At 43.7% G+C, this 57,671-nt stretch carries 50 protein-coding genes, 2 pseudogenes and 2 riboswitches (1 of these 54 cut by a window edge); of the genes and pseudogenes, 28 read left to right on the top strand and 24 right to left on the bottom strand.

Annotated features, from left to right (window positions below; all coding sequences use genetic code 11):
- The first annotated feature begins 301 nt into the window (after nucleotides 1-301).
- A riboswitch (SAM riboswitch) is annotated at nucleotides 302-415 on the top strand.
- A gap of 72 nt (nucleotides 416-487) precedes the next feature.
- The 10 genes from GGQ95_RS10540 (at nucleotide 488) to GGQ95_RS10495 (ending at nucleotide 8,571) form a co-directional block, all read left to right on the top strand.
- Complete coding sequence (locus GGQ95_RS10540) at nucleotides 488-631, top strand: YezD family protein (RefSeq protein WP_082063674.1); 144 nt, start codon at nucleotides 488-490, stop codon at nucleotides 629-631.
- Between the two features lie 103 nt (nucleotides 632-734).
- Nucleotides 735-1,439, top strand: coding sequence for a phosphoadenylyl-sulfate reductase (locus GGQ95_RS10535; RefSeq protein WP_159719312.1), 705 nt, complete (start codon nucleotides 735-737; stop codon nucleotides 1,437-1,439).
- 12 nt (nucleotides 1,440-1,451) lie between these two features.
- Nucleotides 1,452-2,528, top strand: coding sequence for a sulfate permease (gene cysP, locus GGQ95_RS10530; protein WP_183186732.1), 1,077 nt, complete (start codon nucleotides 1,452-1,454; stop codon nucleotides 2,526-2,528).
- A gap of 109 nt (nucleotides 2,529-2,637) precedes the next feature.
- A complete protein-coding gene (gene sat / locus GGQ95_RS10525) occupies nucleotides 2,638-3,786 on the top strand; it encodes a sulfate adenylyltransferase (protein WP_080859767.1) in 1,149 nt (382 codons plus the stop codon).
- Between the two features lie 17 nt (nucleotides 3,787-3,803).
- Complete coding sequence (gene cysC, locus GGQ95_RS10520) at nucleotides 3,804-4,409, top strand: adenylyl-sulfate kinase (protein WP_183186731.1); 606 nt, start codon at nucleotides 3,804-3,806, stop codon at nucleotides 4,407-4,409.
- A 2-nt stretch (nucleotides 4,410-4,411) separates the two neighbouring features.
- A complete protein-coding gene (locus GGQ95_RS10515; protein ID WP_183186730.1) occupies nucleotides 4,412-6,037 on the top strand; it encodes a nitrite/sulfite reductase in 1,626 nt (541 codons plus the stop codon).
- Between the two features lie 11 nt (nucleotides 6,038-6,048).
- The gene (locus tag GGQ95_RS10510) at nucleotides 6,049-6,267 is read left to right on the top strand and encodes a DUF3906 family protein (protein ID WP_066146664.1); all 219 of its coding nucleotides are present in this window, start codon (nucleotides 6,049-6,051) and stop codon (nucleotides 6,265-6,267) included.
- A gap of 243 nt (nucleotides 6,268-6,510) precedes the next feature.
- The gene (cobA, locus tag GGQ95_RS10505; RefSeq protein WP_066146820.1) at nucleotides 6,511-7,290 is read left to right on the top strand and encodes a uroporphyrinogen-III C-methyltransferase; all 780 of its coding nucleotides are present in this window, start codon (nucleotides 6,511-6,513) and stop codon (nucleotides 7,288-7,290) included.
- 10 nt (nucleotides 7,291-7,300) lie between these two features.
- The gene (locus tag GGQ95_RS10500; protein ID WP_066146661.1) at nucleotides 7,301-8,047 is read left to right on the top strand and encodes a sirohydrochlorin chelatase; all 747 of its coding nucleotides are present in this window, start codon (nucleotides 7,301-7,303) and stop codon (nucleotides 8,045-8,047) included.
- A 251-nt stretch (nucleotides 8,048-8,298) separates the two neighbouring features.
- Nucleotides 8,299-8,571, top strand: a complete 273-nt coding sequence (locus GGQ95_RS10495; RefSeq protein WP_044743864.1) for an acylphosphatase — start codon at nucleotides 8,299-8,301, stop codon at nucleotides 8,569-8,571.
- 46 nt (nucleotides 8,572-8,617) lie between these two features.
- Here GGQ95_RS10495 and GGQ95_RS10490 read toward each other — a convergent pair whose 3' ends face one another.
- Nucleotides 8,618-9,382: an arginase family protein gene (locus GGQ95_RS10490; RefSeq protein ID WP_044743865.1), complete on the bottom strand. Its 765-nt coding sequence runs from the start codon at nucleotides 9,380-9,382 to the stop codon at nucleotides 8,618-8,620.
- Nucleotides 9,383-9,793: 411 nt separating this feature from the next.
- Here GGQ95_RS10490 and GGQ95_RS10485 point away from each other — a divergent pair, with 411 nt between their 5' ends.
- Complete coding sequence (locus GGQ95_RS10485) at nucleotides 9,794-10,138, top strand: YojF family protein (protein WP_044743866.1); 345 nt, start codon at nucleotides 9,794-9,796, stop codon at nucleotides 10,136-10,138.
- 12 nt (nucleotides 10,139-10,150) lie between these two features.
- Entirely contained in the window at nucleotides 10,151-10,804 is a 654-nt protein-coding gene (bshB2, locus tag GGQ95_RS10480; RefSeq protein WP_044743867.1) for a bacillithiol biosynthesis deacetylase BshB2, read from the top strand.
- A 696-nt stretch (nucleotides 10,805-11,500) separates the two neighbouring features.
- Here the strand turns inward: bshB2 and GGQ95_RS10475 are convergent.
- The 4 genes from GGQ95_RS10475 to GGQ95_RS10460 all read right to left on the bottom strand — a co-directional run bounded on the left by GGQ95_RS10475 (nucleotide 11,501) and on the right by GGQ95_RS10460 (nucleotide 16,025).
- Nucleotides 11,501-12,112, bottom strand: a complete 612-nt coding sequence (locus GGQ95_RS10475; RefSeq protein WP_044743868.1) for an NAD(P)-binding protein — start codon at nucleotides 12,110-12,112, stop codon at nucleotides 11,501-11,503.
- A gap of 348 nt (nucleotides 12,113-12,460) precedes the next feature.
- Nucleotides 12,461-13,033: a hypothetical protein gene (locus GGQ95_RS10470; protein WP_044743903.1), complete on the bottom strand. Its 573-nt coding sequence runs from the start codon at nucleotides 13,031-13,033 to the stop codon at nucleotides 12,461-12,463.
- Nucleotides 13,034-13,175: 142 nt separating this feature from the next.
- Nucleotides 13,176-13,547, bottom strand: a complete 372-nt coding sequence (locus tag GGQ95_RS10465; protein ID WP_044743869.1) for a DnaJ family domain-containing protein — start codon at nucleotides 13,545-13,547, stop codon at nucleotides 13,176-13,178.
- 18 nt (nucleotides 13,548-13,565) lie between these two features.
- Nucleotides 13,566-16,025 carry a putative bifunctional diguanylate cyclase/phosphodiesterase gene (locus tag GGQ95_RS10460; protein ID WP_066146649.1) on the bottom strand — a complete coding sequence of 820 codons (2,460 nt, stop codon included), beginning with the start codon at nucleotides 16,023-16,025 and terminating at the stop codon, nucleotides 13,566-13,568.
- A 400-nt stretch (nucleotides 16,026-16,425) separates the two neighbouring features.
- On the opposite strand from GGQ95_RS10460, the gene GGQ95_RS10455 reads away from it, so the two are divergent.
- Entirely contained in the window at nucleotides 16,426-16,875 is a 450-nt protein-coding gene (locus GGQ95_RS10455) for a C40 family peptidase (protein ID WP_044743871.1), read from the top strand.
- A 143-nt stretch (nucleotides 16,876-17,018) separates the two neighbouring features.
- On the opposite strand, the gene GGQ95_RS10450 is transcribed toward GGQ95_RS10455, so the two are convergent.
- The 3 genes from GGQ95_RS10450 to GGQ95_RS10440 all read right to left on the bottom strand — a co-directional run bounded on the left by GGQ95_RS10450 (nucleotide 17,019) and on the right by GGQ95_RS10440 (nucleotide 21,781).
- Nucleotides 17,019-18,371 carry a (Fe-S)-binding protein gene (locus GGQ95_RS10450; RefSeq protein ID WP_066146643.1) on the bottom strand — a complete coding sequence of 451 codons (1,353 nt, stop codon included), beginning with the start codon at nucleotides 18,369-18,371 and terminating at the stop codon, nucleotides 17,019-17,021.
- Nucleotides 18,368-19,780 carry a glycolate oxidase subunit GlcD gene (gene glcD, locus GGQ95_RS10445; RefSeq protein ID WP_183186729.1) on the bottom strand — a complete coding sequence of 471 codons (1,413 nt, stop codon included), beginning with the start codon at nucleotides 19,778-19,780 and terminating at the stop codon, nucleotides 18,368-18,370. Before glcD ends, GGQ95_RS10450 begins: the two co-directional genes overlap by 4 nt.
- Nucleotides 19,781-20,107: 327 nt before the next feature.
- Entirely contained in the window at nucleotides 20,108-21,781 is a 1,674-nt protein-coding gene (locus GGQ95_RS10440; protein ID WP_183186728.1) for an L-lactate permease, read from the bottom strand.
- Between the two features lie 225 nt (nucleotides 21,782-22,006).
- On the opposite strand from GGQ95_RS10440, the gene GGQ95_RS10435 reads away from it, so the two are divergent.
- The 4 genes from GGQ95_RS10435 (at nucleotide 22,007) to GGQ95_RS10420 (ending at nucleotide 25,868) form a co-directional block, all read left to right on the top strand.
- Nucleotides 22,007-22,732, top strand: a complete 726-nt coding sequence (locus GGQ95_RS10435; RefSeq protein WP_183186727.1) for a FadR/GntR family transcriptional regulator — start codon at nucleotides 22,007-22,009, stop codon at nucleotides 22,730-22,732.
- Between the two features lie 252 nt (nucleotides 22,733-22,984).
- A complete protein-coding gene (locus GGQ95_RS10430; protein WP_080859744.1) occupies nucleotides 22,985-23,704 on the top strand; it encodes a (Fe-S)-binding protein in 720 nt (239 codons plus the stop codon).
- 14 nt (nucleotides 23,705-23,718) lie between these two features.
- The gene (locus GGQ95_RS10425; protein WP_080859742.1) at nucleotides 23,719-25,149 is read left to right on the top strand and encodes a LutB/LldF family L-lactate oxidation iron-sulfur protein; all 1,431 of its coding nucleotides are present in this window, start codon (nucleotides 23,719-23,721) and stop codon (nucleotides 25,147-25,149) included.
- Entirely contained in the window at nucleotides 25,146-25,868 is a 723-nt protein-coding gene (locus GGQ95_RS10420; protein WP_080859740.1) for a LutC/YkgG family protein, read from the top strand. Before GGQ95_RS10425 ends, GGQ95_RS10420 begins: the two co-directional genes overlap by 4 nt.
- Before the next feature lie 365 nt (nucleotides 25,869-26,233).
- On the opposite strand, the gene GGQ95_RS10415 is transcribed toward GGQ95_RS10420, so the two are convergent.
- From GGQ95_RS10415 to dsdA, 6 genes are all read right to left on the bottom strand, one after another.
- Nucleotides 26,234-26,932, bottom strand: a complete 699-nt coding sequence (locus GGQ95_RS10415) for a TerC family protein (protein WP_183186726.1) — start codon at nucleotides 26,930-26,932, stop codon at nucleotides 26,234-26,236.
- 420 nt (nucleotides 26,933-27,352) lie between these two features.
- Nucleotides 27,353-28,642, bottom strand: a complete 1,290-nt coding sequence (hutI, locus tag GGQ95_RS10410; protein ID WP_080859738.1) for an imidazolonepropionase — start codon at nucleotides 28,640-28,642, stop codon at nucleotides 27,353-27,355.
- Entirely contained in the window at nucleotides 28,639-30,303 is a 1,665-nt protein-coding gene (hutU, locus tag GGQ95_RS10405; protein WP_183186756.1) for a urocanate hydratase, read from the bottom strand. The genes hutI and hutU overlap by 4 nt, the downstream gene beginning before the upstream one ends.
- A 24-nt stretch (nucleotides 30,304-30,327) precedes the next feature.
- On the bottom strand, nucleotides 30,328-31,854 hold the full coding sequence (hutH, locus tag GGQ95_RS10400) for a histidine ammonia-lyase (protein WP_066146619.1): 1,527 nt from the start codon (nucleotides 31,852-31,854) through the stop codon (nucleotides 30,328-30,330).
- 258 nt (nucleotides 31,855-32,112) lie between these two features.
- Entirely contained in the window at nucleotides 32,113-32,562 is a 450-nt protein-coding gene (hutP, locus tag GGQ95_RS10395) for a histidine utilization transcription antiterminator HutP (protein WP_080859734.1), read from the bottom strand.
- A 545-nt stretch (nucleotides 32,563-33,107) separates the two neighbouring features.
- Complete coding sequence (gene dsdA / locus GGQ95_RS10390) at nucleotides 33,108-34,466, bottom strand: D-serine ammonia-lyase (protein ID WP_080859799.1); 1,359 nt, start codon at nucleotides 34,464-34,466, stop codon at nucleotides 33,108-33,110.
- Between the two features lie 148 nt (nucleotides 34,467-34,614).
- Here dsdA and GGQ95_RS10385 point away from each other — a divergent pair, with 148 nt between their 5' ends.
- The 7 genes from GGQ95_RS10385 (at nucleotide 34,615) to GGQ95_RS10355 (ending at nucleotide 41,566) form a co-directional block, all read left to right on the top strand.
- On the top strand, nucleotides 34,615-35,457 hold the full coding sequence (locus GGQ95_RS10385; RefSeq protein WP_044743885.1) for an SPFH domain-containing protein: 843 nt from the start codon (nucleotides 34,615-34,617) through the stop codon (nucleotides 35,455-35,457).
- Between the two features lie 14 nt (nucleotides 35,458-35,471).
- On the top strand, nucleotides 35,472-35,645 hold the full coding sequence (locus GGQ95_RS10380) for a type II toxin-antitoxin system antitoxin (RefSeq protein ID WP_044743904.1): 174 nt from the start codon (nucleotides 35,472-35,474) through the stop codon (nucleotides 35,643-35,645).
- A 626-nt stretch (nucleotides 35,646-36,271) separates the two neighbouring features.
- Nucleotides 36,272-37,315: an XdhC family protein gene (locus tag GGQ95_RS10375; protein WP_183186725.1), complete on the top strand. Its 1,044-nt coding sequence runs from the start codon at nucleotides 36,272-36,274 to the stop codon at nucleotides 37,313-37,315.
- Nucleotides 37,312-37,980 (top strand): NTP transferase domain-containing protein, encoded by a 669-nt coding sequence (locus GGQ95_RS10370; protein ID WP_183186724.1) that lies wholly within the window; start codon nucleotides 37,312-37,314, stop codon nucleotides 37,978-37,980. Before GGQ95_RS10375 ends, GGQ95_RS10370 begins: the two co-directional genes overlap by 4 nt.
- Nucleotides 37,937-40,249 carry a xanthine dehydrogenase family protein molybdopterin-binding subunit gene (locus GGQ95_RS10365; RefSeq protein ID WP_183186755.1) on the top strand — a complete coding sequence of 771 codons (2,313 nt, stop codon included), beginning with the start codon at nucleotides 37,937-37,939 and terminating at the stop codon, nucleotides 40,247-40,249. The genes GGQ95_RS10370 and GGQ95_RS10365 overlap by 44 nt, the downstream gene beginning before the upstream one ends.
- Before the next feature lies 1 nt (nucleotide 40,250).
- Complete coding sequence (locus tag GGQ95_RS10360) at nucleotides 40,251-41,090, top strand: FAD binding domain-containing protein (RefSeq protein ID WP_044743888.1); 840 nt, start codon at nucleotides 40,251-40,253, stop codon at nucleotides 41,088-41,090.
- Nucleotides 41,087-41,566 carry a (2Fe-2S)-binding protein gene (locus tag GGQ95_RS10355; protein WP_044743889.1) on the top strand — a complete coding sequence of 160 codons (480 nt, stop codon included), beginning with the start codon at nucleotides 41,087-41,089 and terminating at the stop codon, nucleotides 41,564-41,566. Before GGQ95_RS10360 ends, GGQ95_RS10355 begins: the two co-directional genes overlap by 4 nt.
- 125 nt (nucleotides 41,567-41,691) lie before the next feature.
- Here GGQ95_RS10355 and thiC read toward each other — a convergent pair whose 3' ends face one another.
- A complete protein-coding gene (gene thiC, locus GGQ95_RS10350; RefSeq protein WP_183186723.1) occupies nucleotides 41,692-43,413 on the bottom strand; it encodes a phosphomethylpyrimidine synthase ThiC in 1,722 nt (573 codons plus the stop codon).
- A gap of 149 nt (nucleotides 43,414-43,562) precedes the next feature.
- Nucleotides 43,563-43,677: riboswitch (TPP riboswitch) on the bottom strand.
- A gap of 65 nt (nucleotides 43,678-43,742) precedes the next feature.
- Nucleotides 43,743-44,996, bottom strand: coding sequence for a methyl-accepting chemotaxis protein (locus GGQ95_RS10345; RefSeq protein WP_080859724.1), 1,254 nt, complete (start codon nucleotides 44,994-44,996; stop codon nucleotides 43,743-43,745).
- A 590-nt stretch (nucleotides 44,997-45,586) separates the two neighbouring features.
- On the opposite strand from GGQ95_RS10345, the gene GGQ95_RS10340 reads away from it, so the two are divergent.
- Both GGQ95_RS10340 and GGQ95_RS18320 read left to right on the top strand, forming a co-directional pair.
- Nucleotides 45,587-46,153, top strand: coding sequence for an NAD(P)-dependent oxidoreductase (locus GGQ95_RS10340; RefSeq protein WP_244963675.1), 567 nt, complete (start codon nucleotides 45,587-45,589; stop codon nucleotides 46,151-46,153).
- The gene (locus GGQ95_RS18320) at nucleotides 46,107-46,451 is read left to right on the top strand and encodes an NAD-binding protein (protein ID WP_244963691.1); all 345 of its coding nucleotides are present in this window, start codon (nucleotides 46,107-46,109) and stop codon (nucleotides 46,449-46,451) included. The genes GGQ95_RS10340 and GGQ95_RS18320 overlap by 47 nt, the downstream gene beginning before the upstream one ends.
- A gap of 57 nt (nucleotides 46,452-46,508) precedes the next feature.
- Here the strand turns inward: GGQ95_RS18320 and GGQ95_RS10335 are convergent, their stop codons facing one another.
- The 5 genes and pseudogenes from GGQ95_RS10335 to GGQ95_RS10315 form a co-directional block, all read right to left on the bottom strand.
- A complete protein-coding gene (locus GGQ95_RS10335; protein WP_275900556.1) occupies nucleotides 46,509-47,624 on the bottom strand; it encodes a nitric oxide synthase oxygenase in 1,116 nt (371 codons plus the stop codon).
- 142 nt (nucleotides 47,625-47,766) lie between these two features.
- Nucleotides 47,767-49,099: pseudogene (locus GGQ95_RS10330) on the bottom strand (amino acid permease); the annotation flags it as partial.
- Nucleotides 49,100-49,749: 650 nt separating this feature from the next.
- Complete coding sequence (locus GGQ95_RS10325; protein WP_183186721.1) at nucleotides 49,750-50,955, bottom strand: S1C family serine protease; 1,206 nt, start codon at nucleotides 50,953-50,955, stop codon at nucleotides 49,750-49,752.
- Between the two features lie 502 nt (nucleotides 50,956-51,457).
- Nucleotides 51,458-52,153 carry a hypothetical protein gene (locus tag GGQ95_RS10320; protein ID WP_183186720.1) on the bottom strand — a complete coding sequence of 232 codons (696 nt, stop codon included), beginning with the start codon at nucleotides 52,151-52,153 and terminating at the stop codon, nucleotides 51,458-51,460.
- 254 nt (nucleotides 52,154-52,407) lie between these two features.
- The gene (locus GGQ95_RS10315) at nucleotides 52,408-52,659 is read right to left on the bottom strand and encodes a hypothetical protein (RefSeq protein ID WP_183186719.1); all 252 of its coding nucleotides are present in this window, start codon (nucleotides 52,657-52,659) and stop codon (nucleotides 52,408-52,410) included.
- A gap of 362 nt (nucleotides 52,660-53,021) precedes the next feature.
- On the opposite strand from GGQ95_RS10315, the gene GGQ95_RS10310 reads away from it, so the two are divergent.
- Both GGQ95_RS10310 and GGQ95_RS10305 read left to right on the top strand, forming a co-directional pair.
- Entirely contained in the window at nucleotides 53,022-53,390 is a 369-nt protein-coding gene (locus GGQ95_RS10310) for a VOC family protein (RefSeq protein ID WP_183186718.1), read from the top strand.
- A gap of 87 nt (nucleotides 53,391-53,477) precedes the next feature.
- A pseudogene (locus GGQ95_RS10305) lies at nucleotides 53,478-54,355 on the top strand (acetyl-CoA hydrolase/transferase C-terminal domain-containing protein); the annotation flags it as partial.
- 421 nt (nucleotides 54,356-54,776) lie between these two features.
- On the opposite strand, the gene GGQ95_RS10300 reads toward GGQ95_RS10305, so the two are convergent.
- The 3 genes in view from GGQ95_RS10300 to GGQ95_RS10290 are tightly spaced (each overlapping or abutting the next) and all read right to left on the bottom strand, a layout consistent with a single transcriptional unit that may run on beyond the window.
- The gene (locus GGQ95_RS10300; protein ID WP_044743898.1) at nucleotides 54,777-55,226 is read right to left on the bottom strand and encodes a hypothetical protein; all 450 of its coding nucleotides are present in this window, start codon (nucleotides 55,224-55,226) and stop codon (nucleotides 54,777-54,779) included.
- On the bottom strand, nucleotides 55,223-55,831 hold the full coding sequence (locus tag GGQ95_RS10295) for an ATP-binding cassette domain-containing protein (protein ID WP_044743899.1): 609 nt from the start codon (nucleotides 55,829-55,831) through the stop codon (nucleotides 55,223-55,225). The genes GGQ95_RS10300 and GGQ95_RS10295 overlap by 4 nt, the downstream gene beginning before the upstream one ends.
- Nucleotides 55,828-57,671: the 3' portion of a bacteriocin-associated integral membrane family protein gene (locus tag GGQ95_RS10290; protein ID WP_183186717.1), read on the bottom strand. 130 nt of this gene lie beyond the right edge of the window; only the last 1,844 of its 1,974 coding nucleotides appear in the window; the start codon falls outside the window, past its right edge; the stop codon is at nucleotides 55,828-55,830. The genes GGQ95_RS10295 and GGQ95_RS10290 overlap by 4 nt, the downstream gene beginning before the upstream one ends.

The following is a 57,671-nucleotide window of genomic DNA, read 5'->3' as shown; positions in this document are numbered from 1 at the left end:
CCGCAGATCCCGCTTAGCAAACAAAGATCGCAGCTAATCGCGGGAAGTAAAATGGAACCATTTTGAAAAATGGCCTCCCCCTCTTCTCCCTTCCTATCTTTTCCCATTTTCATAACGATCTATATGATGTTATCCCTTTTCATTCTATATTCCCCATCACATGAATGAACCTCCCCGACCAGCACTTCATTAAGAGATAGGAGACTTCTCGACAAATAATGTTAAAATGAAAAAATAAATTCCTATCGAAAAACTCGGGTTGACATTTATTCGAATTATGTTAAAATTTTAGTCAATTACATACTTATCAAGAGTGGGGGAGGGAACTGGCCCAATGAACCCCGGCAACCTACTTCAAATTCATGAAGCAAGGTGCTACGTCCATCCAAATGGGAACCATTTTGGGAGATAAGGTGAAATAGGCAGCCTCCTTTGTCTTTCCGAAATGGAAAGCTTTTTTATTTATTGACACTAAGGAGGAATCGCAATGGGAAATGAACAGCAAATCGCTGCCATTTTTACTAGAATACAAGAAATGCTGCAGTCAATGAAATTTGGCACGATCACGCTTGTGATCCAAGACGGCAAAGTGATTCAACTTGAAAAAAACGAAAAGATAAGAATTAAATAATAAGGCGCGCTGACTAGACAAACTAGAGGCGGTTTTCCCTTCTATCGTACAGAGCAAGGTGAAAACTGTCTTTTTTTACCACCAAATGAAGGAGGAAACAACCTTGCTGACTTATGACACATGGAATGGAGAAATGCCATTCTTCTCAATTGACAATGAAACAAAAGGAGCCTTAGATGTTATTCGATGGGCTTATGAGCATTATGGAGATGAGGTTGTTTATGCCTGTAGCTTCGGTATTGAGGGCATCGTCTTAATCGATCTAATCTCTAAAGTTAAACCGGACGCAACCGTTGTTTTTCTCGATACGGGTCTCCATTTTCGCGAAACATACGAAACGATTGAAAAAGTTCAAAAAAAATATCCTTCGCTTCGCATTGTAATGAAAAAGCCGCGCCTATCGCTAGAAGAGCAGGCAGAACAAATGGGAGAGCAACTATGGGTGCAGGAGCCAAATCGCTGCTGTGAAATTCGCAAAATTATCCCGCTGCGCGAAGTCTTGACAGGTGTGCCAGCCTGGATTTCTGGATTGCGCCGTGAGCAGTCTTCCACACGGAGACATGTGGAATTTCTGAATAAAGACCCAAAATTTCAATCTATTAAAATATGTCCGCTGATTCACTGGACTTGGAAAGACGTATGGAACTATGTCTATAAACATCAGCTGCCATACAACGAGCTTCATGATAAAGGCTACCCAAGCATTGGCTGTGAGCCGTGCACATCTCCTGCGCTTGATGCAAATGATTTGCGTTCAGGCAGATGGGCTGGACGCGGAAAAGTCGAATGCGGCCTCCATGAATCATAAGGAGGGGCATACATGCTTTTAGCCGTTGCTTTTGCCGTCTCCTTCTTTTTCGCCATGAATATCGGAGCTAGCGGAGCAGCCGCAGCGATGGGAGTAGCCTATGGCTCAGGAGCCATTCAGCGGAAATCCATCGCCCTCCTTCTTTGTGGTCTCGGTGTTTTTCTAGGGAGTCTTGGCGGAGGAGAAGTCGTGAAAACAATTGGTTCTGGCATCATCCCTTCGTCCATTTTAACGATTAAAATTGTCACGATTATTCTAGCAGCTTCGACTATTTCCTTATTTGCGGCCAACATGATAGGAATTCCACTATCAACAAGCGAAATTACGGTTGGTGCTGTCGTCGGTGCCGGCATGGCTTATCAAACGTTATATCTTTCTAAACTTCTATTTATTGTTTCCATTTGGATCATCATTCCAGTCATCGCCTTTACTTTTACCTTTATCGTTGGAAAATGGTTTTTGCGGCTTAAAGAAAAACATCCCTACATTGAACAGGGCATGTGGAAAAAAAGCCTGATGTCCTTGTTAATTGTGACTGGCTTTTTTGAAGCTTTTTCAGCTGGAATGAACAACGTGGCCAACGCTGTCGGCCCTCTCGTCGGCGCCAATTTGATCTCAGTGAATTCCGGCACTTTTTTTGGCGGCTTATTTGTAGCATTAGGAGCCGTTTTACTGGGCGGGCGCGTGCTTGAAACGAACGGGAAAAAAATTATTCATTTTTCTCCGTTTGAAGGATGCGCGATCTCAGGAACAGGAGCCATCCTTGTTATTCTTTCTTCCCTTTTCGGTCTGCCAGTTCCATTAACGCAGATTACCACATCCGCTATTATCGGAATCGGAACAGCCAAAACAGGAACGTACATTTGGCAAAAACGAATTGTTATTCAGCTGTTAAAGGTTTGGGTTGTTTCACCTATTTTTTCTCTTGTTATCGCTTATAGTCTTGTGAAATTACTGCTGGACAGTGATATTTACACGTTTATTGCTATTTTTAGCGTCTTTCTGTCCACCCTAGGAATCATCAGTCTCAAAAAAACAGTAATAACAGAAGAAAAGCGATCTTTGCACGAACATGGCGAAGGAATTTAACATTAAATCACAGTTATCCTATCGCTTTTATAAACACAAGCGATATCAATCGTTAACAACGCTCGCTAACCATAGCGGCCCTATTTACTATATTTTAGGAGGAATGAAAATGAGCTTAAGCATCCCACATGGCGGTACATTAATCAATCGTTGGAACCCGAAATATCCATTCCACTCTGTGACGAAAAAAATTGAGCTGTCCAATGCAGAATTAAGCGATCTTGAATTGATCGGTACTGGCGCATACAGCCCGCTAACAGGATTTTTAGGAAAGGAGGACTACGAATCTGTTGTGAAAACGATGCGCCTTGCCAATGGCATCGTTTGGAGCATTCCGATTACGCTTGCTGTGAGTGAACAAAAAGCAGCTGAGCTTTCCATCGGCGAAACGGTAAAGCTTGTCCACAACGGCCAAGTATACGGCGTGATGGAAGTTCAAGAGCTATACGTGCCTGATAAACAAAAGGAAGCCCTTCTTGTCTATCAAACAGAGGACTGGAATCATCCTGGAGTCAAAAAATTATTCGAAAGACCAAATGTCTACGTCGGGGGGCCGATCACCCTTGTTAATCGAACAAACAAAGGACGATTTGCTTCCTTTTATTTCGATCCAGCCGAGACACGCCAACGCTTTGCTGAATTGGGTTGGAACACCGTTGTGGGCTTTCAGACGCGAAATCCTGTGCATCGCGCTCACGAATATATTCAAAAATGCGCACTTGAAATCGTCGATGGACTATTTTTAAATCCGCTTGTCGGCGAAACAAAGGACGACGATATTCCAGCTGATATTCGCATGGAAAGCTATCAAGTACTTTTGGAAAACTACTATCCGAAGGATCGAGTGTTTCTTGGCGTCTTTCAAGCAGCCATGCGCTATGCAGGGCCAAGGGAAGCCATTTTCCATGCGATGGTGCGCAAAAACTTCGGCTGCACGCACTTTATTGTCGGACGCGATCACGCTGGCGTTGGAAATTATTATGGCACATATGATGCTCAAAAGATTTTCTTAAACTTTTCTCCAGAAGATCTCGGCATTACTCCATTATTTTTTGAACATAGCTTTTATTGTACAAAATGCGAGGGAATGGCCTCAACAAAAACATGTCCGCATAGCAGCGAACATCACGTGGTATTATCGGGAACAAAAGTACGAGAAATGTTGAGAAGCGGCCAAGTACCGCCTAGCACATTCAGCCGTCCAGAAGTGGTGCAAGTGCTTATTAAGGGGTTGGCAGTTCCTCATTCCGCTCGCTAACAAAGGAGGAAATCACATTGAACACGAACGTTGTTTGGCATCAGACGGCCGTGACAAAGGAGGAACGCCGCCAGCGCAACGGCCATCATAGCTGTGTTTTATGGTTCACTGGGCTGTCTGGCTCTGGAAAATCGACGGTGGCTAACGCCGTTTCTAAAAAGCTATTTGATCTCGGCATTCAAAATTATGTGCTTGATGGAGATAACGTTCGCCATGGATTAAACAAGGACTTGGGATTCTCTTCTGAAGACCGTACTGAAAACATCCGCCGCATTGGCGAAGTGGCCAAATTGTTTGTCGACAGCGGGCAATTTGTGTTAACAGCGTTTATCTCCCCTTTCGCTCAAGACCGTGCGCTAGTGCGTGGGCTGGTGGAAAGCGATGAATTTATCGAAATCTACGTAAAATGCCCTCTTGAGGAATGCGAAAAACGCGATCCAAAAGGGCTATATCAAAAAGCTAGAAACGGAGAAATTCGCAACTTTACCGGCATTGATTCGCCATACGAAGCTCCGGAAGCTCCGGAACTCATCATTGACACCCACCTTCATTCCATTCATCAATGTGCCGATCAAGTGATTGCATATTTACGCGATCGACACTTTATTAAGGAGGATTTATAAAGATGGCGTACGAAAAAACATGGGCTGCTAATCCAAAACTGAACAAAACCGAATTAAAAAAGCTAGAAAAAGACGGTTTAAAAATTTTTGATGAGATCCCGCGTTATGCAAAAGAAGGGTTTGCCGCGATTCCTCAAGAAGACTGGGATTATTTTAAATGGGCTGGACTGTATTTACAGCGTCCCAAAGAAGCCGGCTATTTTATGATGCGCGTCTGCGTCCCTTCAGGCATTTTAAATAATGAACAGCTTGAAACATTGGCAGGGATTGCCCGCGATTACGGGCGTGGCCTATTTGATATCACGACACGGCAGGCCGTTCAATTCCATTGGCTGCAAATCGAACAAATTCCCGATATTTTTCAACGATTAAAGCGTGTCGGACTATCGACAGCCGGCGCATGCGGTGACATCACTCGCAACATTGTCGGCAATCCTCTAGCTGGCATCGACCCAGATGAGTTATTTGACACAACGCATATTGTTCGCGAAGTCTATGAATTTTTCCAGCACAATGAAGATTTTTCTAATTTACCACGCAAATATAAAATGTCGATAAGTGCCAACGTATACAACGCAGCCAATGCTGAAATTCACTGTGTTTCCTTTATACCGGCCAAAAAAGTCATCGACGGTCAAGAAGTATTAGGTTTCCACGTAAAAGTCGGAGGCGGGTTGTCGTCGGCTCCGCATCTTGCCCAATTGCTTGATATATTTGTAGAACAAGAACGCGTAAAAGAGGTCGCCATTGCTATTACAACTATTTTCCGTGATTATGGCTATCGCGAAAAACGTCATCGTTCGCGTCTTAAATTCCTTGTCGCTGATTGGGGAGTGGAAAAATTTAAAGAAAAGCTTTTAGAATATACAGGTCCGCTGCCATCCAAAGGCGAAACGGTGCAAAAAGGCTGGAATGCCGGCTATTTTTACGGTGTACACCGCCAAAAGCAGGAAGGGCTGAACTATATCGGCTTTAACGTACCGGTTGGGCGTCTCAGCGCTGATGAAGTATTTGAGATTGCCAGAATAACCCGCCAATACGGAAATGGCGAGGTTCGTTTTTGCAACTCACAAAATCTTGTTATTCCCAACGTTCCAGATTCATATGTAGAGTCGGTGCTTCAAGAAAAAATATTTGAGCGGATTACCGTGCGGCCAAAAACGTTCATTGGATACTCCGTTTCCTGCACAGGCATCGAGTTTTGCAATCTCGCATTGGTTGAAACAAAAGAGCGGATGCGTCATGTCGCAGAATACTTAGATAGCCGTTTACAGCTTGATGTTCCCGTACGCATCCATATGGTCGGCTGTCCAAACTCTTGCGGTCAAAGACAAATTGGCGATATCGGGCTTCAAGGGATCAAAATGAAAACAAAAGACAAAGGCATGGTTGAGGCGTTTGAAATTTATGTAGGCGGTACGCTGCAAAACGACGGAAAATTTAACGAAAAATTAAAAGGCAAGATCCCGGCAGAACAAATCGAAGAAGTGCTTGTATTGCTGTTCTCCTATTTTCAAGAAACAAAGCTGCCTGGCGAGACATTTCTTGATTACTTTAATCGCGTCGGCATTGAAGCGTTGCAGGCAGAATTGGATCGCATTTTAACGAATTTCAGCACAGTTGCATGAAGGTGGCGCCGATGTATTTATATCGCTTTGAAGTAACAACGCAAACAAACACCATCTATCTCGTCATTGCTGCCAGCAGTGACGAGCAAGCGTTTCGTCTTGTCGAAGTAGAGCTTGAAAAACATTTTCTGAAGGTTCCTGATTTTATCGATATTTCGCTGCATGAGAAAAAACTCATTCGCCGAGGCGGGGGGTTCGTTGTTTACAATGAACCTCGCCACCCAAGCTAGCCGTACGACGAGTGATACAAAATCACTCACTAACGCACCTGTGTTAGAAAGATCAGATGAAGCAAGTTTAACGCTCATCTTTATCATGCCAATACTTTAAAACTTGGCGCTAACTTGTCCATTCATTCAATAATAGACAAATGAAGCAGCCAATATGTTTGCAGGCGTTTTGGCCAATTGACAAAGACGAAATTCATGTGCAGCAATAGAAGAATGCTTAAACAGAAAGGGCTGAACGGAAGGATGGGAAAAGTGTATTTGGTCGGAGCAGGTCCCGGCGATCCAGAACTAATTACCGTCAAAGGATTAATGTGCATCCAAAAAGCAGATGTGATTTTATATGATCGCCTTATTAATGAAGAACTGCTGACATATGCCAAAAAAGAAGCAGAATTGATTTTTTGTGGAAAACTCCCCGGCTATCATACTATGCAGCAGGAAACCATCAATCATTTCCTTGTGCGCCATGCGAAGAAAGGAAAAATCGTTGTACGATTAAAAGGTGGAGATCCATTCGTATTCGGCCGCGGCGGCGAAGAAGCCGAGATGCTGGCCAAGCATGGCATTGACTTTGAAATCGTTCCTGGTATTACGTCCGGTATCGCTGCAGCCGCTTATGCCGGCATTCCTGTGACCCATCGCGACTTCAGCTCAAGCGTCGCCTTTATTACAGGCCATCAGCGTGCCGATAGCCAAGAAGAAATCAAATGGGAAAGTCTTGCCAAAGGAATTGACACGATCGCTATTTATATGGGCATCAGCAATCTTCCATATATTCGCGATCAGTTAATCAAATACGGAAAAGCGCCATCCACTCCTGCAGCCGTGATCCAATGGGGCACGCTGTACGAACAAAAAACCGTGACAGCCACTCTTGAAACAATTGTCGAAGCTGTTCAACAAAAACAAATCGAAAATCCAAGCATGATTATCATAGGCGAGGTTGTCGCCCTGCGAGAAAAAATTCAATGGTTCGAGCAATTAAGATTCCAAGCATCATCGTTTGCTAACGAAGCATTTTAAGGAGGCGCTTATGCAGGCTGTTTTATATGTTTGTCATGGAAGCCGTCTAGCGAAAGCTTGCGAAGAAGCGATCGCTTTTGTTGAACAGTGCAAAATGTCGACCGATTTCCCGATTCAAGAAATTTGTTTTATTGAATTGGCAGACCCTGATATCGCAACAGGAATCGAAATTTGCGTAAAAAAAGGGGCAACAAGCATCATTGTCATTCCTATTTTGCTACTTGCCGCTGGACATGTGAAGCAAGATATTCCAGAGGCCATCCAAAAAGCAAGACAGCGCTACCCTTTTTTGCAAATTTTATTAGATGAACCGTTCGGCATCCATGAAAAAATGGTTTCCATCATCATCGAACGAATGATGGAGAGCGCTGTTTCGCTTCATGAGCGTGCCATGATTCTTCTTGTTGCCCGTGGAAGCAGCGATCCCGACACAAAAAGTGCGATGAAAACAATCGCCGGCATGTTGCAGCAAAAAACAAACGTCTCCCGTGTTGACGTATGCTTTCTTGCTGCAGCCGCACCATCGCTGGAGGATGCCTTACAAGCAGCTAAGCAATCCTCTTATCAAACGATTTTCGTCGTCCCTTATTTACTGTTTACCGGAGTGTTAATGAAAAAAATCGAACAGCGGCTGCGCTCTCTTACTTCTTCCGACCAGCAATGGGTCTTATGCGGCTATTTAGGGTATCATCCTTTTCTTAAGGAGCTTATTAAAGAAAAGCTACAAAAATATTCTCGGTTAACGATCGGAGTTTGAAAAGTTCCTTTCCAATCCGATTGATATATAAACGAAGGTCCTATCAAAAAAGGACGGTCGTAAACAAGTCGAACAGCAGCAAGTTTCATCGATGTGGAAAATGCTTCATTCCTCCATATCAATAAAGGCGTATTTTTCTTCTTTCAATTAAAGAAAAATTTTTTGGTCTGGACATTTATATGAGTATGGAAAATCCCTCTTCTCGTGTATGATGATAGATAGGGGACATACAAGGAGGGGGAGCAATAGGAATGAAGCGATTGCATGTGATCGTTCATGGCCGCGTCCAAGGCGTCGGCTTTCGCTATTATGCACAACATGAAGCATTAAAATGGGATTTAACCGGATGGGTAAAAAATAATGAGGATGGAACGGTAGAACTGGAAGCGCAAGGACATGAAGAGCGAATTCATCTATTTATTGATAAAATTCGCCAGGGCTCTCCGTTTTCGAAAGTGACCCATTTAGATATTCAATCCATCGATCCTATTCCAAACGAAAAAACATTTCGCATTATTTATTAAAAACAGCCCGGTTGTTTCCCAGCACCGGGCGCTATTGTATTACCATTTATTGGATAATAAAAGTTGTAGGCTGCGGATCGTACAAACAGTTATGAGCAATGCACATGTTCGCATGCTCATTTTTGCGAACCGCCTCCCGACTCACTGGATCGAATGGATAAATGGAAGCTTGCGGATACTCGCCGCATATATCGATCCCTACTACATTTTTATGAACAAACAACTCTTGCAGACAACCAATCAAAGCGGAAAGCGGCATCGTTCCGTGATCCCAATTGGTCATGGCATCCTCCTCGCGAAGAACATCTTTATCAATGCTAATGTATACATTCTCTGTTTGAATATGGGATAAAAGAAGATTCGGAGAAACGATATTGTTTGACAAGACAATGGTCTCAGAAGAAAAAAGAGAAGACTGCCACCGTGTAGGTCCGACAATCACGGCTCTTTGCAGTAAAGGAAGCTCCAGAGCATAAGAAACCCACGAACCGCAGGAGATGATTTGTTCATGATCCGTCCCATTCCCTATATCGGTATGATTATCAAACAAAATGAGCGTAAACGGTTCTTGGATTCTTTTCATCAACAAATATGAGATATAGTGGTAATTACCGCTGCCAATAAACACAAGGTTTCTGCATGTTTGGATGCGCCTTTCCAACTCGCATAAAGAGGCTTGCTCACAATATAGGTTGGTATGCGCTACATCCATTAAATCAATCCATTCGTGCGGCAGCCGACGAAGGCCTGGCTGCGAAACATATGCACCATCAATGTTTAAAAACGTTACACCATTTCCTTGAAAACTCATCCAAATCACCTCTCCTATCACTCAATTGGTGCAAGTTTCTAAACCTATGAAGCCATATTTTTCGCATTTTCTCTATTTTTAGATATTATACAACAAAAAACCCAAACAAGCACGTAAATGGAACGACACCTTCTCTCGCTGCAGCCTCAAAATTACAAATTGATCCCTAGTCTTTCCTCATAGGTTTGCTGGAATCAAAGCATCCATCAATCATCATCTATGAACCTCTCTCACCTACCCTTCGTTTAGAAATGGAAGACTTCTCGGGGGATGATATGAAATGGGCACGATCTTTATCGATATGGTCTATTTTTTCACCGCTTCCTTGCAAACGTCTTGCGGACGAAATATTTTCTTTTATGTCTAGCTTTCATGTACAATAATAAAAACGATGTTCGAGGAGGGGTTTTTTTGCAGCCGATTCGTATTGAAGAGGTACAAACCGTCTTGAATCAGTTCAAAGGTCAAGACGTGTACTTGCATTTAGAAACAACAAACGGGGCATACGCTGCCCATCATAACGAAGGATTTTTCTCAGCAGGTGCATACATCCGCAACGGACGAATCCGTTTCAGCCATGGAAAAATCGTTGGCAAAGGACCTTACCGTATCGGATTAAAGCTGGAGTTGGGCTGGATATATGCAGAAGGGTTAACAGATTGGGAGATGACTGACAAAGGGCAGCTTTTGCTTGCCGGCCATGATTATGAAGGGAAGCTCGCAGTTGCTCTACAATTGAGCCATGAACCTTTTTAAGGAGGGATGAAAATGGAAAGACATGTACTTGTTGTATTTCCCCATCCAGATGATGAAGCATTTGGTGTTTCCGGCACACTGGCCATGCATGCAGAAAAAGGCACTCCGATCACATATGCTTGCCTTACTCTTGGAGAAATGGGACGCAACATGGGAACTCCTCCCTTTGCTAACCGTGAGACGTTGCCGCTCATTCGCAAACAAGAGTTAAAAGCGGCATGCGAAGCGATTGGCATTGACGATTTGCGCTTGCTCGGCTTCCGTGACAAAACGATTGAATTTGAAGATGAAGAACTGATCGCTGATCGCATTAGCGCTATTATAGCAGAAACGAATCCATCTTTAATCATCACGTTTTACCCTGGCTATAGCGTTCATCCTGACCATGACGCATGCGGGGCAGCTGTCATTCACGCCGTCCAGCGAATTCCAAAAGAAGAGCGGCCAATTGTCCATTGTGTCGCATTTGCTAAAAATTGCGAACAAGACTTGGGAAAACCTGATATCGTCCGTGATGTCAGCGCAGTCATTGATAAAAAAATCGCCGCCATTCAAGCACACCGTTCCCAAACAGAAGGATTGATGAGCGCTGCTTCTAAACGCGGCGGTGACGCGTTAGAATGGCTGAAAACGGAGCGGTTTTGGACGTACAAATGGGAAAATTAGAAAAGAAAAGCAGGTCCGCCTTTCTGAAAGACGGCCTGCGTGAACTTACCCACCACCTACGCTTCGCTTAGAAGAGGGAGTTTCAAGCGACTTGCGCGTGTCCGCTGAACGGTAAGCCACACACAATCCCCCCCTACGCTTTCCTTCGTTCCGAAGGGGTCCGTTTGAACGATAGAGGATCCTATCGATTGGCGATCACCGACATTCATCTCCCCTGCTCACTGGGCTGTCGCCCTTCCCGCTCCTTGAAGATAGGAGACTTGGGAAAGCTGGTGAACTACTCACCACTTAGCTAAAGCTTGAAGTGGGAGCTTCTCAGTTCCACGACGAAAGCCGCCTTTCGTCTCCCTGAGCGTGACTTCGGGTCGTTCCAACCCTAGATGTCCGACAATTCGGAGTTCTTTTGTACCTTGGATATTTTACGCATGGAAGGATCAGCTTGGTTTTCGCATTTTATTTTCTCCATGCAATCTCCTATATCCAGTTATGAAAGAACGACATAGGTTTATTTTACCACAGGGTCAGACAATTGAACAGGCAAAAGCCTGTCCTTGTCCGAAGTCGATTCATCTCCCACTTTCATCAAGCTTCGCAAGATTTAGAAGTGGGAGACTTCTCGACTGAAGAATGTTAAAAAACTTATCCCTCTTTCACTTTTTTCGAAGATTTATTCATTCAAACAGGTTTTCTTCTCATTTATAAGGTCATTTCTAAAAGTCGGTGGAACTCTTCTTCCCAATTTCCCTTCTTGCGGAACGATTCCTGGGCAATCGCCTTAAACAATTTTTTTCGTATTCGCTCATCGCTTACATTCCGCAAAATAAATTGGCGGCACTCGTAAAGAAACTCGATATACCGTCCACAATCTTCATCATATTGTTCCGCAAGCTGACGGCGGATTTGCTGGGCGACAGTCGGGCTCGCTCCTCCTGTTGAAACAGCGATCGTCAATCGGCCACGCCTTACCACCGCCGGAACATGAAAATTAGACCGCTCTGGATCATCGGCAATGTTAATCAGTTGATAAGGCTCCGCTGCGGCGGCCACCGCTTCATTTACTTCTCGATTATTCGTGGCCGCAATCACCATCCACGCTTCTTTAATATCGTCAGGAGAAAATGTTTTTTGGCGCCAAACGAGTGCTCCGGCTGCCGCTAACTGTTGAATCCCCCCTGTAGCAGAAGGAGCGACGACCGTAATTTTTGCTTCCGCCTCCAGCAAACCTTTTATTTTCCGTTCGGCCACCCTCCCCCCACCAATGACAACAACGTGTTGATTGGCGATATGCAGCATCACCGGATATCCCATACGAATTTCTCCTTTGCCAAAAACGGCCGTATAGAAACTCTTGGCCTTTTTTCTCCATTATAGTATCTATATCGGTGTCGAGACCAGCCCAACAATACCAAACAAATCGAGTAAACACGAATTTCTTTTTTATTAAGAAGCGAAAAGACCGTTTCAATTATTTCTTCATTTGAATCCTAGTTATTTTTTCCGTATTTTTGATATTTACAACCGCTGTTTTGCTTGTCTCCTTGCCAAATAAAAATGCTCTTGCGCAGGAATCCTCCTTATGAAAGGCGCAGGCGCGCTTTTATTGAGGAAGATTTTCCTTGCAAGAGCTAGCTTAGATGTCACTACAAATGGCCTATATTATTTTTGTGTCGCTTCTTGAATCCATTTAGCCAAACGCTCATTTTCTTTCTTCATATGCTCCAACCATTGTGGAAGCAAGGAAGAAAGGGCCTGTTGATCATTTTTCTTCATTGCCTCATGCGTTTGATGATGAAGCTTATACAATTTTTGTCTTTCTACTTTTGTCATCCATCTCTTATGTTTATGTAACTTCTTCCATTCTTTTTTGAACTGCTGTTTGGTTATTTCTTTATTGGCAAGACGGTCAATTAATTGGTCAAAATCCGCTTCTCTTTTCTTTTTCATCTCTGCATGTTTTGCTTGCAGGGCCTTTTGCACTTCTTCGCTTTGCAGTTGCTTTCTTAGTTCTTTTCGTTCATTAAGAATCTTTTGCCATTCTGCAGCTTGATTCGGTGTATATTTTTTTACAATTTCCAGCCATTTTTGTTCATCCAGTTCTCCATGTTTGAACATATGCCCTGCAAATGCTTGAGCTCCTGCCTCCATGCTAGGCTCTCTTTGTTCCGCCAGCGCTCCTGTGGGAATCACAAGCATGAGCGCTAACACCCAAAAAATCCATCGCATTTTCATCATGTTTCACTCTCCTTTGAAATTCAAAATGATGGAGTCAAACAAAATAGCAAACCTAATGATATCTTCCCCACTTTTCAAGAAACTTTGCACGCAAAATAAAAAAGCTTGCCGATAAACCGCAGCAAGCTTTTTCTATTGATTACCGAAACTTTTCATCAATCCGCTGTTGATAGTCGCGCAAGGCTTGAGAATTCGTTTTATTGCGCCTTTTCATAAGCGAATTCCAACGAAGGAGTTTTTCATTCAGTTTTTTCCTGAGTTTCTCTTTTTCTGTTTCATCATCACAACAACGCAATAGGTCTTCGATGGTCATTACATCCTTTTTTAATTCGACTTCCTCAGAGACATATCCGGCATTTTTCAACAGCAGATAGCCGATTCGCAAGTCTTCAGGAATATGCGACAAATCTTCCAACTCCAGCGGTTTGCCCAATCCAGGAAGATGATCAAATTCCCCATTTTTCAAGGCTTCCCGAATTCTTTCCTCCGCAATTTTTGAAATAATATCCATTTGATCTCACATCCATCTTTAGCTTATGATGGCACTTGCTTGCTGTTTATGCTGATCAAGAAATTGTACCAATTCGCCGTACGGAAGCGGCCTTGTATAATAATAGCCTTGCACTTCGTCGCATTGTTTTTCTTTTAAATAGGCAGCCTCCAGCTCTGTCTCTACCCCTTCCGCAAGCACCTTTACACCTATATTATGCCCTAAAGTGATAATCGCTGGCAAAATAGCTTCTTCTTCTTTTTGGACATTTTGCACAAATGAACGGTCAATTTTCAAGCGATCAATCGGCAGTTTTTTCAAATAGCTTAACGAGCTGTACCCTGTCCCAAAGTCATCAATACTGACATTGACACCTACATTTTTCAGCTCTTTTAAAATCGGAATGGCTTTTTCCGTATCCATCGTCATGCGTTCAGTAATTTCGATATCTAGGCAATGGGGCGGAAAATCGGTTTTTTCAAGGATTTTCGCAAGCTTATAAATAAGCTTTCTGCTTTCAAACTCACAAGGCGACAAATTAATAGAAACGGATAAGGAAGGATATTGATGAAGCAACAGCTTTGTTTGCCGGCATGCTGTTTCCATAACCCATTCGTTAATCGAAATGATGAAACCCGTCTCTTCGGCAATCGGAATAAATGCGTTTGGCGAGATCATTCCTTTTTCCCTATGCTTCCATCTGATAAGTGCTTCGATTCCGATCACTTTTCCTGTTTGCAGTTGAATTTGCGGCTGATAGTGAAGCTCAAATTCCTCCGCTTCCAGCGCCTTGCGCAATTCTCTTTCCATATGAATTTTTTCATAAATGGTTCGATTCATTTGTTTCTCAAAAAAGCGAAATTGGCCAATGGCCTGTTTTGACAATTCATGTCTAGCTATATCAGCTCTGCGAATTAATGTGTGACCATTATCTCCATCTTTCGGATAACAACTAATGCCGATTTTTAGCGTCAAGCGAAATTCCTGTTTGTTCACGATCAACGGCTCTTCCATTGCTTCGATTAAACGCTGGCATAATTCGCTTACTTGTTCGTCTCTGTCCACTTGCGGCAAAATGACGATGAATTCGTTCCCGCCCCATCTGCCAAAAATGTCGGTTTCACCGACTAGATTTTTTATCTTCGCCACGGATGCTAGAAGCACTTGATCCCCAACCGTATAGCCATACAAATCATTTACCGCTTTTATTCCCTTCACTTCCATAAACATAACTGCTGTTTTTCTTTTGAGATTTTGTGCATCCGTTAGCTTTTCGCTTAACATCTGATAGAGCATTTCTTTATTAGGCAAACCTGTTAAATCGTCATAAAACGCAATATAGTTCATTCGATCTTCATGTTTTTTTCGTTCTGTAATATCTCGGACGGCTACTACATCGACCATTCGGGATCGGGAATAATCATCATATTTGCGCTTCAAAACCTCTGCAGGGAAAGTCGTGCCGTCTTTTTTACGCAAATGCACTTCATATGTCGTATCTTCAACCAAAGATTGCGTCCAATCTGGCAATGGAGGGGAAGCGACAAGCGCTTCCATCGGTGTCCGCATCAGCTCGTTCTCTGTATAACCGAATAACCGGCATGCAGCATGATTCACTTCCAAAATCGTTTGCCCCGAATAAATAATAATTCCTTCCATAGATATTTCAGAAAGACGTTTAAGACGATGCTGAATCCTTTGCACTTCTTCGCTATATTTTTTAAAAGATAGTTTGTCTAAGCGGACATAGAGCAGCAATAAATAAAAAATATAAGAAATAAAAAATAGTAAAAAGATCCTTCCCATTCCTTTGTGTAGTTGATGGTGCATTTTCTTCATATAGTGTGCTCCATCATAGCGAATGATTAAAACGGCATCCACCTTGCCTTGCTGTGTTAGGATTGGACAAAATATAACAAAGTTTTTTGGCAAATCCCCCTCATTTTTAATGCTGATCTTTCCTTGAAATGCTTGCGCCAGCTCTGACATATGCGCCTGATAGGCCGCCCCGCTCGGCAAATCCTGAACCTGTTGTCCATCATGCTTTCCATCATCTGCTTTGACGGAAAGCATGACATAATTCTGACCATCTGCTCGTTGTTTTAATGTATAAATTTGGCGTATATTGGGATGATCATGCTGCCAGCGATTCAACGTACGCAAAAGACCGAGGTAGGTTTTATCATTTGCATTGGTTGTGTCTGTTACCTGCTGGTGATTCATTTGCGAAAGTTCAGCGGCGAAGCTTGCCGCCAAACGTGACAAATTTCGTTCATATTTTTGGCGTTCCTGATGTTCAAGCCCGTTCACATACCAAATGCCAGTGGCTAGCAGTAAAAAAACAAAAACATAAAAAAGCATTGTCGATCGTTGCGCTATATAAAAAATAGACACCTTGAGCTTTCTATGAATCAATCGATTCATTTGTTGCTGTCCGAATAAAATCACGATTAAAATGCCAACAGTAAATAACATATATTCACTCATTTTCGATAGCATAAACGCTCACCATGCACTTTTATTTATTATTATAAATGGAAAATATAGAGGTTTCTCCCTTCATCCTTCCTATTTTTTCGACATTTTCTGACATTCGCTAGTTATATATGTATATCCTTTAAATACGCTCTATCGGTAAACAAAAGCAGCCGATTGATCGGCGAATGTGAAGACATGAAGCCGAACGCTTTCTGTTCCTCGCATAAACAAAGCGCAAACGCTGAAAGTGTAGTCACATAAAGCTTTATATATAGTACCAGGTCTTAAATCTTCGTCATCAAATTTTGTAATTTGTCTGTAATATTATTTAATTTAAATGTAACAACATTTCGACAATATTTTTGCTATACTGAAACCTGTGAGAAAGAAACGGAAACTCGTTGTCGGAGGTTTAAGGAAAATGAATAGAACGTTTACAGTCACTCTACTATCATTCATGATTGTATTTAGTTCTCTTTTTGGTAACGCTTTCAAAGCGGAAGCGGCTGTAAATACACAAAAAGTCGTCACAGAAGCAAAAAAAATGATCGGCACTCCTTACAAATTCGGCGGTACAACTCCAAAAGGCTTTGATTGTTCCGGCTTTGTCTACTATACATATAAAAAGGTCGGTAAAACATTACCGCGATCCGCAGCATCTATGTACCAAAAAGGAACAAGCGTACATACATCAAAATTAAAGCCTGGTGATCTCGTATTTTTCAGTACATATAAAAAAGGTGCTTCCCACGTTGCGATTTACATTGGCAACAACTCCATCATTCATGCTACATCAAGCGGTGTAAAAATCGATCGTTTAAATAACTCTTACTGGAAACCAAAATTTATCGGCGCTAAAAGAGTAGCATAACTCAAAAAAAGGTCCCTCCATAAAAATGAAGGGACTTTTATATATTCACAGGGGATCGGGGGAATACTTGGAAAACTCTACACCCCTATTATGTCCAGCTAGCAAGTCACTTATACGTAGATCCCCTAAAATTTTTATCCTGCTTACCCGTCTTTACTTTCTTCAAACAAGCCGCTTTCCTTAACCGCTTCAAATAATACTTCCACAATATGCACAGCACGAACTTTTTCTCCCAGCCCTTTCCTCTCAATTCCTAGTTTCATTTGCAGCAAACAGCCAGGATTAGCCGTCACAATGGTAGTCGCTCCCGTTTGTTCTGCATACACCATTTTATGATCTAAAATTTGCATGGCCATTTCCGGTTCAACAATATTGTAGATCCCTGCAGAACCGCAGCAGCGATCAGACTCTCTCATTTCGCGAAATTCTACACCAGCAATCGATTGAAGCAGTTGCCGCGGCGCAGATGATGTTCTCATGACATTTCGCAAATGGCACGAATCCTGATAAGTAACAATTTGCGGCGGCAGCTTCAGTCCTTTATGCTGAAACCCTAATTCTATTAAAATAGCAGAAATGTCACGAATTTTCTCCACAAAAGCTTTAGCGCGGTCAACCCAATCAGGATCATCTTTCAACAAATGATCATACTCCATTAAAAACGCTCCACAACCGCCTGCATTTGTAATAACGGCATCTGCCTGACATTGCTCAAACGCCTCAATGTTTCGCTTGGCTAACCATTTAGCCTGCTCTTTTTCTCCGCTGTGTCCATGCAAAGCGCCGCAGCATGTTTGCAAAGATGGAATGACAATTTCACATCCAGCTAGCTGCAATAGCTTCATCGTTGCATCATTCGTTTCGATAAACAGCGTATCCATTAAGCAACCGGAGAAAAAAGCGACTCTTCGTTTCGCCTCTCCTTGTGCCGGCAAATGCTTTGGCCGCTTTTTCATTTTTTTTAGCGTTGGAGCACTTGGCAAAACCTTTTCCATTTCCCTTAAATGGGCAGGCAAAACATGAGACAATCTCGTTCTCTGTAAAAACGTTTGCAGTCCTGAGCGCTGATAAAATCCAAGGGAGGCTGTTGCTACGCGCACACGATTAGGATAAGGAAACAATTCTTTAAACACCAGCTTACGCAGCACGCGAACAGGCCATGAATGTTTTTTATTTTGCTGAATAATATCGCGCGCTTCTTCCAATAAATGTCCATAACGGACGCCTGAAGGACAAACCGGCTCACAAGCTCGGCATCCCAAACACATATTCAGTGTACGTTCAACGTCCTCATCCGGTTCAATCAAACCATCGACTACCGCCTTCATGATGGCAATGCGTCCTCTTGGCGAATGCAGCTCCTGTGATCCCGATTCTATATACGTGGGACATGACGGCAAGCAAAAACCGCAACGCATACAGTTCATAAGCTCATCTTCGTTCATCCGTTCACGAAACTGATCTTGGATCGCTTTTTGCTCCTTTGACGAAGTCATTTTGTTACCACCACACGTTTCCTCGTACTTTTCGCAAACACTTTTCCTGGATTCATAATATTGTAGGGATCAAGCGCACGCTTGATCGCTTGCATCACCTCTACCCCTTCCTTGCCAAGCTTCCATTCTAAATATGGCGCCTTCATGGCTCCCACTCCATGTTCCCCGGTAATCGTACCCCCAAGCTCAATCGCCTTGGCAAAAATTTCGGCAAACGCTGCTTCCACTCGCTCCATCTCTTCATCATCACGTGCATCCGTCGGACATGTTGGATGCAAATTGCCATCGCCGGCATGCCCAAATGTACAAATCATGACGCGGTATTTCTCGGCAATTTCATTGATGGCTGTTACCATTTTTGCTATCTCTGAACGCGGTACAGTGGCATCCTCCAAAATCGTTGTCGGCCGTAGGCGAGCAAGGGCGGATAATGCCGAACGCCGCGCTGTGCGCAAAGCATCGGCTTCTTGGTCAGAACGGGCCAATTGTACAGACACCGCCTGTTCCTCTTTACAAATTCTTTCTATTTGCCGCATCTCTCTTTCCACCACTTCACGTGCACCGTCTTGCTCAATAAGAAGAACGGCCTTTACATCTGTCGGCAAGCCAATTTGTGCATAATCTTCTACAACTCTAAGCGTTGGCTGATCTAAAAATTCCAATGTCGCAGGGATGATTTTGCTTGCAATAATTTTGGACACAGATCGGGCAGCCGCCTCTAAATCTTGATAAAGAGCTAGCATCGTTTTCTTTGCCTCCGGCATCGGCACAAGCTTTAGCGTAGCCTCTGTGATAATTCCAAGCGTTCCTTCCGATCCAACCAATAATCTTGTTAAATCATAACCAGCCACATCTTTGGCCAATTTTCCTCCTGTGCGAATAACGTCTCCATTGGCCAACACCGCCTCAAGCCCAAGGACATAATCACGAGTGACTCCATATTTCAGCCCGCGCAGACCACCGGAATTTTCATTAATATTTCCTCCAATCGTTGAAATTTTCATCGAGCTTGGATCAGGTGGATAAAACAACCCTTTTTCTTCTACTGATTTAATCAAATCGAGCGTAATCACCCCCGGTTGAACCGTTGCTGTTAAGTTGTCTTCATCAATTTCAAGAATGCGATTCATATGCTTAAAAAGCAGGACAATTCCACCTTCTATCGGACATGTTCCGGCACACAGATTCGTACCGGAACCGCGTGGAACAATCGGAATGCGGTACTCGGCGCAAACTTTCACAATCTCGGAAACTTCCTTCGTATTTCGCGGCGCCATCACCGCCTCAGGAATCGCTTGAAATTGCGGAGTGGCATCATAGGAATAAACAAGCCTCCCCGCTTTGGAATCGTCATAGTTTTCCCGGCCAACGATTTGAATAAATAATTGTTTAGCTGCTTCAGAAATCAATGATTCTCACCCTCTCTAAAAACGTGATATACAGGCAGCTTGAAGATAGAGCGCATGATGCCGATTTTGGCATCGCCTTCTTATCTATAAGAAGAAGCCATGGCTTTCATCATTTTTTAGTCGACTTCAATGCTTGTTTATGACTTGATAAACTAAGGCAACGAGCCTTTAGACAATCGAAGGCAAGTCAATGGAATTGATAGAATTCGCACCGCTAAATATAGAAAAATGAAAGGGAAGCCCCGTTCTATATAACTTAAGAAAAAAGGAGCCTTTTCACAGAGAAGGTGGTCTCCCCCTGTGCTGGCTTCCTTTTTTCAGCAAGCACTATGGAATCATCCATGAAAAAATAGTAGACTGTAAAAATGTCATAATCCCAATTAAAATAATGAAAAAGATGCTATGCTTGACTGTAAAGCGGAATAAATCGGATTCTTTGCCGGCTAAACCTACCGCAGCACAGGCAACCGCAATCGACTGCGGTGAAATCATTTTCCCTGTCACACCTCCTGATGAGTTAGCGGCCAGTGCAAGAACAGGATCCATTCCGATCGAAGCAGCGGTAATCTTCTGTAAATTTCCAAAAAGTAAATTAGATGATGTATCTGAGCCTGTGATAAACACCCCTAACCATCCGAGAAACGGAGAGAAGAAGGAGAACAGTGAACCTGTTTTAGCCATCGCCATTCCCAATGTCGTACTCATTCCAGACGCATTGGTCACATAGGCGAAACCAACTACGGCTGTGATCGTAATAATCGGAAACTTTAATTCTTGCAACGTCTCGGCAAAAGTCTCGGCCCATTGCTTCCAAGAAATGCGGACAATAAACTTGGTCACAATAGCCGCTAAGAAGATGGCTGTTCCTGCTGCTCCTAGCAGTTCTAATTTATAGACAGCTGCAATCGGCTCACCATTGGCATCAATAATTTTATTGCTTAATCCGGGAACCTCCGGCATCCATGTCAAATAATGCCCTATTGTATTAAGCGCTTTCAACATCACATTTGTTCCTTCATAATGCCCCGTGAGCGCTGCCTTCATCTGTGGAATTCCCCAGATCGAAATAAACAAGGTTAATACTAAAAACGGGGACCATGCTTTGAATACTTCACCGCTTGTATAGCGCTTTTGTGCTTGAATGGTCGCTGCCGCTTCCAACTCCGAATCAAAACGATAAATGGTTTTCGGTTTCCAAAATCTCAAAAAAACCGTCAAAGTAACAAGCGACACTAACGCTGATAAAATATCTGGCAATTCCGGCCCCAAGAAGTTTGAGCTAACATATTGAGTAACGGCAAATGAAATTCCTGATATCAAAATCGGCGGCAGCACTTCGATCGTTTTTCTCCATCCAGCCATAATGAGTACAAGGTAAAACGGAATAAAGAAGGATAAAAATGGAAGTTGCCGACCCACCATTTTTGAAATTTCCATTGCCGGAATGCCTGTCGGCCCTTCTAACGCAGTAATAGGAATACCGATGGCCCCAAAAGCGACAGGGGCTGTATTAGCAATTAAACAAATGCCGGCCGCATATAATGGATGAAATCCAAGTCCTACGAGCAAAGCAGCAGAAATCGCCACCGGCGCTCCAAATCCGGCCGCCCCTTCTAAAAAGGCTCCAAATGAAAATGCGATAAGCAGCGCTTGCAACCGTCTATCTTCTGTAATAGACAATACCGAATTGCGAATAATATCGAACTTTCCTGTTTTTACTGTTAATTTATACAAAAATACCGAAGTGATAATAATCCATCCGATGGGCAAAAGACCGTAAACAGCCCCCTGTGTGGCGGACATGGCAGCAATTGACACAGGCACCCTGTAAGCGATTACAGCTATGACCAATGAAACGATCAAAGTCGTAACGCCTGCTACATATCCTTTCATTCTTTTAATCGCCAGCGCCCAAAAAAAATAAAGAATCGGCACAAGAGCCACAACGGCCGATAAGGCTAAATTATCAGCAATCGGTGTAAAATCTTGCTTCCACTGCATAGCAAATCCCCTCCCAATTTAATATCTCCCCTGAAAAAGATGATAATTAGGTCATCTGATGACCATGTGTTTATACTGACAAAAATTATATGCTCTCTTTAGAAAAAACTCAATATGAAATTATGAAATTTTGTGAAATTTCTTTCGCTGATTCTTCGCGAAAATTTTTGTATAATATAAATTATGTGACAAGCTGTTACACTTCTCAGTATGAGGTGACTATTTTTGGAATATAAACAAATTAAACCGAAAAAAATTTACGAAGAAGTAGCGGAAACCATTTTTGATATGATTAAAAACGGGGTGTTGAAGCCCGGAGACAAGCTCGATTCTGTTCAGCAGCTAGCAGAGAATTTTCAAGTGGGGCGTGCAGCGATTCGCGAAGCACTGACCGCTTTAAAAGCCATGGGCTTAATTGAACTAAAGCAAGGAGAAGGAACCTACATCCGTGAATTTGATCCGACGATGCTTTCTTTTCCTATTTCCATTGCCGCTCTTATGAAAAAGGAAGATATCGCCTATTTATTGGAGGTCCGCAAACTATTAGAGGTGGGCGCTGCCGGCGTAGCTGCCCGGAAGCGAACAGAAAGGGACTTGAAAGCGATGGAGGAGGCACTCGAACAAATGCGGCAAGGAATCGGCAATGAAGAAATTGGGGAAAAAGCTGATTTCCTCTTCCATATTGCTATTGCAGCAGCATCACAAAATCCCATTTTGGTTAGTCTGATGAACAATATATCAGAAATGATGATAGAAACCATGCGAGAAACAAGACGAATTTGGCTTTTTTCTAAACAAGCAACAAGCGAACAGCTGCTTGAAGAGCATATGAATATTTTTGAAGCGATTCAGCGCCAAGATGTCAATGCTGCACAAGCTCGCATGCTAGAGCATCTATCAAACGTAGAGCAAGTACTAAAAAAATATATTTCTCCTCAAAGCGCCAACTAAAGAAAGATGGCGCTTTATTTTTTTCAAAATTGTTATATAATTATTCATATAGTCATCTGATGACCTGTTTATCTCGCTTCCATATGTGCAGCAAAACAAAAGGGAGCTTTTTTCGGTGGCTAGCCGGTTGAAATCATTGATTTTCCCGTAAACATCGATGATCCCATGCCCACGATTATGTTTTCTTTCAATTCAAGATACACTTCCATACCGAGAAACTCCATCATTTAATACCAAGGAGGGAAGCGCACGATGAAAGTCACGCTGTTTATTACTTGTTTAGTAGATTTATTTCATACCAATGTCGGCAAATCAACCGTCGAGCTACTGGAACGATTAGGATGCGAAGTCGAGTTCCCGGACGCCCAAACCTGCTGTGGACAGCCCGCCTACAATAGCGGATACGTCAAAGAAGCAAAAGAAGCGATGAAGCATATGATTCGTACATTCGAGCATGCAGAATATATTGTTGCTCCCTCTGGCTCATGTGCCACCATGTTTAAAGAATATCCGCAAATTTTCCGCGGAGACAGGGAATGGGAAGCAAAGGCAAAAGCTCTCGCAGCCAAAACATACGAATTGACTCAATTTCTTGTGGAGGTGTTAAAAGTAGAAAATGTCGGGGCTAAGCTTCAAGGAAAAGCAACCTATCATACGTCATGCCATATGACGCGGTTGCTTGGTGTGAAAGAAGCCCCTTTTAAGCTATTAAAACATGTGGAAGGCTTGGAAATGGTTCCGCTTCCGAATGCCCATACCTGTTGTGGCTTTGGCGGTACGTTTTCCGTCAAAATGGGGGACATCTCTGAGCAAATGGTGGATGAAAAAATCCAGCATATTGAAGAAACAGAAGCGGATTATTTAATCGCTGCGGACTGCGGCTGTTTAATGAATATAAAGGGGCGCATCGAACGAGCGCAGAAACCAATTCAAGTGATGCATATTGCAGAAGTGCTTAATCGCCATGAATGAGGGAGGGAAAAAATATGTCGATGAAAATCGGAGAAGAGCCATTTCATGCACGCGTAAAATCAGGAATTGATAATTCATTTATGCGCGGCGCTGTCGCTGGAGCCCAAGAACGATTGCATGCCAGACGGCTAAAGGCCGCTGCGGAGCTCGGCAATTGGGAAGAATGGCGGGCGCTCGGGGAAGAAATTCGCCAACATACACTAGCCAATCTTGATTTTTACTTGTTTCAATTAAGTGAAAACGTTGCCAAGCGCGGAGGACACGTTTTTTTCGCCCAAACTGCCGAAGAAGCTTCACAATACATTCTTGACGTCGCCATGGAAAAGCAAGCCAAAAAAATTGTCAAATCCAAATCGATGGTTACAGAAGAGATCCAGCTGAATGCTGTGCTGGAAAAAGCGGGCTGCGAAGTCATTGAAACGGATCTCGGAGAATACATTTTGCAAATGGATGACCATGATCCCCCTTCCCACATTGTCGCACCCGCCTTGCATAAAAATAAAGAACAAATTCGCGATGTTTTTCGCCAGAAGCTGGCCTATGACAAAACCGAAAAGCCAGAAGAACTGGCCCTTCATGCCCGCCAAACACTGCGCCGGGAGTATTTAAGCGCCGATATCGGCATTACCGGCTGCAATTTCGCCATTGCCGAGTCCGGTTCGATCACGCTTGTTACAAATGAAGGAAATGCCGATTTAGTAACAGCCCTTCCTAAAACGCAGATTACCGTTATGGGCATGGAACGAATTGTGCCGACTTTCGCAGAAATGGAAGTGCTTGTAAGCTTACTCACACGCAGCGCTGTCGGGCAAAAATTAACAAGCTATATTACGGTACTAACCGGCCCTCGCCATCTTGAAGAGGTAGACGGCCCCGAAGAATTTCACCTTGTCATTGTCGATAATGGCCGATCCAATATTTTAGGGACAGAATTTCAACCCGTGCTGCAATGCATTCGCTGCGCGGCCTGTGTCAATGTTTGCCCGGTGTACCGTCATATTGGCGGTCATTCATATGGATCCATTTATTCCGGGCCGATCGGTGCCGTCCTTTCCCCGCTGCTTGGAGGCTATGATGATTATAAAGAACTGCCGTACGCTTCAACATTATGTGCAGCCTGTACGGAAGCATGTCCTGTCAAAATACCGCTTCACGAACTGCTGCATAAGCATCGGCAAGTCATCGTGGAACAAGAAGGAAGAGCCCCTATTTCAGAAAAATTAGCCATGAAAGCATTTGGCTTAGGTGCAGCATCAACGACATTTTACAAACTGGGCTCGAAAATGGCACCAAGTGTCTTGAATCCATTTACAACCAATGAACGCATTTCAAAAGGGCCCGGACCGTTAAAAGCGTGGACAGCGATTCGCGAATTCCCAGCGCCCGAAAAAGAAAGGTTTCGCGATTGGTTTCATCATCGAAAGAAAGCAGGGGATCAGCCATGAAAAGAGGACGTATCCATCGCCGAGAAGCGTTTTTAAATCAAGTTGCCGAGCGGCTTGGACGAAAAGCGTACGCGACAAACGTGCAGGCTCCTCAGTGGCGGCATCAACCGCAATGGACTGTATTTCAAGGGTATAGTGAGGACGATTTGCTAGAAGTATTGAAGACGCAGTGTGCAGCCATCCATACCGATGTATTTGAGACAAACAAAGAACAGCTTCCTCTTACCTTGCAAAAAGTCGTATCCCGTTATGGGGGCGGTCCTGTCGTGACATGGAATGATCCGCGTTTTGCGGAATATGGATTATCCCATCTTTTGTACCATCATTGGCGAAACAGCGGCATTCACGTTCATATATGGGATCCGTCTCTTGGAGCGGTCAATATCACAGAGGCTGAGCAGGCGAATATTGGGATCACTTTTAGCGATATCACATTGGCAGAATCGGGGACCGTCGTCTTATTCAGCGATCGCGGAAAAGGACGCACTGTCAGCTTCTTACCGCAAAACTATATTTGCATCATTCCGAAAAGCACCATCGTTCCCCGAATGACGCAAGCCGCTTTTTATATCCATCAGCAAGTCAAAGCGGGAAAAGAAGTCGCATCATGTATCAATTTCATTACCGGTCCAAGCAATTCAGCCGACATTGAGATGAACTTAGTAGTGGGGGTCCACGGCCCTGTGAAAGCTGCTTATGTGGTCGTAGCAGACGGCTAAGGCTCGAATGGAACTCTAGTACAGAGCCAAACCAACAAAAATTAAAGAACCGAACAGCTTCACTAAAGACTAAGCTTTCGTCCGTTAAGCAAGCTGTTCGGTCATTTTTCTTTTAAGCAAGATATCATGTTGCAGCCTGAAGATTTAACAATAGATCAGAACAAATCCACAGCCTTGGATCATCTATTCATGTAGCAAAGGTACAAGCAACGCCGCTTTCATGCCTATGAATCGATTGCTAAGAAACAACATCATATAAATCCCCAAATGTGAAAAAATTCATTTTCATCTATAATCCAATGAACCTCTTTGATTTATACTCCGTTGAGAGATAGGAGACCCCGACGGATACGCTAACAATCCTTTTATATCATTCTGCCTTTTTCTCTTTGCGCTTCCGCCTTTTTATTTGCCAGATAAGCGAGGGCCAGTACAAAAATCGTCAAACCCGCAGCAATCGCATAAGAAAGCGGACCTTTTGGCAAATGGAGGAAACTTGTAAACCCCTCATCCTCCATCATCATTTTTCCTCCTGTCCAAGCTAAAATGCCGGACCCAATATACGTAATCCACACATGTTTTTCCATAATGGCCACGATCGCCTTCGAGCCAAAAATCATAATCGGAATGCTGATAGCTACGCCAAATGCAATCATACCAACGTGCCCTTCCGATGCCCCCGCCACAGCGACCACATTATCTAAGCTCATTACTGCATCTGCTACGATAATCGTCCAAATGGCTTTTAAAAGACGGTCAGATGATTGAATATTCGCTGTCTCTTCATGCTCAACCAACACTTTATACGCAATCCAAAGCAATAAAAGTCCGCCAGCTAAATGTACGAATGGGATTTTCAGCAAAAAGACAATGATGGCGGCAAACAAGATCCGCAAAATAACCGCTCCGCCTGTTCCCCAAAAAATTGCCTTATTTTGCTGCTCTTTCGGAAGCTTCCTTGTCGCCATTGCGATCACAATCGCATTATCGCCAGACAAAATAATATCAATAGCAATAATTTTGATTAGTGCTATCCACGCATCATAAGACCATATGGCATCCATATAAAGTTCTCCTTTAAAAAACTAATATACCTTCCCTCTCATCTTATACGAAACCATCTATCTGGGCAACCTTTCTGTACTATATCCTCCTTCTCTCTATTCCTAAGTTTATCATGCTCACTGTTTTTTCTGCATGTGTCTGTCATATGATGAAAACCGCATATTCATATTTTTATTTTCTCTCGATCAGCACCGGCAAGCCCAGAAGCCATTCAGCTGTTTTCAAGAGAAGGTTGGCACGATTTCTCCTCGAGAACATGCCTATTCCATAAACAAAGAAAAAATAAAACGACAAGCTTATTTACGAACGCTTGTCGTTTTTGGTTTCGATTTTTCTTCACTTATTTAAGAAAATTCAAACATAATCGTTTAGCCACCTTTTAACGAAATGTAGGTAGGAGGAAGTTCATCCGTTTGTTATCAATCGGCGTAGGTTGTTGCTATCACATCACCCCTGCTTCTTTCTGCCACTACCCTTCCTGCTTTCAATACCATATGAACGTGATTGACTCCATAATGGTACGGCACATACGCGTAATTTGACGCATCCCAAATAACCAGATCCGCTTTTCTTCCAATTGCAATCCTCCCTGCTTCTTCCCCGCGATGAATCGCATAAGCCGCGTTTACCGTTACTGCGTGCCAAATTTCCTCCGGCGTCATTTTCAGGTTCAATGCCGCAATCGACATAATGAGCTGCAAATTTTCTGTCGGCGAGCTTCCCGGATTAAAATCGGTTGAAAGAGCGACCGCCGCCCCTGCATCAATCATCGACCGCGCTTTCGCATAAGCTTCCTTTCCTAAATAAAAGGACGTCCCTGGCAGGAGGACAGCAATGGTGTTTGACTGAGCCAATTTCCGAATTCCAGCTTCTGATGCTCCCACTAAGTGGTCACCGCTTGCGGCTCCCAATTCAACTGCTAATTCCGTACCGCCAAGGGGATCAATTTCATCCGCGTGAATTTTCACAGCAAATCCTTTTGCCTGGGCAGCCTGCAAAAAGGCACGGGACTGCTCTACAGTAAAAACACCTGTTTCACAAAAAATATCGACAAATTCAGCAAGCTGTTCCGCTTTCACGACATCGAGCAATTCAAGCATCTCCGCCAAAAATTGTTCAGGGTCGTGCTGATATTCAGGAGGAATGGCATGAGCTCCAAGAAAGGTAGAGACCAAATCAATCGGATGCTCTTCCTTCAATCGCTTCACAACACGAAGCTGCTTAAGTTCTGTCTGCCGATCCAGCCCGTACCCGCTTTTCGCTTCAACTGTAGTCATACCATAGGAAAGCATTCGGTCAAGATGAAGCTTTGCTTTTTGAACAAGCTCTTCTTCGCTTGCGTTTCTTGTCGCCGCTACCGTCGATAAAATTCCCCCTCCTCTTTTCAAAATTTCTAAATAAGGGACACCTTGCTGCTTTAGGGTCATTTCCTGTTCGCGCGATCCGCCAAATACTAAATGAGTGTGCGGATCTACAAGCCCTGGAGTCACCAGTCTTCCATCTGCATCTATGACCCGCTCTGCTTGCAGCTGTTCCGCCTGTTTCGCACTGCCGACAAACGCGATTTTTCCATCTTTAACGCCCACGGCTGCATGGTTTAAAACCGAGAGCTTTTTCATCTGTTCCCCTTTTGCCGGCCCCTTCCCTTCCATTGTTAACAGCTGTCCGATATTGGTAATCAGAGTATCGAATAGTTGTCTGGCTGTCATTCATTTTCCTCCTTAAGCATTGGGATTCGAATCTGCTGTTCCTTTGCCATTTCAATAGCTCGTTCGTACCCAGCATCGGCATGACGGATAATCCCCATCCCCGGATCAGTCGTCAAGACCCGTTCAAGACGTTCTTTAGCCAAATCAGTGCCATCTGCGACGACTACCATACCGGCATGGAGAGAGTATCCCATCCCCACTCCACCCCCATGGTGGAAGGAAATCCATGAACCTCCCGCAGCCGTATTGATTAAAGCGTTAAGTACTGCCCAATCGCCTACGGCATCGCTTCCGTCCTTCATCGCCTCCGTTTCGCGGTTTGGCGAGGCGACAGACCCGCAGTCTAAATGATCGCGACCAATGACAATCGGAGCTTTCAGCTCCCCTTTGCGCACAAGCTCATTTATCGCAAGCCCCATCTTGACACGCTCTCCGTATCCTAACCAGCAAATGCGCGCTGGAAGCCCTTGAAACGCCACTCTCTTTTGCGCCATGTCAATCCAGCGGATAAGCGACTCATTTTCCGGAAACAGCTCTTTAATGAGTTCATCTGTACGATAAATATCGGCCGGATCACCAGATAACGCTGCCCAACGGAACGGGCCTTTTCCTTCGCAAAACAGCGGGCGAATATAAGCTGGAACAAAGCCCGGAAACGCAAAAGCCTTTTCGACTCCCTCGTCTTTGGCCACTTGGCGGATATTATTTCCATAATCAAACACAATGGCACCGCGTGTTTGAAACTCAAGCATCGCTTCAACATGTTTCGCCATGCTTTGTTTCGAACGGCGGACATATTCTTCTGGATCATTTTTTCGCAACTCGCGCGCTTCGTCTAATGACAGGCCAATCGGAACATAGCCGTTCAACGGATCATGTGCCGAAGTTTGATCTGTCACAATATCCACCTTCACTTCACGCTTTAACAGCTCATGATGCACTTCCGCCGCATTGCCGATTAATCCAATGGAAAGTGGTTCTCCTTTTTCCTTTGCTTCATACGCCCAAAGCAGCGCCTCATCAAGCGAGGCCGTCATCCGATCACAATATTTAGTATCCAATCGTTTTTGAATGCGTTGAGGATCCACCTCCACTGCAATCACGACGCCGCCATTCATCGTCACAGCCAAAGGCTGAGCCCCGCCCATGCCGCCAAGTCCGGCTGTCAGCGTCAACGTTCCTTTTAATGTGCCGCCGAAATGCTTTTTCGCCACTGCGGCAAAGGTTTCGTACGTGCCTTGTAAAATTCCTTGCGTGCCGATGTAAATCCAGCTTCCCGCGGTCATTTGTCCATACATGATGAGTCCTTTTTTATCTAACTCATTAAAATATTCCCAATTCGCCCATTTTGGCACAAGCACGGAATTCGACAGCAGTACTCGCGGGGCACGCTCATGAGTTTTAAAAACACCAACAGGTTTTCCTGATTGAATTAAAAGCGTTTCATCCTTTTCTAGCTCTCTTAACGCTTTCACAATCGCGTCAAACGCCTCCCAATTTCGCGCTGCTTTCCCAATTCCTCCGTATACAATGAGATCTTCCGGCTTCTCTGCCACCTCCGGATCCAAATTATTATACAGCATGCGAAGCACTGCTTCTTGCTCCCATCCCTTGCATTCCAGCTGCAAACCTTTTTTCGCTCGAATATTGCGCGAGATCATTTGACTCATCGTTTTCCTTCCTCCTCATGAATATTGATTAACAGGTGCGGGGTGAACGAGAAAAAAAGACTGATCCACTTCCTTCAGCCACTTTGCGGCCGCTTCTATATCTTTAGAAAACACGCGGTCTTTTGTAATCGATGGTACAATTTGACGCGTCGCTTCATAAAACGCTCTTGTCTTCGCAGCCATTTTGTCTACTCCGCGATGTTCAACCGCCTGCATCGCACAAATCAACTCAATCGCGAGTACCCTGCGCACATTTTGCAAAATGGCATAAGCGTGCCGGGAAGCAATGGTTCCCATGCTGACATGGTCCTCTTGATTAGCTGATGATGGAATAGAGTCCACGCTGGCTGGATGAGCGAGCGTTTTATTTTCTGAGACAAGCGCCGCCGCCGCATATTGCATAATCATGGCACCTGATTGCAAGCCAGGAGCTGGGCTCAAAAACGGCGGCAAATCACTCAGCTGCGGGTTGACGAGTCGTTCGATCCTCCGCTCGGAAATATTGGCCAGCTCGGCGAGCGCAATTTTCATAAAATCCAGCGCTAACGCAATCGGTTGACCATGAAAGTTGCCACCAGAGATCACAGACGCTCCATCATCAAAAATTAATGGGTTGTCAGTGGCGGCGTTCATTTCAATTTCCAATTTTTCTTTTACATAATCAAGCGCCTGCCATGAAGCGCCATGTACTTGCGGAATACAACGAAGCGAATAAGCATCTTGTACGCGCAGCTGCCCTTGTTTGGTCACGAGACGGCTGTCAGCTAAATAGGTGCGAATCCTTGCGGCTACTTCCGTCTGTTGATGATAGCCGCGAGCAAGATGGACTCGTTCATCAAATGCATCCATAATTCCCTGTAGCCCTTCCAGAGTCATGGCTGCAATGAGTTCGCTTTCATATGCCAGCTGTTCAGCTTCTAAATACCCGACAACTCCCATCGCTGTCATCGCCTGCGTGCCATTGATCAGCGCTAATCCCTCTTTCGCCTTTAAGGTAATGGGAGTGAGTCCTTCTTCTGCAAGAGCTTCCATAGCAGGCACTTGCTGTCCGCGATAAAATACTTCTCCTTCACCAAGCAGCGCCAATACTAAGTGAGACAGCGGCGCCAAATCTCCGCTCGCGCCTAACGAACCTTGCTGCGGAATGACGGGATGAATTTTGGCATTTAACAAATCCAACAGCCGTTCAATGACAACCGGGCGAACACCTGAATATCCTTTCAAGAGAGCGTTAGCCCGCAATAGCAGCATAGCGCGCGAAACAGACTCCGGAAATGGTTCACCCACTCCGCATGCATGAGAATGGATTAAATTCCACTGCAGCTCCTCCACATCGTTTGCTTCAATTAATACGTCGCTGAACTTCCCAAATCCTGTATTGATTCCATATACCACCTTTTTCTTGCTAACAATCTCCTCGACTGCTTTCCGGCTCCGTTCGACCGCCTCCATACTATCTGTGGAGGCGATGACCACTTCCCCGTCGTATAGCACGCGCTTCACTTCGTTTAATGTCAACGTATGGCCGGTTAAAATCACCATTCGCTCCATCCCCCTTTGCTTTAGCAAAATAAAGGAGGAGGCCCTACCCACATCATTTATCGTTGTGGTACAGCCTCCTCCTGAACTTATCACTTTAGGCTATCCTATATATGACATGCTCCCACCACCTACGCTGACGTTAAGAGATGGGAACTTCTCGGATAATCCCTTCCTTAATGAAGAGAAGTGAACCGAGCAATTTCCATGTGTCCCACGGTTCTGTGCTGCTTTAACACTTCCTAACCATTGATAAAATGGTTAAATATGGTTTACCCCAAGACCAATCGTTTCATGCTCAAGCCCGCGAATGGGCGCTCCGATCGTTCCGTATAAAGCCACAGCGATCCATTCTCCTTCTGCCTCATTTTCATAAGGAGTCCCTCGCATCACGGCAAAACGAAGGCCGACCGTTCTCATGAGCCCACCCAATTCCACTTGGCCCCTTGTTACTCCTTGCACCGCTTCTAGCACAGCATGATACAGCGCATGCATTTCCCGATACAAGTCTCCATTTACAATGCCGTTTCGCTTCGCTGCCGTTTCAACGGCTGAAACAATTTTTTGCAGGTCCATAGAGCCGACTTTCCCTTTGCAATAACGCCAATTAAGCGCATTCAAATGGGCAATGAGCCCATGTTCTTCCTCATCCTCCAGCATGGCCATCAAAATAGCATTGCGGCCTACTCGATTTTTGGCTTGCTTAAGCACGAAAATCAACACCTATTGCTTAAATTTTCTAAATAAACTAATAGCTTATTGATATTGTAACGGCTTTGCTTGTAAATTGTCAATGAAAAAATACCATATTTTAACAAATTAATAAACTACCATATTACTTGGCTAAAGTCGATATTCGCTGTGCTTTAAGAAATGGTCTTCTACCAAACCTTGGTATCCGATCTAGAATCACGAGATGTTTGCTAATCCAGCATAATGATCCTAGAGTGAATTTTCTAGAATTGGACAACAGTTCCCCTATATTATGGGAAAACCTCAGCTTCAACAATATAGGGATTGCGTTTCCTGAAGATGGATTCATCCTTCTTTTCATTTTATGAAGGTCAATCCCACATGTTTGCATAACAAAACGAGCCAAAGGATGTCCTTCGGTTTCCTTCTCCTTTCTAAATTAGATGCTGCAGTGGTATTTACAGAATAAAAATGCCCATTCCTTTCTGCATATGCAACTAAAAAATCAGTAGCTCTGTTCATTCGCAAAACATGCTAATATGACAAGCACCTTTACTCTTGTTTTATTGCTTCGCGATTTCTTTATACAAGGTCCTTCCTTTTTCAACATATTGTTTCATCTCGGGTTCCGGTACAAGGTTTCCTCCAGTAGCCCAGCATAAATGGGTCGCCTGTTTTATGCTTTTGGACAATTGACGCTGTTCTATATACGATGTTCCTTTCATAAACAAAGAAACAGGGCCATAGACTCCCGCCAGTGCAGACGGCTCCAGTGCAATGTCTTCTTGATCTTTCATAAGTGCTAGGAGCATCAATAAATGCCGATCTGCTACCGTATAAATGCCACTGATCAGCTTTTCTACCGCTTTGCCGACAAATCGAGATGGGCGGCCGACCGCAAGTCCATCCGCTTCTGTTCGGCCGTCAATCCCAAAATCTTGAACACATACTTGATCATGCATCCCTGTCATCATTCCTAATAACATGCATGGCGAATGCGTCGGCTCAGCAAAAAAACAATGAACCGCATCGCCAAACATGAGTTTCAATCCAAACGCAATACCGCCCGGCGCCCCTCCGACCCCACATGGGAGATAAACAAACAGAGGATGTTCGTGATCCACGACAATCCCTTTTTCCGCGAATTGCTGTTTAAGGCGCAAAGCCGCAACTGCATAGCCAAGAAATAAATCGGCTGAATTTTCATCATCAATAAAATAGTTATTCAGATCGCTTTCTGCCTCTCTTCTTCCTTGTTCCACTGCCGTGCTGTAATCGGCTGAATGCTCAATCACGTGCGCGCCATTTTTTCGCAGCAAATCTTTTTTCCATTGTTTTGCTTCCGCCGACATGTGCACATTGACGCGAAAACCGAGCTTGGTTCCCATGATGCCGATGCTCAAACCAAGATTTCCTGTCGATCCAACCGTAATCGTGTACTGTGAAAAGAACGATCGGAACGCATCGCCCGCTAACACCGAATAGTCCTCTTCGCGCGACAAAAGCCCATGTTGTAATGCAAGCGCTTCGGCATGCTTCAATACTTCGTAAATTCCTCCTCTTGCTTTAATCGATCCAGCAATCGGCAAATGGCTGTCGCATTTTAGCAGCATTTTACCCGGTACATGCTGGCCAAATACCTTACCTAATAGCTGCTGCATCCCGCTTATTTCCAACAGCGATGATTCGATGATTCCGTTTGCCTGCCTGGTTTCTGGAAAAACAGTGGCAATGAATGGAGCAAAACGCTTCAGTCTCTCTTCAGCTTCCTGTACGTCATGCAAATGAAAAGATCGTTCGCTTATTGCCGCATGAAACGGCTGATAGACTGGATTGAACCAGAACGCTTCCTCCAATGATATTAGTTGCTCCAGCAATGGATAATCCTTCAACCAATCCTTAAGCTCTTTTCCATGAATCATCTGTGTCATCCTATCCACCTTCCCTTCTATATATCACTATACCGGATTACCATTCATTTTTCTGTAATGTAAAAAACAATCTTTCGTTTACATATTTTTCAAATTATGATATCATAATGATATAATCCATAATAAGGAGATGATTTTTATGAGAGAAAGCAAGGCTTGGTACGTAAACGGATTTTTAGGCATTTTGTTTATTCTCCTTTTCCTCATTGTCGCCGCTATCTCACTTTTACAACAAATGCTAATGCCTGCCATTGTACTTGCTGTATTGGCTGTTTTATTAGCAACAGGGATCACGATTGTTGAACCGAATCAAGCAAAAGTCGTCACTTTTTTTGGTCGCTACTTGGGAAGTATTCGCGATAGCGGCTTGTTTCTCACCATTCCGTTGACACGTCGCCAAACCGTGTCTCTCCGCGTCCGCAACTTTAACAGCAGTACATTGAAAGTTAACGATATTGAAGGGAATCCAATTGAAATTGCTGCCGTCATCGTCTTTAAAGTGATTGATTCTGCTAAAGCTGTTTTCGATGTCGACAATTATGAAAAGTTCGTTGCTGTGCAAAGCGAAACAGCGATCCGCCACGTAGCGACGAAATACCCATACGACACTTTTGAGCATGAAGAGATTACGTTAAGAGGAAATGCCGATATCATCTCTGATGTTCTCGCTACCGAATTGCAAGAACGTCTCAAAGTCGCTGGCGTTCAAGTAGTGGAAGCTCGCCTCAGCCATCTCGCCTACTCTCCAGAGATTGCTAGTGCGATGCTGCAACGGCAACAAGCAGCCGCTATTTTAGCCGCGCGCAAGAAGATTGTTGAAGGGGCTGTGTCTATGGCGCAAATGGCGATTGAACAGCTTGAGAAAGAGGGAGTTTTAGAATTAGACGATGAAAGAAAAGCAAACATGGTTAATAATCTAATGGTGGCGATCGTCTCTGAGCGAGCTGCACAGCCGGTTATTAATACTGGTAGTTTATATTGATGGTTGTGAGTCTTATGGCCAAAAAGAAAAATTTCCCATTAAGAATCGATCCGCACTTATACGAGGTGCTTGAACGTTGGGCACAAGACGAATTCCGCAGCGTCAACGCTCACATCGAGTTTTTATTGCGAGAAGCGGCCCGTAAAGAAGGCCGTTTAAAAAAAGAGGGAAAAAAAGAACAGGAATAAACCGCCATTTCTCTCTTTTTATTAAAACTTCAAGCTGCAAAGTGAAGAGGTCATCTCCCGACGGTCAGTCACGCTTTGACATGATCAAAACTCTTCCGACCCTTGATTTTTGCAGATATTGTTCGTTTCATCTGTATGTAAACGCCTGAGCAGCGAACCGCTTCCTCGATCAAAGAATAGTCCTCGAAGCGATGCTGTTCAGGTTTTTTCTTGTATTCGAATGACAGCAGCAAACCACAGCCCTCTCCAGTCATCGACATCGCCAGGTCATTCAAAAATTCCCTAACATATAGGTCCCAATAGAAAACTCGATCTTCATCAGACATTTCAAGGCTAGATGATTTTTTCAGTCATGACGAATTTCCAAAAGAATACAATAGTAATAGCAGTGGATGATAAGCCCAAGATGCGAGTCACTATTCTATCCTTTATCATCCTTCAGCAGAATCGATGCAGCCACTTCATCAGGTTCCTCACCGATTATGCGACTCTCCTCCTTCTCCCTGTCATTTCATCTCAAACATCTCTCCTTCATTCGATTACAGAAACAGCAGCTGATGAGGTGGTTGATCATCATCAAACACCGATACTTGGCAAAATTTTTTTGCGGTGGTGAGAAACGAAAAATGGAAAACTACCATACTGTCCTAGAGGCTATCACTTCCTCACAAAAACAAGGAATACTGGCGATCATTGTCCATGTCGAGGGGTCGGCATACCAAAAGGAAGGAGCGTGCATGTGGATAGATGAGGAAGGTTACATAACAGGACTCATTAGCGGCGGATGTCTCGAAGAAGCCCTTTCCATCCAAGCACAAGAAATATGGCAAAGCCAACGGCCGACCATTGCTACGTTTGATCTTAAACAGGAAGATGATTTGTCATGGGGGCAAGGTGTCGGGTGCAACGGAACGATTCATCTTTTATTGCTGCCTATCACGGAACAGCTGAGAGCCGATTTGTTAACAGTCAAAAGACATTTAGAACAAAACCAACACGTTTTAATGGCAAAAAAATGGGGAGAAGCGGCAACTGACGAGAATAGCTGGCTATTTTTAGCTGAAAATGGACAGCGATGGGGAAATGTTGAATATGAAATTCCTGCCGACCTATTAAACCAACTGCATGCTGTCGGCACGTTTCAAACAAAGAATGGGATTTTCACTATTTCTGGGGCTTCTTTTTATTTGCAGCACTTTTGGCCCAAACCGCGCCTTATTATTTTTGGAGCGAACCATGATGTCAAACCGCTCGTGTCATTTGCCAAGCAGACGGGGTTTTCTGTCACTGTCGTCGATTGGCGGCCTGCTCTTTGCTGCCCCGAGCAGATTCCAGATGCCGATCAGTGGATGGTTGGCTTTCCGAAAGAAGCAATCCCTCAGCTTCGTTTATGCGAACGAGATTTTGTCGTGATTATGACCCATCAGTTTCAGCGTGACCAAGAGCTTGTGTCTCTTCTTAGCCAACAGCCACTATTCTATTGTGGCATTTTAGGACCGAAAAGGCGCACCGCACGCCTCTTTCCCGATTTCTCCATTCCCGATGGTATCCATTCGCCAATTGGACTTTCCATCGGTGCGCGCGGCCCTGAAGAAATTGCGATCAGCATTTTAGCAGAAATGATTCATGTGCTGCGAAAACATCCATCTCCAGAAGGGGGAATAAGATGAAAGCTCCTCGAACCGTCGGGATTTACTTAGCCGCTGGAAAAAGTGCAAGAATGGGAACCGATAAACGATTGCTTCCATTTGCTGACTATTCTCTCGGATCCACTGCCTTACAAGCAGCCGTTTTGTCTTCCCTTTCTCACATTTTTGTGGTTGTACCTATGGAGGATCCACTTGACTGGATGCTACATGAATTACGTCATCATGAAAAATGCATCATCATTCGTTGCGCTTCTGATTGGGGATTCGCCCATTCATTGCGATGCGGACTCCATCTTGCTATCAAGCTTCATGCTGAAGCAGCCGTGGTAGTGCTGGCCGATCAACCATTTATTACAGCTGCTATGATTAATGATCTTATCAACGCTTATTGCCAACATCGCACCGATTATGTCGCTTTTTCATCCAAATCGAGGCCTTCTCCGCCCATTCTCTTTAGCGCTGCTTTATTCTCTGAACTGCTCGACATTTATGGTGACGAGGGAGCACGCCAGCTGTTTCGCAAGAATAGCCACTGGAATGGAAGGTTACTAACAGCCAATGACATGGACTTGTTTTTCGATATTGATACATTCGTAGACTATGAAACAGCGATCAGGCGCTGGAATCAAAAAAGGAGGGTTTATCATGATTGGAAAGAGCGTCATTCGCAAAGAGGCTTGGGATAAAGTAACTGGGCGGGCCAAATATACTCATGATAAGCTGCAGCAAGGCATGCTGCACGCCCATCTTGTTACAAGCCCTTATGCTCACGCTCTTATTCACGAAATTCACTTCGAAAAAGCGCTCTCCGTTCCAGGAGTACGCGCTGTCGTGACAGGAAAAGGACTTCCTCTGACAGGAGAGGATTTACGAGACCGGCCGCCAATCGCTTTTGATAAAGTGCGTTATCATGGTGAAGTAGTGGCGATCGTAGTCGCCGATACCCCTATACAAGCAGAGAAGGGAGCCAATCTGGTTCAAATCGTATACGAACCGCTCCCAACGGTCGGTTCGCCACGTGCCGCATTACAAGCTGACGCCCCGTTGATTCATGAAAATCTAGGAAGCTATGAAAAAAATGATCACACTTATCCTGAACCGAATACGAATATCGCCCACCGCACCAAAATTCGCAAAGGCAATATGGAAAAAGGCTGGAGCGAAAGCGAAGTCGTGATTGAGACCAGCGTCGCATTTTCCCCCTCAGATCATTTAGCGATGGAAACAAGATGTGCAACAGCCGAAATTTTTCCGGACGGAAGGATTGAGATCACCGCCTCTACCCAGTCGCCATTTATGATCAAAAAACTAATCAGTACTTATTTTGGCGAAGATGTCGGAAAAGTGGTTGTGCATACGCCTTTGGTCGGCGGGGGTTACGGAGGAAAGGCACCCGTTCAATTAGAACTGCTCGCTTATTTAGCCTCTAAAGCAGTGAGAGGCCGTAAAGTCAGCGTTTGGAATACAAGGGAACAGGACATGATTACATCGCCCGTGCACATCGGAATGGAGGCGACTGTCAAGCTCGGTTGTACAAAGGATGGAATGATAAAGGCGGCTGAAATATTGTTTTTATTTGACGGAGGAGCCTACTCTGATAAAGCGATTGATGTCACTCGTGCTGCCGCAGTAGATTGCACAGGGCCCTATCGCATTGAAAATGTATGGTGCGATTCGCTCTGTATCTATACGAACCATCCATACGCCTCGCCTTTTCGTAGCTTTGGCCACTGTGAACAAGCCTTTGCCATTGAACGGGCCATGGATATATTAGCTGAAAAGCTGGGCATGGATAAGCTCGAGCTGCGGCTGAAAAATGCGATTTTGCCCGGCCATACGACTCCGACCCGCGTCCTTCTTAATCGAAGCAATGTCGGCAATTTGCCCGCTTGCATCAAACGGCTGCGCGAGCTCATTCAGTGGGATCAATGGCAGCGAATCGAACTAAATGCCCGCACTGTTCGCGCCAAGGGTGTGAGCTGCTCTTGGAAAACATCCACGATTGACACCGAGGCCAGCTCCGGTGCGATTGTAACTTTCAACCCTGATGGAAGCGTTAATCTCATGTCCGGCGTTGTCGAAATCGGCACAGGCTCTAAAACGGTTCTCGCCCAAATTCTTGCTGGAAAGCTAAAAATGGACATTGATGATATTCACGTAAAAATGGATATCGACACGCAAAGCACACCAGAGCATTGGAAAACAGTCGCCAGTCGCGGCACATTTATGGGGGGGCGAGCTGTGTTAAATGCAGCCGAAGATGCCATTCGGCAGTTAAAAGCGATCGCTGCTTGTGTGCTCCGCTCCCCCATCGAAGATTTAGAAGTCGGCTACGGCAAAGTATTTGTACGCGATGATCCTGCTATTTTTATTCCGATCAAAGATATTGCTTATGGCTATAAATATCCGAACGGAAACGCGATTGGCGGACAAATTATTGGACGCGGCAATTACACGTTGCGTCATTTAACTCCTCTTGATAAGGAAACAGGAGCAGGGAAGCCCGGCCCAGAGTGGACGGTATGTGCCCATGCAGTAGAAATTGAATTCGATAAACGCGATTGCACCTATCAAATTCTTAAAGCCGTATCGGTCGTTGATGTCGGGGAGGTGCTCAATTGGAAAGCAGCGATCGGACAGATCATCGGGGCAATGAGCATGGGGCTGAGCTTTGCCAGCCGCGAAACCTTTTTATTTGACCGATATGAGCGCGTATTAAATCCACAGATACGGACCTATCAGCCAATCCGCTTTGGCGAGCATCCAGAATATATAGCCGATTTTATCAAAACACCTCAAATAGATGCGCCTTATGGAGCACGAGGTGCTGGAGAGCACGGTCTCATCGGCATTCCTGCAGCACTGGCCAATGCCTTATCAATCGCTGCTGGCGTTCCTCTTAACAAATTGCCGCTGTTCCCTGAACAAATTTGGCGAGCGCAAAAGGGGAAATAATATGGTTTCATTTGATTTCACATACCATCGTCCATCATCAATCGAAGAGGCCGTTCAGTTATTTGCATCGCTTCAGCGTCAAGGAAAAACGCCCATCTATTATAGCGGAGGAACAGAAATCATTACCCTCTCGCGCCTAAATCTTGTATTTGCAGATGCCGTTATTGATATCAAGCACATTCCAGAATGCCAGTCATTTGACATTTCACAAAATCAATTAGTACTCGGCACCGCTCTTACTCTTACCGCTATTGAGGAAACAAACGCATTTCCGCTATTAGCCAAGGCGGCAAGTGAAATTGCAGATCGCACGGCGCGCAATCAGATTACGCTTGGAGGCAACATTTGCGGCCAAATTTTTTACCGTGAAACCGTACTGCCTCTTTTACTTGTAGACAGTGATATTGTGATTGCTGGAAAATCGGGGGTTCAGCAAAGACCGATTCATGAAGTCTTCCAGCAAAGCATCCAACTGCAGCCTGGGGAGTTTCTTGTGCAAGTCAAAATGAATGCGGCATATTTAACGATGCCCCATGTCCATATGAAACGCCGAAAACAGGGCAAGGTTGGCTACCCGCTCGTCACCGTTTCCGCTTTAAAAAAAGGAAATGAACTCCGCACTGCTTTTAGCGGCGTCTGTCCATTTCCATTTCGTTCGCCAAAAGTAGAAGAGATGTTAAATGCCCGCCATCTTCCGATCGACGCACGAATCGACTATGCGTTACAGCAATTGCCCGAACCGATTTTGGATGATATCGAAGGTTCAGCGGAATATCGTTTATTTGTGTTAAAAAATACGCTTTGGGACATTCTTACTGAACTGGAGGAGGCCGAAAGATGAGTTCATCATCCAAATGTGAAATACCGCTTACTGTCAATGGAGAGAAATACTCCGTGATAGCCAGACAAGCGGATACGCTTCTTTTTGTTCTTCGCAATCACCTTGGTTTGACAGGCGCCAAGCCGGGTTGTTTAAACGGCGATTGCGGTGCATGCACCGTATTGATGGATAAAACGCCGATTAAATCGTGTATGATACTAGCCATTGAAGCCATTGGAAAATCCGTTACAACCATTGAGGGATTGCGCGATGCCCCCATCCAACGAGCATTTGTCGAGCATTTCGCCTTTCAATGCGGATATTGCACGCCCGGGTTTATTATGAACGCCCATGCTCTTGTTGAAAGCACGCCGAACGCCTCGGAACCAATCATTGAAAAGTGGCTTGAATCCAATGTTTGTCGTTGCACCAGCTACTTTGAAATTGAGCAGGCGGTCAAATCTGTGCTCGCAGAAAAGCAAGCAAGCAAAGACTGATTACTTTTTAGCCTTTCCCGCCATATTGGCCGGGAAAGGCTTTTCTGTGAATGAACCAGATGCTCCTCTTCATACGCACCGCGTGATCCGTCAGCAAGACAAATCCATGTCCCTATTGAGCTTGATCATTGATAAAGTCTCGAACCGGTTTCAACAAACTCCTTCGCTTTTTGCTTCATCCCGTCCTCTTTTATGCTTTTTTGCAAATCATGGGAAATTTTCATCGAACAAAATTTGGGGACGCACATGGAACAAAAATGAGCCACCTTCGCCCCTTCCGCCGGGAGTGTCTCATCGTGATATTCCCTAGCCCGTTCCGGGTCCAGCGAGAGATGGAATTGGTCGTTCCAACGAAACTCAAAGCGCGCTTTCGACAGCGCATCATCCCGCATTTGCGCTCCTGGATGCCCTTTCGCTAAGTCAGCAGCATGCGCCGCAATTTTATAAGCAATCACTCCTTGGCGCACATCCTCCTTATTCGGCAATCCTAAATGCTCTTTCGGCGTCACATAACAAAGCATCGCGGTTCCATACCAGCCGATCATTGCCGCACCGATCGCTGATGTAATATGGTCATATCCCGGGGCGATATCCGTCGTCAGCGGACCAAGCGTATAAAATGGCGCACCATGGCAAATCTCCATCTGCCTGTCGACATTTTCTTTGATTTTATCCATCGGCACATGCCCAGGCCCTTCAATCATCACTTGGACATCATGCTTCCATGCTATTTGAGTGAGCTCGCCAAGCGTCTCTAATTCTGCAAATTGCGCTTCATCATTGGCATCGGCAATCGATCCAGGCCGCAAACCGTCTCCTAACGATATGGCGATATCATAGGACTTTAAAATTTCGCAAATTTCCTCAAAATGAGTGTATAAGAAATTTTCCTGATGATGGGCCAAACACCATTGCGCCATAATCGAGCCACCGCGCGACACAATTCCTGTTGTTCTTCCAATAGTCAAAGGTATATAACGAAGCAATACCCCAGCGTGAATCGTAAAATAGTCAACTCCTTGTTCAGCCTGCTCAATCAGTGTATCGCGATAAACTTCCCACGATAAATCTTCAACTATTCCATTCACCTTTTCCAACGCTTGATAGATCGGAACCGTCCCAACCGGAACAGGGGAATTGCGAATAATAAACTCTCTCGTCGTATGAATCTGCTTTCCTGTTGATAAATCCATAATCGTATCTGCTCCCCAGCGGACAGCCCAGAGCATTTTCTCCACTTCCTCGTCAATTGATGAAGTGACGGCTGAATTGCCGATATTAGCGTTAATTTTGACATGAAAACGTCTCCCAATAATCATTGGTTCACTTTCCGGATGGTTGATATTGGCTGGGATAATCGCCCGCCCGGCCGCGATCTCTTGACGGACCAGCTCTGGATCCATCTGCTCCCGAATAGCGACAAATTCCATCTCCGGAGTAACGATTCCGCGTTTCGCATAATGCATTTGTGTGACTGCCTTGCCATTTTTGGCGCGTAGCGGCGTCCGCTTAAAGGGAAGATAGACGTTCGATTCCTTTCCTTTCGAGAGACCGTTGTCCTCTGGACGCACGGGCCGTCCTTCATATTCCTCGACATCGTCTCTTTCTAAAATCCAACGCTTGCGCAGTTCAGGAAGCCCGCGGTAAATATCTGCTTGAAATTCCGTGTCGGTATACGGTCCGCTTGTGTCATATACACAGATCGGATCGTTTTTAGACTCTCCGGCTTCCGTCTTGGTTGGGCTTAGCGTAATTTCACGCATAGGAACGCGAATATCAGGACGCGATCCTTCTACATACACTTTTTTACTGGCTGAAAACGGCATAGAAGATAAAACGTTTTGCATGCAACCCTTCCTCCTTTTTGTTTCATTCGATCTAAGGGCTACACCAAAACGTACGAAAAAAAGACGGTGGGGAAAAAGCAAAAATCGGGTTCTCCAAAAAGAGAACCCGATGGAATCAACAAATAGCGCAAAGTATATGCAACAATCCATACTCCCACTATCTACTTCCCTACGCTGGCATAACCCAGATCAGGTTCAAAGGGTCAAAGAACTTTCGCGCGTTCTTCTCTCAGTCCAAGCTATTGGACTCCCCTAGTAGATCCATTATTTACTTTTAGAGAAATTTTAGCATATTTATTCATTTATGTAAACATTTTTCTTATGTTTTCCTATACCCGAAATTTCCCTAATAGATTCTGCATTTCTCCAGCCATTTCATTCAGCGCAGAAGCAGAAGAAGCGATTTCTTCCATAGAAGCCATCTGTTCTTGGGTCGCTGCTGAAATATGGCTAGAGCCCGCTGACGATTGCTCCACGATTTCTGCCATATGTTCAATGGCTGAAGCAACGTTCTGGGCGCTTTGCGTCATTTGGCGAATCACGACTGAAACTCCTTCAATTTGTTCATTGACCCCGTTAATAGATTGCCGGATTTGTTCAAAAGAAAGTCCGGCTGTTTGAACGACATGAAGCCCTTGAGAAACTTCATCGGCAACAACATCCATTGACCCAATGGCTTTATCGGTTTCTTGTTGAATGTCATCAATTAATTTTGTAATTTGCTGGGCGGATTGTGCCGATTGCTCCGCCAGCTTTCTCACTTCATCAGCGACAACGGCAAATCCCTTCCCTTGCTCTCCCGCCCGCGCTGCCTCGATTGCCGCATTTAATGCGAGCAAGTTGGTTTGTGAAGAAATCCCTGTGATGACTTGCGTGATTTGGCCGATTTCAGTAGAACGTTCTCCTAATCCTTTAATGATTTGACCGAGCAATTGGACATGCTCATGAATAAAACGCATTTGCTCTTCCATTTTTTCAATCGATTGTTTTCCTGCTGCCGCTTTCATCAACATTTCACCTGCATTCGTGGTCACCTGTTCTGTATTCGCAGCGACTTGCAGTAAGGAACTGGAAATTTCATTCATGGAATAAGACGTTTCTTTTGTCATCTTGGCTTGTTGGTCTGAGTGAGATACGATGTTTTCCATGGTTGTTGCAATTTGTTCCGTCGCTTTTGTTGTTTGCTCCGTATTATGGGAAAGCTGCTCGGCAAATAACGTCATCTCATCTGAATGGCGCTTCATATGCGCCATGACCTCACCCCATGTTTTGGCCATTTCGTTCATGCAAAGAGCGATCGGCCTCAGTTCTTTGACACTCTCCACAGGAACTCGCACAGATAAATCGCCTTCCGTCATTTTTTCTAAATAGTCATTAATGATCGCAATCGGTGCAACAAAACGACGATAATTCAAAGTAGCTGACAAAATACCTAGAACAATGCCAAATAATGCCGTCCCTGCTATGGTCCATCCAAAAGCGGAACCGCTGATCCCGTTTCCTAAGCATACCGCTAGAGCAATTAGTACCACTCCAGGAATGACAACCATCAGAGTGCGAATAATATAGCTTGATAGTGACACCTTTGTTCCCTCCGAATTTTCAGTCAATTCATAAATATTATATCATTCCTTTTCTACAAAACGAAAGATAATTTTTATTATAGTATACTTTTAAAAACCGACATATTAAGACATATAAATTATATATTCGCTCTTATTATTTTATAAATATAACGAACAACGACTATTTGATTCTTCACTTATTCCATTTCGTCTCATGAAGCATTGGGCATTTCTCTAGGACTATCGCATGCTGAATATTTTCCTCGTAGCGGATCTGCTTGCTCCATGTGACAGAAATCAGCAAGAGCCTGCTTTTCAGTGCGCAAAAATGGAGGCAGCCCTCCCCTAGCTATCTATTTCTCCCTCTTTGCAAAATCACAGCGATTGATTGCTCCTGTTATCAACTCTGACTTCGCATTCCACTTCAGCGCTGGCGTTTCCCTTGAATCACACGAAACAAAAGTGGTAAAATCACGAAAAAAAAGAGCCAATATTATCCCATGAAACAGGGGAAAACGCCTCCCTCCTTTTCCATGGGCGGGAATACCTACCCCCCTTCTCGGCAAAGTGTAGGTGGGAAGCGTTCAAAAAAGGAAAGGGGATTAACAATGATCGGATTCATTGGTCTAGGACTTATGGGAAGCCGTATGGCAAGAAATTTACTTGAAAGCGGGTATGAGCTTATCGTCCATAACCGCACAAAAGAAAAAGCCGCTCCGCTGTTAGAAGCAGGAGCAAAGTGGGCCAATTCGCCGAAAGAAGCCGCTGAACAAGCCGATGTACTCTTTACGATGCTTGCCCATCCAAAAGCGGTTGAAGCCGCTGCTTTTGGGGAAAACGGCTTTTTGCATCATTTATCGCCAGAAAAGCTGTGGGTGGACTGCAGCACGGTGGATCCGTCCTTTACGCGCCAAATGGCAGAAGAGGCCAGAAAGCGAGGCATTCACTTTTTAGATGCTCCTGTCTCCGGCTCGGTGATTCCGGCCGAAAAAGGAGAGTTAGTCTTTTTTGTAGGCGGGGATCCGAAAGATCTTAAGAAAGTGGAACCGGTTGAATGTCATGGGGAAAGCGATCCATTATCAAGGAGAAAATGGCAAAGGAACAGCCATGAAGCTTGTCGTGAATCTAATGCTCGCTCATTCAATGGCAGCTTTCGCGGAGGCTGTTGCGCTTAGCGAAGCGCTTGGATTAGAGACAGAAACGGTTGTCAACACGCTTCTGAACGGTCCGACCGCTGCCCCCTTTTTAAGCGGGAAACGCGAAAAAATTCTTCAGCGCCAGTTCGCAACAGAATTCCCGCTTGCATATATGCAAAAGGATTTACAGCTGATCGCCCAAGCCGCTTATGAGCATCACATTTCTTTGCCGCTTACGAATGTCGCCAAAGAAATCTATGGCCTCGCCAGCCAAAATGGATGGGCTCAGGAAGATTTTTCGGCGATTTATTCGTTTTTATCAATCAAAAGAAAATAACCGCCTGTCTCCATAAACAGCGCAGTGACAGGCAGCGGATATTCCTTTATCCATCGTTTATGATTCATACGGGCGGCTTTGATAAAAGAAATTCGGCACAACGACCGTATTGTCATAGTTTTTATGAAAAATGTGCGTTGTCGCTGGTGAAACAGGAGGAATCAGCCATGTCCAATCCCCTGTGACATGGCGGCACGCTTCCTGCTCTTTTTGCTCAAACAATTTAAATTGCTGGGCGGCTGTATGGTGGTCGACCATACTGACACCCGCTTTTTTATAAGAATAAAGCACGGCCATGTTTAATTCAATTAATGCTTTATCCTTCCAAAGTGTTGCATTTGTACTCATATCAAGTCCCATGCAAGAAGCGATCTTTGGAAGCATATTGTAACGGTAATCGTCAGCTAAATTGCGCGCCCCGATTTCCGTTTCCATATACCATCCGTTAAATGGCGCAGCCATGTAACGGATGCCGCCAATTTCCAGACACATATCAGAAATAATCGGCACCGCATACCATTTTAACTGCAGATCCCGAAACCATGAAAAGCTCGGATGCTCCAACGGCACTTCTAACACAAGCTCTTTTGGGATTTCGAACCATTTCGGCTGTTTTCCTGAAACTTGAATAACAAGCGGCAATATATCAAAATGGGTGCGTTCCCCTTCCCAACCGAGCTGTTGGCACGCCTTTGTCAACGTAAGCGAGGCAGAATCGCCAATGATTCCGTCCTTTGTCTCATAGCCGGCATAACGGATTAATTGATGATTCCAAATACGAACGGTCCCATCCGGTTTAAAGACGGTAATCGTCGGCCGGATCTTTCCATTGTTTGTCGCAAACTCAATATGGTGCAATAAATGGGCAGCCACATCCTCTTCTGTTTCGGCATGCCTAGCATCGATGACCTGCAGCGTCTGCCAAAACAAGCGACCGATGCAGCGATTGCTGTTGCGCCACGCCATTTTGGCACCATGCTCCAGCTCTTCATACGTATGGCTATAAGTGCCCGTTTGCTCCATTTCATCGCGGATTTGCTGCAAACGCTGTCTGATTGTTTCTTCGCTTTTTCCCAATTCCTGATAGCACAACCGAATAAACTGCACTGCTTCATTCCATAACTGTTCTTGATTGCGCAACATACGTCCCTCAATTTCCTTGTGTTTTTTCATCTGTTCGTCCAAAGTCATTGTATCAAAAAATAGGGCCCATGTCCGGAGCCCTATTTCACTTTTCACATTTTCTCCATATTCACCTGAACCGATGATTGTAGCTTAGCTGTGCGGTGTTTAGCGACAAGATGATAGTAAATATAGCATGCCACCATAAATGGAATCCCGCAATAAAGCGCCAACCGCTGATCCGGAATAAAAGCAAGGCTAATAATCACGACTACATTTAACGAAAACGCCAAAAGAGGAACAATCGGATAAAGCGGTGTCCGATATTTTAAATCAGCCACATTGCCTCCCTGCTTTAAATATGCTCTTCTTGATAAATAATTTGATAGAGCGATAGAGGCCCATACGGTAACAGCGCCAAATCCGGCAATTGAAAGCAACCATACATAAACGGTATCCTCAGCAAAAATACCACATAGCAAAGATAGGCAACCAATTAACATACTTGCGATCAGCGCATTAATCGGGACGCCATTTTTGGAGAGCTTACTGAAAATCGGACTTACCATTCCTTGGCGAGACATGGACCAAAGCACACGCGAAGTAGCATAAAGGCCCGAGTTCGCTACAGATAAAACAGCCGTAATAATGACAAAATTGACAATATCCGCAGCATACGGGATTCCGATATTGTCAAATACAACTACAAACGGGCTCTCCACTAATCCTGCCTTTTCCCATGGGAACAACCCTGCTAAAACAAAAATGGCCAACACAAAGAAAAGCAAAATTCGCCAAACCGTGTTATTGATTGCCTTTGGCACGGTTTTTTCCGGGTTTTCACTTTCCCCAGCCGCAACACCCACAAGCTCTGTTCCTTGGAAAGAGAAGTTAACACCAATCATCGTGACCAAAATCGCTGCAAGACCGTTTGGAAATAATCCGCCATGATCTGTGAAGTTGGAAAACAGCGGAGCCGCCTGACCGCCTTTCATTTCAAGCAGGCCGAACATAGCGGCTCCACCTAATAAAATGAAGGCAATAATGGTAAGGACTTTAATGCTGGAAAACCAAAATTCGACCTCGGCAAAGCTTCTTGATGATAACGCATTAATGGAAAATAAAACAACAGCAAAAATGACGCACCAAATCCAAGAAGGGACATCTGGAAACCATCGTTTCATTAAAATGCTGACGGTTAAAAGTTCTAAACCGACCGTTACCGACCAATTCAACCAAGAAAGCCAGCCGATCACATAACCGGCAGAAGGAGATATAAACTTTGTGGCGTAGGTTTGATATGAGCCCGCATCAGGCAAAGACACGGCCAATTCCCCAAGACAAAGCATCGTTAAATACATCACAAATCCACCAAATAAATAAGCCACAATGGCTCCGCCCGGACCTGCTTCATGAATCGTATATCCCGAACCTAAAAACAAGCCTGTTCCGATCACTCCACCGAGCGCGATCATGAACAAATGCCTGCTTTTCAGTTCGCGCTTCAAACCATGTGTTGTTTGCATTTATCCATTCCCCCTTTTGAAAACATGATCATGTAAGCGCTTTATATTTTCGTGACAATAAGTATCGTTCACTCCTTTCGACCATCTTAAGAATATTTTAGTTATTCTAATATTATCATTACTTAAAATGAAAACGCAAAATTTTTTTATTAGAATATTTATTTATAAAGTTATTTATTTATAAATCAATATTTTTAATATTTCGAAAAAATTTATTTAAGATTGAATATATTTTCTCTTTATCGCATTTTTATAATGTCCCTATAACTCAAAAATAGCCTGAATCGCTCTTAAATCAAGAACAAAATGCTTTTTCAATATGGGGAGACATTCCTATGTATCTTCAATATCCTCCATCCTTCCATAGAGCTTGGATGAACAAAAATAAAAGAGGAGGTTTCATCCTTTTGTGGTGGAAAAATCGTGTCATCCATACAAGTTATACCGATGCATCCAGAAGAGGGAATGTATAGTCTATTCAAAGGCGTCATTCCATTTTTTTACGGTCGGAGGCAAGTCAAAGGATTGTTCAATTTTCAACTTAATGAAAAACCCCTCTCTGTTTTGAGAAACAGAAGAGGGGTTGGTTTTTTTATGTCCATTGCGAATATTAAACTGTCGCAGTTGACCATTTTTTTGTTTCAACGCTCTTATTGCTGTTCTTGTCGCTCTTTTAGCTGAAGCAGAATCGTTTTGCTTTTTCCATCGCGTAAAATTTGCAATTGAATTTTTTCGCCAACTTTCGTTTTTGTATATAAATATTTTCGCAACTCACTTACATTATTGACTTTTGTTCCGTTAATTGCCACAATCACATCCTTCGCCTGAATTCCCGCTTCAGCGGCAGGAGAGGACGGCAACACCGCAGTAACCACCACTCCGTTTGTTTCATTTTCTGGAAGCCCTAACTGTTCAAAGCGAGTTTCTGCTGGTATCTCGCTCAAATCCCGCAAATTCACGCCCAGATACGGACGTTTCACTTTTCCGTACTCCATTAATTGTTCAATCACCGGTTGAACATATTGGCTTGGAAGCGCAAATCCAAGTCCTTCGATCCCTTCCTGCGCGATTTTTAAACTATTAATGCCTACTACCTGTCCCGCGCTGTTAATAAGCGCTCCTCCGCTATTTCCCGGATTGATCGCCGCATCCGTTTGGATAACATTCAGCTCCCATTCCCCTTCTGATGTCGAAACAGAAATGGTTCGTTTTCCGCTGACAATTCCTTCAGTGACCGTTCTTGATAAATCCAAGCCAAGCGGGTTCCCAATCGCCGCCACCTGCTCTCCGACACGAAGCGTCGAAGAATCACCGAAACTAGCGACCTTCTTAACGTTCTTTCCATTAATTTTTAATACCGCCAAATCGCTTAATGGATCTGTCCCGACAATTGTCGCCTTCACCCTTTCTCCGCTTGGAAGCGATACTTCCACTTTGTTTGCTCCTTCAACCACATGATTATTGGTCACAATATAGGCGACATCTCCAGCTTTTTTAAAAATAACGCCAGAACCTGTTCCTGTATCTTGTTCTGCAGAAGCGCCCGAGAAAATATCCGCTTGCTGCTGAATGTTGATGACTCCGACAACCGCATCCGCTACATTTTCAATTGCCTGCACCATATTGCTATTCGACGTGCTTGCGGTTGGCTCCAGCGGCAAAGCGCTGGATTTTACCGCTTCTTGCTGCGACGTTGTTTCTTTCTTGTCTGCATGCTGCTGAATCCCGAGTGTCGGGGCCATATAGAGCGTCACGCCGCTTCCAATCACCGCTCCAATAATCGAAGCAGCCAGAAAAGGAAAAAAGCTTCTTTTTTTCGCCGGGCGGCTCGCATATTCATATTCCGTCATATTCATGCTATCACTCCCCTTCTATTACTGTTATTTCCCGTTTTCTGACTTTATAGTAAAAAAGAAAGGTGAAAATATGGTGAAAATATCAGGATTTTTACATCATTTTGAACAGTATGGGCCAAACAACTTAGCATACTGATTAGGGGATATAAAGGAAATATGATTGCCTCTGAATTCAATGATGATGAACTTGCGGATTCGAAAGTAAAAAAGTAATCATTTACTATGCACAGCGGGATCTTAATTTTATAAAAAATCATTGTTGGCGGCGCAGCAAAGGTTTGGGAAGCGCGATTCTTGACAAACCTTCTAGCCAAGCGTATCTTATCGTGACGCCACAACATATTCACCCACAAACAAAAATCCCGCTTTCCACAACACCCTAGTTGAAAGCGGGATTCGTCCCTTTTCAAGAGAACAGGCCTATAAAACGAAGAGAACGAAAAACAATGAACCTTACTCGCCCACACTCCGTTGAAAGACGGAAGACTTCTCGATGGTGAGGTTAAGCGGTCCATTGGTCGTGCACGATTCCGACTAAACACCATACTCCGCTTCGCTGTTCAAATACTAAGCGCAAGCTGCGCCAGTCCATTCCATCATATTGCTTATCAAATCCAGTAAAATGAAACTCGACAAAGGCGCTGTTCGGATATGCCTCTTGAATATTTTGCAGCGTATTTCCTTTACCGACAATTACATTGTTGCCAATCAGCTGCGGATTGGCAAAATCAACATCATATACAAAGCGGTCAAAATATTGGCCAAAGGTCATTTTAATCGGCTCTCCCGACCCGTCAAACTCACCGAATTGGTACGTTTGGCCACTTTCCATTAAAGATGGCAGCTGTTTTGGCGTAAAAACTAAATCTGTCTTCACGTTCACATGGCCATACGGACTGAATCGAACCCCTTTCTCTGAATCCACATATAAAGATAGCTGCTCCATATTCTTTTCTTTTAACGCCTGAGCAACTGCCAACGCGATCTGCAACAAATTTCCTTCCACTCGATCATCAGAAGCAGCCGCTTTTTTGGTTAATTCCTCATTTTGTTGCTTCAGATCGTCGATTGTTTGCGTTTGTTTTTGAATTTGCTGCTTTAAGTCGCGAATTTGCCCTTCATAGTCGGTATGGCTGCTTGTGCATCCAGAAAAGAGAAAAGCCAACGCGGCCGTTAAAAGCATGGTGATCCGCTTCATTTGGATCCCCCCTTTCATTGAATGTGCCAAACGAAACGGGCGGCATAACACTTCGCCGACAATCAACAAGCAAGGAGATCGCGCCTAATATTCTTGATGATGCGCTAATGATATCCCCTTATGCTAAAGATACCAGTCAATCGCAAAAATAGCACTGTTTTTTTACAATGATGTTGATAAAAAAATACCGCTTTCACTTTACGCAAAAGACGGTAAGCAGTCATGTTCTCTAAGCAAAGGTTGTCTCCCCAGATTCACTTTTTCATCCGTCCCATTCTTGTGACCAGCCATTTTGTACACCAAGCAGCAATCCCGCATGAAATGAGACTAACCGCCATCGAGAAAAGCGGATTGGGACCGACCAGTTCAACGTGAGACGGCAGTGTAGCGGCTTTCTCCCACGATATTTTAGGAGTATATAATAGCGTCAAAAAAAGTCCTGAAACCAGCTGCAGCATGGTAAATACAGCGATAAAGACAACGGAAAATATAAGGTATTTTTGCACATCCATCCCCCTTCTACGCTAAATGCAACCCTCTTTGAGAACATTGATGGCTGGAGACAAGTTCGTGAGCGTGCCGTTGTTACATATTTGCGTGACAAAAGCGCGGACGGCGCCATTTTTATCTTCCTCTATAGATCTACAACCTATCCACGCAAATAGGCTGTGATCTCTATACAGGTTATTACGGAAAAAATAAAGGAAAAATTTCCAAACAAATGAAATTTACTAGATGTTCTAATGTATATGTGCCAATCAGCGATGAAGGATTCAGTCAAGTATATTTGGATGAAAATGTTTTTTTGAATATTCATATTTTATTAATTATAATAAGTTTGAAACTGATCATGGAAGGGATGAGAAACATGCGGTTCACTTTTTTGAAAATTGACCATGTTCAAGTGGCCGCTCCAAAAGGCTGTGAAGAAAAAGCGCGTGAATTTTACGGGGAGCTTTTAGGAATGCAGGAAATTCCCAAACCAAAAAACTTGCAAAAGCGCGGCGGAGTCTGGTTTCAATGCGGAAATCATCAGCTGCATATTGGGGTGCAAGAAACTTTTCAGCCAGCTGTAAAAGCACATCCTGCCTTTCATGTCAAAAATCTCGCCAAACTGCGCGAACACTTAATGGCCAAGGGAATTGAAATCAAGGAGGAGGAGCCGCTAGAAGGAGCCGATCGTTTTTATGTCAGTGATCCGTTTGGCAACAGACTTGAATTTTTAGAATGGTTCTAAGTATGAAACAGCCGCCTGAGCCTTTGTTCATTCGTTCTGAACCACCGGATTCCATCAAGATTGTTGATACATCCACAGGCTAAAGTAGGAATCGTTTTCACCAACCAACCGGATTCACCATCTACCATCGTTCCTCCAGACGCAGAAACAGCGGCGATGGCGAATCATTTCATCCGTTTTCTTCGAAAAGAAGTAGCCGCAGGCCGGCTGAATGAACATTTAGCTCCTTTGCAGGCATTGGTTCGATTGCCAACGCGGTTCTATACGGTTTGTTAGATTCTGAATTTCCCAATTTGAAAGTTTATTCAGAAGTTCTTCAGGACGCTATGTTTGATCTGATCGATGCGGGAAAAGTCCGGTTTGCTTCCGGCTGTTCCATTACTCTATCACAAGCCAAAATGAAACAAGTATATTCCAATATGGATGCTTACCGAGACAAGTTGATCCTTCGTCCCCAAGAAATTTCCAACCACCCAGAAATCATTCGCCGTCTCGGACTCATTTCCATTAATACCGCCTTGGAAGCAGACATATACGGAAATATTAATTCGACCCACGTCCGCGGCACCAATATGATGAACGGCATCGGCGGTTCAGGCGATTTCGCTCGCAATGCCCGACTAACGATCTTCGTAACAAAATCCATTGCCAAAAACGGAGCCATTTCAAGCATCGTTCCATTCGTATCACACGTGGATCATACCGAACACGACGCGAATGTTCTTATCACAGAATATGGCTATGCTGATCTTCGCGGATTGGCGCCAATCGAACGCGCACCCCTAATTATTGAAAACTGCGCACATCCAAGTTACCGTCCGCATTTGCGTGAATACTTCCAAGAAGCGCTTAAACGCGGAGGCCAAACACCTCATCTCCTTGAAAAAGCACTCTCATGGCATGTCCATTATGAAAAATACGGGACCATGCTGGAAGCAAAACGGCCATTGCAGACGCAAAGCTAAAATACAAAGCGGGGACATCCTTGCAAGGAAGGCGTCCCCAGCTCACTTTGTCCCTCATCTGATTCCCCTGCATCGCATGCTCCCGCCTGTTTTCCTCTCAAGTACTTGTTTGCAACCCTTTCAATATAGCTAACACAAAAGCAACAAAAGCGTTAGATCTTACTCGCTGATTTTAAGCTTTTATTCCACATAGTGAAGATAAAAACCCAAAAACCATGATAAAATCAGCAGTTGGAAAATGGATACAATTTTATTATAAACTTATCTTAAAATTCGAGCCATTGTTAAGTAACCAAAAAGTTGTATACTGAAAAATAAGCTCCGAATAATCCCCTTCTGAAAACAGATAGGGTTTATTTGGAGCTTACCATCTTGAGTAATGGGTATACGTTGTATATACCCTGACGAAATGATTGGTATACTATTCTTTCAACTCCCACATTTCATTGGCTTTAGAAAATAATTCTTCTAATTCAACTTTATATTCTTCAACTTTTTGGGCAGCAACCGTATCGTCCTTATTAATTGGTTCCATATTTTCATCAACGTAGATTTCATATGCTACCCCATCCTTCTGTAGTCTGAAACCGTACTCATATCCACCAAATATTAGTGGCCATATAATTAAAGTTTCTCCTTTTTCATTATTAGCAACTACTAAATTTCCTGTGAAACGTAAATAATTTGGTTTTTTAACACTATAGATATAACCATCCTCTTTTTTAATAAAATGTAACCCCCATTCATTTTTGGGGATGTCTTTTACAAAGTTATTATACTTGATAGTTGTTATTAAAAACCAGCTTAAATTCCAAATAACAAATATTAATGTAATCAGTAGGAGGATTTTTTTTCCGGTTAATTTCGTCATAAATTTACCACCCTATTGCCTCGCTTTTTAATTTCTTCGTCGTGTGTCACAAGTATAATCGTTTTGCCCTGCTCATTAAATTGATTTAAAATGTCGAGTACAGCCTCGGCATTTTTCTTATCAAGAGAACCTGTTGGTTCATCAGCCAATATAATATCACACTTCTTCAGCATCAATCGAGCCAAGGCTACTCGTTGCTGCTCTCCCCCGGATAAAGTATATACCTTTTTATTTATCTTCTCTTCTAGACCAACCTTCCTCAAAACTTCTTCTATAGATAAATCCGTCCGGCAATCTTTACGAATCATCTTCAAATTTTCTTTAACAGTCTTATTATCAACTAACGCGAAATTTTGAAACAAAAAACCGATTTTCGTTCTAAAATAATGCAAATGGTTTCGTTTATTTTTAATGTCAATCCCGTCAACAATAATGTCACCATGGTCGATTTTTTCTATAGCGCCAATCATGTTAAGCAAAGTCGTTTTGCCACAGCCGCTCGATCCAGAAATTATGACAAACTCGCCATCTTCAATCTTTAAATTAAAATTTGAAAATACGATTTTTTCGTCAAATTTTTTCGTTAAATTCCTTATTTCAATCATATATTTCCTCCTTTTAATATTTTGGAAATTTTAGCATTCTCAATTTTACATATATAAAACACAATCACTAATAGCTCCAATACAATGATAACAACCCCTCCGACTACTAAATAATAGACATCGCTTAGTCCGAGTGCATACGCTACCCACACTGCTGAGATAATACTTAGTAAGGTAGTGACTGCTGTCATCAACACAATTTTTCTGTTTTTTTCGAATATGCTGTGCCCTAATACCTTCTTGATCGAAAGCTCAATTGCATTCACTTCATACTCCAATTTAATAATAGAACTAATGATGATCCATTCTAATAACAATACCAGCAAACTAAAGATAGAATTCATATACAACACTCTCTTGGCCATAACCCACTTATTTTTATAGTTTTCAAAAACGTTCGTTTTCGCCACAATCTGTCCCTTTAAATCATGCGCTTCAACAAATCGATTAAATTCCTGCTCTGATGGTATTTTATACATTATCTCATGTACATAAGTGATAGGGGATTGATTTTCTATCGGAAATTCAAGTGCGTCTGCCGCACGATTATCATAAATAATAATCGGATCTTTCACTAATTTACTTCCATATGTATAATTTTCATCAATAGAGATAATCTCTCTATTACCAGTGTAATAAATGAGATCGTAATCATCTGTAAATTGATCGCCTATATAAAATAAGATTGCACTATTTATTTCGTCAATAATCCTCGTATCTCCCTTCCATTTTTTAGGCAATAACACATAAATCTCCTTAGTTAAAGGCTGATTCCGCAACTCCTTAATTTCGCCTGACAAATAATCAAGCGCATTTTTATTAGCTAAAATGCCTTGCCCGTTGAACAATCCCGAAGTGCTCGCCAATAAAGTGGCATTATATTTACCAAAAAATTCCTTGTAAAATGTTACTTGCACCATCGTACTTTCATTTCCTCCAACATCAAAAGCACCATCACTATTTTCAACTGGTTTATACTCTAATCGAGTGTAATAATAATCCGCATAGTCTTTAAAAAAAGATTTCTGCTTATAAAGACGATATGATTCAGAAATTAACATGATATTGCTTGAGAGAACGAAAATTGTAATCACTGCTGTTACGAGCTTTAAGCCATAATTCAGAGAAAGAAGCTTTTTAGAGCCTTTGACATTCGAAAAAACTTCTTTCACATTGAAAAAATACAAATTGACGTACAGAAATGCATTCAGTAAAAGCAAAAGTGAAAAGAAAATCAAAGAAATGTCCAGCCTAAAAAATACGTACGTATACTTGGATAGCACATAGACAACGATGACAAATAGCGAGATCAATACGAACGAATCTAATACAATATTACGCCAAACAATCTTACTGATTCTTTCTCCCAGCGAAATCCGAATCAGATTTTCTTTCTTTTGCAAAATTACATCATAATAGGAAAGCAATAAAATAATACTAGTAATCAGCAGCCAAATCGACATGATTGTATTTCTTGATTCCTTGCTGACATAGCCATCTTTAGGATGATTGCCTGCGTACTTATTAATCAAATCCATTTTAAATTCATAAACCTGCTTGTCACGTCCAATGACGTAAAAGTCGTGTACATTTTCCATTGTCGGTATGTCTTCCAGCTGATGAAAGGTAAAACGGAGGCTTCCTAAAAAAAGGCTCATATATTCCCGTTCTGATAGCTGTACCTGTTCGTTGAGATGTCTTTCCACACCTGATGTTCCATAAATATCAAACTCCGTCAGAAAGGTACTGCGGGGGGATCGGATGAAAGTAAAGACGTCCACTTTATGACGCTCTGCTGAACGAAGGATATCCTGAACCATTTCTTCATCAGTTGTGTCCG

It is taken from the genome of Anoxybacteroides rupiense, assembly GCF_014196195.1.
Classification (GTDB): domain Bacteria; phylum Bacillota; class Bacilli; order Bacillales; family Anoxybacillaceae; genus Anoxybacteroides; species Anoxybacteroides rupiense.
The sequence above is the reverse complement of the archived record's forward strand: the minus strand, read 5'-3'. Positions and strand labels throughout refer to the sequence as shown.

What these genes read in the sequence shown, in the direction of transcription:
- sat (WP_080859767.1), top strand. Translation starts at nt 2,638, where the DNA reads ATGAGCTTAAGCATCCCACATGGCGGTACATTAATCAATCGTTGGAAC.
- GGQ95_RS10355 (WP_044743889.1), top strand. Translation starts at nt 41,087, where the DNA reads ATGAGTTCATCATCCAAATGTGAAATACCGCTTACTGTCAATGGAGAG.
- GGQ95_RS10375 (WP_183186725.1), top strand. Translation starts at nt 36,272, where the DNA reads ATGGAAAACTACCATACTGTCCTAGAGGCTATCACTTCCTCACAAAAA.
- hutU (WP_183186756.1), bottom strand. Translation starts at nt 30,303, where the DNA reads ATGATCTCGCGCAATATTCGAGCGAAAAAAGGTTTGCAGCTGGAATGC.
- GGQ95_RS10495 (WP_044743864.1), top strand. Translation starts at nt 8,299, where the DNA reads ATGAAGCGATTGCATGTGATCGTTCATGGCCGCGTCCAAGGCGTCGGC.
- dsdA (WP_080859799.1), bottom strand. Translation starts at nt 34,466, where the DNA reads ATGATTCATGGAAAAGAGCTTAAGGATTGGTTGAAGGATTATCCATTG.
- GGQ95_RS10425 (WP_080859742.1), top strand. Translation starts at nt 23,719, where the DNA reads ATGTCGATGAAAATCGGAGAAGAGCCATTTCATGCACGCGTAAAATCA.
- GGQ95_RS10295 (WP_044743899.1), bottom strand. Translation starts at nt 55,831, where the DNA reads ATGATTGAAATAAGGAATTTAACGAAAAAATTTGACGAAAAAATCGTA.
- GGQ95_RS10385 (WP_044743885.1), top strand. Translation starts at nt 34,615, where the DNA reads ATGAGAGAAAGCAAGGCTTGGTACGTAAACGGATTTTTAGGCATTTTG.
- GGQ95_RS10465 (WP_044743869.1), bottom strand. Translation starts at nt 13,547, where the DNA reads ATGGATATTATTTCAAAAATTGCGGAGGAAAGAATTCGGGAAGCCTTG.
- GGQ95_RS10490 (WP_044743865.1), bottom strand. Translation starts at nt 9,382, where the DNA reads ATGAGTTTTCAAGGAAATGGTGTAACGTTTTTAAACATTGATGGTGCA.
- GGQ95_RS10540 (WP_082063674.1), top strand. Translation starts at nt 488, where the DNA reads ATGGGAAATGAACAGCAAATCGCTGCCATTTTTACTAGAATACAAGAA.
- thiC (WP_183186723.1), bottom strand. Translation starts at nt 43,413, where the DNA reads ATGCAAAACGTTTTATCTTCTATGCCGTTTTCAGCCAGTAAAAAAGTG.
- GGQ95_RS10325 (WP_183186721.1), bottom strand. Translation starts at nt 50,955, where the DNA reads ATGAATATGACGGAATATGAATATGCGAGCCGCCCGGCGAAAAAAAGA.
- GGQ95_RS18320 (WP_244963691.1), top strand. Translation starts at nt 46,107, where the DNA reads ATGCTCGCTCATTCAATGGCAGCTTTCGCGGAGGCTGTTGCGCTTAGC.
- cysP (WP_183186732.1), top strand. Translation starts at nt 1,452, where the DNA reads ATGCTTTTAGCCGTTGCTTTTGCCGTCTCCTTCTTTTTCGCCATGAAT.
- GGQ95_RS10475 (WP_044743868.1), bottom strand. Translation starts at nt 12,112, where the DNA reads ATGGGATATCCGGTGATGCTGCATATCGCCAATCAACACGTTGTTGTC.
- GGQ95_RS10335 (WP_275900556.1), bottom strand. Translation starts at nt 47,624, where the DNA reads ATGAAAAAACACAAGGAAATTGAGGGACGTATGTTGCGCAATCAAGAA.
- GGQ95_RS10380 (WP_044743904.1), top strand. Translation starts at nt 35,472, where the DNA reads ATGGCCAAAAAGAAAAATTTCCCATTAAGAATCGATCCGCACTTATAC.
- GGQ95_RS10470 (WP_044743903.1), bottom strand. Translation starts at nt 13,033, where the DNA reads ATGAAAATGCGATGGATTTTTTGGGTGTTAGCGCTCATGCTTGTGATT.
- GGQ95_RS10460 (WP_066146649.1), bottom strand. Translation starts at nt 16,025, where the DNA reads ATGCTATCGAAAATGAGTGAATATATGTTATTTACTGTTGGCATTTTA.
- GGQ95_RS10420 (WP_080859740.1), top strand. Translation starts at nt 25,146, where the DNA reads ATGAAAAGAGGACGTATCCATCGCCGAGAAGCGTTTTTAAATCAAGTT.
- GGQ95_RS10320 (WP_183186720.1), bottom strand. Translation starts at nt 52,153, where the DNA reads ATGAAGCGGATCACCATGCTTTTAACGGCCGCGTTGGCTTTTCTCTTT.
- GGQ95_RS10370 (WP_183186724.1), top strand. Translation starts at nt 37,312, where the DNA reads ATGAAAGCTCCTCGAACCGTCGGGATTTACTTAGCCGCTGGAAAAAGT.
- bshB2 (WP_044743867.1), top strand. Translation starts at nt 10,151, where the DNA reads ATGGAAAGACATGTACTTGTTGTATTTCCCCATCCAGATGATGAAGCA.
- GGQ95_RS10455 (WP_044743871.1), top strand. Translation starts at nt 16,426, where the DNA reads ATGAATAGAACGTTTACAGTCACTCTACTATCATTCATGATTGTATTT.
- GGQ95_RS10440 (WP_183186728.1), bottom strand. Translation starts at nt 21,781, where the DNA reads ATGCAGTGGAAGCAAGATTTTACACCGATTGCTGATAATTTAGCCTTA.
- GGQ95_RS10510 (WP_066146664.1), top strand. Translation starts at nt 6,049, where the DNA reads ATGTATTTATATCGCTTTGAAGTAACAACGCAAACAAACACCATCTAT.
- GGQ95_RS10450 (WP_066146643.1), bottom strand. Translation starts at nt 18,371, where the DNA reads ATGACTTCGTCAAAGGAGCAAAAAGCGATCCAAGATCAGTTTCGTGAA.
- hutH (WP_066146619.1), bottom strand. Translation starts at nt 31,854, where the DNA reads ATGGTGATTTTAACCGGCCATACGTTGACATTAAACGAAGTGAAGCGC.
- GGQ95_RS10340 (WP_244963675.1), top strand. Translation starts at nt 45,587, where the DNA reads ATGATCGGATTCATTGGTCTAGGACTTATGGGAAGCCGTATGGCAAGA.
- GGQ95_RS10360 (WP_044743888.1), top strand. Translation starts at nt 40,251, where the DNA reads ATGGTTTCATTTGATTTCACATACCATCGTCCATCATCAATCGAAGAG.
- GGQ95_RS10500 (WP_066146661.1), top strand. Translation starts at nt 7,301, where the DNA reads ATGCAGGCTGTTTTATATGTTTGTCATGGAAGCCGTCTAGCGAAAGCT.
- GGQ95_RS10415 (WP_183186726.1), bottom strand. Translation starts at nt 26,932, where the DNA reads ATGGATGCCATATGGTCTTATGATGCGTGGATAGCACTAATCAAAATT.
- cobA (WP_066146820.1), top strand. Translation starts at nt 6,511, where the DNA reads ATGGGAAAAGTGTATTTGGTCGGAGCAGGTCCCGGCGATCCAGAACTA.
- GGQ95_RS10310 (WP_183186718.1), top strand. Translation starts at nt 53,022, where the DNA reads ATGCGGTTCACTTTTTTGAAAATTGACCATGTTCAAGTGGCCGCTCCA.
- GGQ95_RS10515 (WP_183186730.1), top strand. Translation starts at nt 4,412, where the DNA reads ATGGCGTACGAAAAAACATGGGCTGCTAATCCAAAACTGAACAAAACC.
- GGQ95_RS10300 (WP_044743898.1), bottom strand. Translation starts at nt 55,226, where the DNA reads ATGACGAAATTAACCGGAAAAAAAATCCTCCTACTGATTACATTAATA.
- hutI (WP_080859738.1), bottom strand. Translation starts at nt 28,642, where the DNA reads ATGACAGCCAGACAACTATTCGATACTCTGATTACCAATATCGGACAG.
- GGQ95_RS10430 (WP_080859744.1), top strand. Translation starts at nt 22,985, where the DNA reads ATGAAAGTCACGCTGTTTATTACTTGTTTAGTAGATTTATTTCATACC.